The 55,128-nt window shown below is 75.3% G+C and carries 54 protein-coding genes (1 of these 54 only partly in view); 15 read left to right on the forward strand and 39 right to left on the reverse strand.

Annotated features, from left to right (window positions below; all coding sequences use genetic code 11):
• Positions 1-151: 151 nt before the first annotated feature.
• The 5 genes from AB0O09_RS26525 to AB0O09_RS26545 all read right to left on the reverse strand — a co-directional run bounded on the left by AB0O09_RS26525 (position 152) and on the right by AB0O09_RS26545 (position 2,706).
• Entirely contained in the window at positions 152-400 is a 249-nt protein-coding gene (locus AB0O09_RS26525; RefSeq protein WP_363545265.1) for a universal stress protein, read from the reverse strand.
• A gap of 4 nt (positions 401-404) precedes the next feature.
• The gene (locus AB0O09_RS26530) at positions 405-686 is read right to left on the reverse strand and encodes a dsRBD fold-containing protein (protein WP_363545268.1); all 282 of its coding nucleotides are present in this window, start codon (positions 684-686) and stop codon (positions 405-407) included.
• A 186-nt stretch (positions 687-872) separates the two neighbouring features.
• Positions 873-1,439 carry a rhodanese-like domain-containing protein gene (locus AB0O09_RS26535; protein WP_363545270.1) on the reverse strand — a complete coding sequence of 189 codons (567 nt, stop codon included), beginning with the start codon at positions 1,437-1,439 and terminating at the stop codon, positions 873-875.
• 119 nt (positions 1,440-1,558) lie between these two features.
• Positions 1,559-2,344, reverse strand: coding sequence for a sulfite exporter TauE/SafE family protein (locus AB0O09_RS26540; protein WP_363545273.1), 786 nt, complete (start codon positions 2,342-2,344; stop codon positions 1,559-1,561).
• On the reverse strand, positions 2,341-2,706 hold the full coding sequence (locus AB0O09_RS26545; protein WP_363545276.1) for a rhodanese-like domain-containing protein: 366 nt from the start codon (positions 2,704-2,706) through the stop codon (positions 2,341-2,343). Before AB0O09_RS26545 ends, AB0O09_RS26540 begins: the two co-directional genes overlap by 4 nt.
• Positions 2,707-2,957: 251 nt before the next feature.
• Between AB0O09_RS26545 and AB0O09_RS26550 the strand changes: the two genes are divergently transcribed.
• On the forward strand, positions 2,958-4,340 hold the full coding sequence (locus AB0O09_RS26550; protein WP_363545279.1) for a rhodanese-like domain-containing protein: 1,383 nt from the start codon (positions 2,958-2,960) through the stop codon (positions 4,338-4,340).
• A 69-nt stretch (positions 4,341-4,409) separates the two neighbouring features.
• On the opposite strand, the gene AB0O09_RS26555 is transcribed toward AB0O09_RS26550, so the two are convergent.
• Both AB0O09_RS26555 and AB0O09_RS26560 read right to left on the reverse strand, forming a co-directional pair.
• Positions 4,410-5,627, reverse strand: coding sequence for a GNAT family N-acetyltransferase (locus AB0O09_RS26555; protein WP_363545281.1), 1,218 nt, complete (start codon positions 5,625-5,627; stop codon positions 4,410-4,412).
• A 144-nt stretch (positions 5,628-5,771) separates the two neighbouring features.
• Positions 5,772-6,134 carry a thioredoxin domain-containing protein gene (locus AB0O09_RS26560; protein ID WP_363545284.1) on the reverse strand — a complete coding sequence of 121 codons (363 nt, stop codon included), beginning with the start codon at positions 6,132-6,134 and terminating at the stop codon, positions 5,772-5,774.
• 189 nt (positions 6,135-6,323) lie between these two features.
• Between AB0O09_RS26560 and AB0O09_RS26565 the strand changes: the two genes are divergently transcribed.
• Positions 6,324-6,590: a metal-sensitive transcriptional regulator gene (locus AB0O09_RS26565; RefSeq protein ID WP_363545287.1), complete on the forward strand. Its 267-nt coding sequence runs from the start codon at positions 6,324-6,326 to the stop codon at positions 6,588-6,590.
• Between the two features lie 95 nt (positions 6,591-6,685).
• The gene (locus AB0O09_RS26570) at positions 6,686-7,411 is read left to right on the forward strand and encodes a hypothetical protein (protein WP_363545290.1); all 726 of its coding nucleotides are present in this window, start codon (positions 6,686-6,688) and stop codon (positions 7,409-7,411) included.
• 608 nt (positions 7,412-8,019) lie between these two features.
• Here the strand turns inward: AB0O09_RS26570 and AB0O09_RS26575 are convergent.
• From AB0O09_RS26575 to AB0O09_RS26585, 3 genes are read right to left on the reverse strand one after another with little or no spacing between them, the layout of a single operon-like run.
• A complete protein-coding gene (locus tag AB0O09_RS26575; RefSeq protein WP_363545293.1) occupies positions 8,020-8,268 on the reverse strand; it encodes a hypothetical protein in 249 nt (82 codons plus the stop codon).
• A complete protein-coding gene (locus AB0O09_RS26580; RefSeq protein WP_363545296.1) occupies positions 8,268-9,068 on the reverse strand; it encodes an HPF/RaiA family ribosome-associated protein in 801 nt (266 codons plus the stop codon). Before AB0O09_RS26580 ends, AB0O09_RS26575 begins: the two co-directional genes overlap by 1 nt.
• A gap of 56 nt (positions 9,069-9,124) precedes the next feature.
• A complete protein-coding gene (locus tag AB0O09_RS26585; protein ID WP_363545299.1) occupies positions 9,125-9,658 on the reverse strand; it encodes a flavodoxin domain-containing protein in 534 nt (177 codons plus the stop codon).
• A gap of 657 nt (positions 9,659-10,315) precedes the next feature.
• Between AB0O09_RS26585 and AB0O09_RS26590 the strand changes: the two genes are divergently transcribed.
• Positions 10,316-11,299: a CapA family protein gene (locus tag AB0O09_RS26590; protein ID WP_363545301.1), complete on the forward strand. Its 984-nt coding sequence runs from the start codon at positions 10,316-10,318 to the stop codon at positions 11,297-11,299.
• 223 nt (positions 11,300-11,522) lie between these two features.
• On the opposite strand, the gene AB0O09_RS26595 is transcribed toward AB0O09_RS26590, so the two are convergent.
• From AB0O09_RS26595 to AB0O09_RS26660, 14 genes are all read right to left on the reverse strand, one after another.
• Positions 11,523-12,014 (reverse strand): hydrogenase maturation protease, encoded by a 492-nt coding sequence (locus tag AB0O09_RS26595; protein ID WP_363545304.1) that lies wholly within the window; start codon positions 12,012-12,014, stop codon positions 11,523-11,525.
• The gene (locus tag AB0O09_RS26600) at positions 12,011-13,357 is read right to left on the reverse strand and encodes a nickel-dependent hydrogenase large subunit (RefSeq protein WP_363545306.1); all 1,347 of its coding nucleotides are present in this window, start codon (positions 13,355-13,357) and stop codon (positions 12,011-12,013) included. The genes AB0O09_RS26595 and AB0O09_RS26600 overlap by 4 nt, the downstream gene beginning before the upstream one ends.
• Positions 13,354-14,187 (reverse strand): oxidoreductase, encoded by an 834-nt coding sequence (locus AB0O09_RS26605; RefSeq protein WP_363545309.1) that lies wholly within the window; start codon positions 14,185-14,187, stop codon positions 13,354-13,356. Before AB0O09_RS26605 ends, AB0O09_RS26600 begins: the two co-directional genes overlap by 4 nt.
• A 2-nt stretch (positions 14,188-14,189) precedes the next feature.
• Positions 14,190-14,987, reverse strand: coding sequence for an FAD/NAD(P)-binding protein (locus tag AB0O09_RS26610; protein ID WP_363545311.1), 798 nt, complete (start codon positions 14,985-14,987; stop codon positions 14,190-14,192).
• Entirely contained in the window at positions 14,984-15,439 is a 456-nt protein-coding gene (locus tag AB0O09_RS26615) for a cyclic nucleotide-binding domain-containing protein (protein ID WP_363545314.1), read from the reverse strand. The genes AB0O09_RS26610 and AB0O09_RS26615 overlap by 4 nt, the downstream gene beginning before the upstream one ends.
• The gene (locus tag AB0O09_RS26620) at positions 15,436-16,617 is read right to left on the reverse strand and encodes a 4Fe-4S dicluster domain-containing protein (protein ID WP_363545317.1); all 1,182 of its coding nucleotides are present in this window, start codon (positions 16,615-16,617) and stop codon (positions 15,436-15,438) included. Before AB0O09_RS26620 ends, AB0O09_RS26615 begins: the two co-directional genes overlap by 4 nt.
• Before the next feature lie 259 nt (positions 16,618-16,876).
• Positions 16,877-17,608, reverse strand: a complete 732-nt coding sequence (locus AB0O09_RS26625; protein ID WP_363545320.1) for a hypothetical protein — start codon at positions 17,606-17,608, stop codon at positions 16,877-16,879.
• A gap of 115 nt (positions 17,609-17,723) precedes the next feature.
• Entirely contained in the window at positions 17,724-17,945 is a 222-nt protein-coding gene (locus AB0O09_RS26630; RefSeq protein WP_363545323.1) for a ferredoxin, read from the reverse strand.
• Positions 17,942-19,261, reverse strand: coding sequence for an NADH-ubiquinone oxidoreductase-F iron-sulfur binding region domain-containing protein (locus tag AB0O09_RS26635; RefSeq protein WP_363545326.1), 1,320 nt, complete (start codon positions 19,259-19,261; stop codon positions 17,942-17,944). The genes AB0O09_RS26630 and AB0O09_RS26635 overlap by 4 nt, the downstream gene beginning before the upstream one ends.
• Before the next feature lie 17 nt (positions 19,262-19,278).
• Entirely contained in the window at positions 19,279-20,025 is a 747-nt protein-coding gene (locus AB0O09_RS26640) for a ferric reductase-like transmembrane domain-containing protein (protein WP_363545328.1), read from the reverse strand.
• Positions 20,022-21,044, reverse strand: coding sequence for an FAD:protein FMN transferase (locus tag AB0O09_RS26645; RefSeq protein WP_363545331.1), 1,023 nt, complete (start codon positions 21,042-21,044; stop codon positions 20,022-20,024). The genes AB0O09_RS26640 and AB0O09_RS26645 overlap by 4 nt, the downstream gene beginning before the upstream one ends.
• Positions 21,041-21,343: a hypothetical protein gene (locus tag AB0O09_RS26650; protein ID WP_363545334.1), complete on the reverse strand. Its 303-nt coding sequence runs from the start codon at positions 21,341-21,343 to the stop codon at positions 21,041-21,043. Before AB0O09_RS26650 ends, AB0O09_RS26645 begins: the two co-directional genes overlap by 4 nt.
• Positions 21,344-21,544: 201 nt before the next feature.
• Complete coding sequence (locus AB0O09_RS26655) at positions 21,545-22,942, reverse strand: HAMP domain-containing sensor histidine kinase (protein WP_363545336.1); 1,398 nt, start codon at positions 22,940-22,942, stop codon at positions 21,545-21,547.
• A gap of 5 nt (positions 22,943-22,947) precedes the next feature.
• Positions 22,948-23,634 (reverse strand): response regulator transcription factor, encoded by a 687-nt coding sequence (locus AB0O09_RS26660; RefSeq protein WP_363545339.1) that lies wholly within the window; start codon positions 23,632-23,634, stop codon positions 22,948-22,950.
• A 303-nt stretch (positions 23,635-23,937) separates the two neighbouring features.
• On the opposite strand from AB0O09_RS26660, the gene AB0O09_RS26665 reads away from it, so the two are divergent.
• Positions 23,938-24,375, forward strand: a complete 438-nt coding sequence (locus tag AB0O09_RS26665; RefSeq protein ID WP_363545342.1) for a DoxX family protein — start codon at positions 23,938-23,940, stop codon at positions 24,373-24,375.
• A gap of 537 nt (positions 24,376-24,912) precedes the next feature.
• Here AB0O09_RS26665 and AB0O09_RS26670 read toward each other — a convergent pair.
• The 6 genes from AB0O09_RS26670 to AB0O09_RS26695 form a co-directional block, all read right to left on the reverse strand.
• The gene (locus tag AB0O09_RS26670; RefSeq protein WP_363545345.1) at positions 24,913-25,626 is read right to left on the reverse strand and encodes a VIT family protein; all 714 of its coding nucleotides are present in this window, start codon (positions 25,624-25,626) and stop codon (positions 24,913-24,915) included.
• 514 nt (positions 25,627-26,140) lie between these two features.
• Entirely contained in the window at positions 26,141-26,497 is a 357-nt protein-coding gene (locus AB0O09_RS26675; RefSeq protein ID WP_363545348.1) for a PRC-barrel domain-containing protein, read from the reverse strand.
• Between the two features lie 105 nt (positions 26,498-26,602).
• On the reverse strand, positions 26,603-26,986 hold the full coding sequence (locus AB0O09_RS26680) for a VOC family protein (RefSeq protein WP_363545350.1): 384 nt from the start codon (positions 26,984-26,986) through the stop codon (positions 26,603-26,605).
• 45 nt (positions 26,987-27,031) lie between these two features.
• Positions 27,032-27,199, reverse strand: a complete 168-nt coding sequence (locus tag AB0O09_RS26685; RefSeq protein ID WP_363545353.1) for a hypothetical protein — start codon at positions 27,197-27,199, stop codon at positions 27,032-27,034.
• A gap of 291 nt (positions 27,200-27,490) precedes the next feature.
• Positions 27,491-28,306 carry a DUF1206 domain-containing protein gene (locus tag AB0O09_RS26690; protein WP_363545356.1) on the reverse strand — a complete coding sequence of 272 codons (816 nt, stop codon included), beginning with the start codon at positions 28,304-28,306 and terminating at the stop codon, positions 27,491-27,493.
• Between the two features lie 107 nt (positions 28,307-28,413).
• A complete protein-coding gene (locus AB0O09_RS26695; protein WP_363545359.1) occupies positions 28,414-29,361 on the reverse strand; it encodes a YafY family protein in 948 nt (315 codons plus the stop codon).
• Positions 29,362-29,417: 56 nt separating this feature from the next.
• On the opposite strand from AB0O09_RS26695, the gene AB0O09_RS26700 reads away from it, so the two are divergent.
• A complete protein-coding gene (locus AB0O09_RS26700; protein WP_363545362.1) occupies positions 29,418-29,987 on the forward strand; it encodes an NIPSNAP family protein in 570 nt (189 codons plus the stop codon).
• A 65-nt stretch (positions 29,988-30,052) separates the two neighbouring features.
• Here the strand turns inward: AB0O09_RS26700 and AB0O09_RS26705 are convergent, their stop codons facing one another.
• From AB0O09_RS26705 to AB0O09_RS26730, 6 genes are all read right to left on the reverse strand, one after another.
• Entirely contained in the window at positions 30,053-31,027 is a 975-nt protein-coding gene (locus AB0O09_RS26705) for an alpha/beta hydrolase (protein ID WP_363545365.1), read from the reverse strand.
• A gap of 242 nt (positions 31,028-31,269) precedes the next feature.
• On the reverse strand, positions 31,270-32,151 hold the full coding sequence (locus tag AB0O09_RS26710; RefSeq protein ID WP_363545367.1) for a geranyl diphosphate 2-C-methyltransferase: 882 nt from the start codon (positions 32,149-32,151) through the stop codon (positions 31,270-31,272).
• A 24-nt stretch (positions 32,152-32,175) separates the two neighbouring features.
• Positions 32,176-33,561: a family 2 encapsulin nanocompartment cargo protein terpene cyclase gene (locus AB0O09_RS26715; RefSeq protein ID WP_363545370.1), complete on the reverse strand. Its 1,386-nt coding sequence runs from the start codon at positions 33,559-33,561 to the stop codon at positions 32,176-32,178.
• 270 nt (positions 33,562-33,831) lie between these two features.
• Entirely contained in the window at positions 33,832-35,244 is a 1,413-nt protein-coding gene (locus AB0O09_RS26720; protein ID WP_363545373.1) for a family 2B encapsulin nanocompartment shell protein, read from the reverse strand.
• Positions 35,245-35,617: 373 nt separating this feature from the next.
• The gene (locus AB0O09_RS26725) at positions 35,618-40,402 is read right to left on the reverse strand and encodes a hypothetical protein (protein WP_363545376.1); all 4,785 of its coding nucleotides are present in this window, start codon (positions 40,400-40,402) and stop codon (positions 35,618-35,620) included.
• Positions 40,403-40,561: 159 nt separating this feature from the next.
• Positions 40,562-43,168: a hypothetical protein gene (locus AB0O09_RS26730; RefSeq protein ID WP_363545378.1), complete on the reverse strand. Its 2,607-nt coding sequence runs from the start codon at positions 43,166-43,168 to the stop codon at positions 40,562-40,564.
• A gap of 434 nt (positions 43,169-43,602) precedes the next feature.
• Between AB0O09_RS26730 and AB0O09_RS26735 the strand changes: the two genes are divergently transcribed.
• Together AB0O09_RS26735 and AB0O09_RS26740 are read left to right on the forward strand one after the other, a co-directional pair.
• The gene (locus tag AB0O09_RS26735) at positions 43,603-44,268 is read left to right on the forward strand and encodes a winged helix-turn-helix domain-containing protein (protein WP_363545380.1); all 666 of its coding nucleotides are present in this window, start codon (positions 43,603-43,605) and stop codon (positions 44,266-44,268) included.
• A complete protein-coding gene (locus AB0O09_RS26740; RefSeq protein ID WP_363545383.1) occupies positions 44,265-45,602 on the forward strand; it encodes an MFS transporter in 1,338 nt (445 codons plus the stop codon). Before AB0O09_RS26735 ends, AB0O09_RS26740 begins: the two co-directional genes overlap by 4 nt.
• A gap of 107 nt (positions 45,603-45,709) precedes the next feature.
• Here AB0O09_RS26740 and AB0O09_RS26745 read toward each other — a convergent pair whose 3' ends face one another.
• On the reverse strand, positions 45,710-46,405 hold the full coding sequence (locus AB0O09_RS26745) for an alpha/beta hydrolase (protein ID WP_363545386.1): 696 nt from the start codon (positions 46,403-46,405) through the stop codon (positions 45,710-45,712).
• Positions 46,406-46,562: 157 nt separating this feature from the next.
• Between AB0O09_RS26745 and AB0O09_RS26750 the strand changes: the two genes are divergently transcribed.
• The 6 genes from AB0O09_RS26750 (at position 46,563) to AB0O09_RS26775 (ending at position 52,157) form a co-directional block, all read left to right on the forward strand.
• Positions 46,563-47,354: an ABC transporter ATP-binding protein gene (locus AB0O09_RS26750; RefSeq protein ID WP_363545388.1), complete on the forward strand. Its 792-nt coding sequence runs from the start codon at positions 46,563-46,565 to the stop codon at positions 47,352-47,354.
• Complete coding sequence (locus tag AB0O09_RS26755) at positions 47,351-49,090, forward strand: hypothetical protein (RefSeq protein ID WP_363545391.1); 1,740 nt, start codon at positions 47,351-47,353, stop codon at positions 49,088-49,090. Before AB0O09_RS26750 ends, AB0O09_RS26755 begins: the two co-directional genes overlap by 4 nt.
• An 85-nt stretch (positions 49,091-49,175) precedes the next feature.
• Complete coding sequence (locus AB0O09_RS26760) at positions 49,176-50,231, forward strand: class I SAM-dependent methyltransferase (RefSeq protein WP_363545394.1); 1,056 nt, start codon at positions 49,176-49,178, stop codon at positions 50,229-50,231.
• 321 nt (positions 50,232-50,552) lie between these two features.
• On the forward strand, positions 50,553-51,332 hold the full coding sequence (locus AB0O09_RS26765) for an alpha/beta hydrolase fold domain-containing protein (protein WP_363545397.1): 780 nt from the start codon (positions 50,553-50,555) through the stop codon (positions 51,330-51,332).
• A gap of 47 nt (positions 51,333-51,379) precedes the next feature.
• Positions 51,380-51,511 carry a hypothetical protein gene (locus tag AB0O09_RS26770; RefSeq protein WP_363545400.1) on the forward strand — a complete coding sequence of 44 codons (132 nt, stop codon included), beginning with the start codon at positions 51,380-51,382 and terminating at the stop codon, positions 51,509-51,511.
• A 283-nt stretch (positions 51,512-51,794) separates the two neighbouring features.
• The gene (locus AB0O09_RS26775; protein ID WP_363545403.1) at positions 51,795-52,157 is read left to right on the forward strand and encodes a hypothetical protein; all 363 of its coding nucleotides are present in this window, start codon (positions 51,795-51,797) and stop codon (positions 52,155-52,157) included.
• Between the two features lie 92 nt (positions 52,158-52,249).
• Here AB0O09_RS26775 and AB0O09_RS26780 read toward each other — a convergent pair whose 3' ends face one another.
• Both AB0O09_RS26780 and AB0O09_RS26785 read right to left on the reverse strand, forming a co-directional pair.
• Positions 52,250-53,179 (reverse strand): CAP domain-containing protein, encoded by a 930-nt coding sequence (locus tag AB0O09_RS26780; protein WP_363545406.1) that lies wholly within the window; start codon positions 53,177-53,179, stop codon positions 52,250-52,252.
• 140 nt (positions 53,180-53,319) lie between these two features.
• Positions 53,320-54,384, reverse strand: a complete 1,065-nt coding sequence (locus AB0O09_RS26785; RefSeq protein ID WP_363545409.1) for a DUF3048 domain-containing protein — start codon at positions 54,382-54,384, stop codon at positions 53,320-53,322.
• A gap of 249 nt (positions 54,385-54,633) precedes the next feature.
• Between AB0O09_RS26785 and AB0O09_RS26790 the strand changes: the two genes are divergently transcribed.
• A protein-coding gene (locus AB0O09_RS26790) for an acyl-CoA thioesterase/bile acid-CoA:amino acid N-acyltransferase family protein (RefSeq protein WP_363545411.1) crosses the window boundary here: on the forward strand, positions 54,634-55,128 show its beginning. It continues 744 nt past the right edge of the window; only the first 495 of its 1,239 coding nucleotides appear in the window; its start codon is at positions 54,634-54,636; the stop codon falls past the right edge of the window.

Here is a 55,128-nt window from a genome sequence, read left to right on the forward strand (position 1 = left end):
GCTGACGCCGGGGCGTGCGGGCGGCACCGCCGTCACCCCGACGGCGGTCCCGTTTCGCACGCCCCGGTGCCGCCCCTGGGCGTGTGCGGGCGGCATCGGTCACGGCCTCAACGGGCGGTCGCGGGGCCGTCGGTGCGGATGGACCGTCCCGTCACCGACGACGTCGGCACGTCCAGCGGCCGCGCACGATCGGGACGGTTCGCGGCGAATGCCGTGCGCAGTGCTGTCCCACCGCGCCGGGCAGGGCACCGGCGAAGCCGCCGATTCCGCGGCTCCCCGCCCCGAGGAGGGCCGCGCCCGGCTCGCCCGCCGCAGACAGCAGCACCTGCGCGGGAGTGCCCCGGGCGACCCTCGTACCGATCTCGGCCGCGGGCTCGGCGCCCGCGACATGACTCCTCATGGGATCAGCCGCTGGTGGCGGGCGTATTGGCCGCGGCGTCGTGCATACCGGCGACCAATAGCCGGTGTCCGAGCTCCATCAGAGCGCGCCCGGCCGCGTACTCGTCGCCGATCTCGGGGACGGAGGCGTCCCGCGGGTTGCGGTGGGCGCTGCTGCGGCTCTCCAGGACGTTGTCGCCGGTGTCGAGCACGCCGTGCGCGGTGGTGGTGTCCCCGGCCTCGAACAGATCGAGCTTGAGGGTCCATGTCTTGACGTGCCTCGGTGTGGGCGTCGCTTCCTCGGTCATCGCTCCGTCGCCTCCTCCGGCATGCGGCCGGGTGCGGCGCGTGACCCACCGGGCGGGTCGCCGCGCCTGCCCCTGTACCACCAGCGTCGGCCGGGCGACCGGCCCGCCGCTGGGGCCGTTCGACCCTGATCCCGCGGGCGGACGGGCACCGGCCGCCCGCCCGCGGGACGGACGCTCCGCAGGGGGTCAGCCCCGGAGGCCGGCCAGGGTGGCATCGAGATCGGTGCCGGCCGAACGGGGACGGTTGTGGGGGAGCCTGCCGAGCAGGTTGCCCATGGCGCAGGTGTCGGTGATCGCGGAGAAGGCGAGCCCGGCGCCGACCGCGGCCGAGATCCAGCGGGCACCGGGCAGGACGAGGTCCGCCAGCACACCGGCGGCGACGAGGGCTCCGGCGACGAGGCGGACCTGCCGGTCCATGGCCCAGACGGCGCATGCACCGGCGACCCGGTCGAGCGGGTGGCCGTCGCCGGCCCAGGCCGAGGTGCCGCCGGTCAGCGTGAGAGCGGTGATCCCGGCGGCGGAGAGCTTCTCGCAGGCGGTCCGGGAACGGTTGCCGGAGGCGCACACGACGGCGATCCCGCCCCGCTCGGCCACGGCGCGCAGGGTGGGCAGGGCCTCGTCGAGGCGGTCGAGCGGGATGTTGTGGGCGCCGGGGATGTGGCCAGCGGCGTACTCGCCGGGGGAGCGGACGTCGACGACGGTGAGTTCGGCGAGGCGAGGGTGCAGCTGCTCGACGGTGACGGGGGTGGTCATGATGCGGGGGGAGTCCTTCCGGGACATCGGGGGGGGCCGCCCGGGCGGGGGCGCCGGGCGGAGCGCGAGGGCCGACGGGGCGGGGCCTGTCGACGCACGGTGTGCGGGTGCAGGGGCCGTCAGCGCAACGCGTCGACGAGCATGAGGGCCGCGACGGCCAGCAGCGCGACGGCGAAGGCGATCTGCAGGGTGCGACCGCTGAAGCGGTCGGCCAGGCGCTTGCCGTCCCAGGCGCCGAGGACGGCGGCGGCGGTGAACGGGGCGATGACGGCCCAGTCGAGGGAGCCGGCCGCTCCGACCCGGGGGACGAGTGCGGCGAGGGAGTTGGCGGTGATGACCAGCAGGCTGGTGCCGACGGCTTCGGCCATGGTGAAGGCGAGGACGGAGACCAGGGCGGGCACGGCGAGGAAGCCGCCGCCCACGCCGAGTAGGCCGGTGACGGCGCCGAGGCCGGCTCCGGCGATCGCCGGGCGCGCCGGTCCGCTCTCGGCGGGACGGTCGTCGGGCCGGTCCTGGGGGCGGTACCGGGCGGCGTCCCTGGGTTTGCGGGCGGAGGCGAGCATGCGCCAGGCGGCGAAGGCGGCCAGCGCGGCGAACGCGACGGTGAGCAGGGCGGCGGGCAGACGGGCGGAGAGTGCGCCCGTGGCGGCGGCCAGGGGAAGGCCTGGGGCGGCGAACAACACGCCGGTCCGCCAGCGGACGCGGCCGGCCCTGGCGTGCGCGACGAGCCCGGTGAGCGAGGTGACGGCGACGATGATCAGGCTGGCGGTGCCGGCATGGGCGGGGGTGAAGCCGAGCAGGTAGACCAGGGCGGGGACGGCGAGCATGCTGCCGCCTCCGCCCAGGCCGCCGAGCGCCAGGCCGACCACGGCACCGGCGACCAGGGCGAGCACGAGCGCGGTCATGCGACCCGCCCGGCCCGGCCCTCGGAGGTGGTGACCGGCAGGCCGGCCTCGGCCCAGGCCCGCATGCCGCCGACGACGTTCACGGCGGCGACACCCCGCTCGGCCAGGACGGTGACCGCGTGCTGCGAGCGCTTGCCCGAACGGCAGATCGCCAGCACCGTCCGTCCGGCTGCGGCGGGCGGGAGGGGCCCGCCGGCGGTCAGCCGCCCGAGTGGACACGGCGCCGCGCCGGGCGCGTGGCCTGCGGTGAACTCGTCCTCCTCGCGGACGTCCAGCAGCACCGCCCCGCCGTCGCAGACGTCGCGGTACGCCGCGATCGGGGTGGTTTCTCGGGCGGCGCCCGGGTGGGGGGACGCGAACATGCTGGCCTCCGACGGGCGGACTGCGGTGGGAGAGGAGTTGCCGCGGCGCTGCGGCTCCGGGGCGACCGGGCCGGGCGGTTCGGGGCGGGCTGTGCCGCGGCCGATGGGCGCCGCCCCTTGCTTTCGATAATACCCATGGGGGTATCTTTGGGAACAAGGGATACCCCGGCCCGTATTTTCGAAGCATCGCCGCGGACCGCTCGGGCCGCCCGGTCCGGGTGCCAACTGCCTTGGAATCAGGAGAGATCGACGTGTTCTTCGCCCAGTACTACCTGGACTGCCTGTCCCAGGCCTCGTACCTCGTCGCTGACGAGAGCACCGGTCGTGCGGTCGTGGTGGACCCCCGCCGGGACATCGACGAGTACGTCGCGGACGCCGAGGCGCACGGCTTCACGATCGAGGGCGTGATCAACACGCACTTCCACGCGGACTTCCTGGCCGGGCACCTGGAGCTGGCCGACCGGACCGGCGCCTGGATCGGCTACGGGCGGCGCGCGGAGACCGAGTACCCGATCCGCCACCTCGCCGACGGCGAGCGGATCCACCTGGGCGGCGTCGCCCTGCAGGTCATGGAGACCCCCGGCCACACCCCGGAGTCCGTCAGCCTGCTGGTCTTCGAACACGCAGGGGACGCCGTCCCGTACGGCGTGCTGACCGGCGACGCGCTGTTCATCGGCGACGTCGGCCGCCCGGACCTGCTCGCCTCCGCCGGAGTGACGGCCGAGGAGCTCGGCCGGATGCTCTACGACAGTGTCCAGCACAGGCTGATGGCCCTGCCGGACGAGGTCCGCGTCTTCCCCGCCCACGGCGCCGGGTCCTCCTGCGGCAAGAACCTCTCCATCGAGCGGCAGTCCACCATCGGCGCCCAGCGCGCCACCAACTACGCCTGCGCGCCGATGAGCGAGGACCAGTTCGTCGCCATCGTCACCGCCGGCCAGTCCGCGGCCCCCGGCTACTTCGGCCACGACGCCGTGCTCAACCGCCAGGACCACCGCCTGTTCGACATCGCCCGGGCCCACCGGCCGCTCACCGCCGACGAGTTCGGCAGCCGCCGTGCCGCCGGAGCGGTCGTCGTCGACGCCCGCAGCCCGCAGGAGTTCGCCGCCGGTCACCTCCGCGGCGCCATCAACGTCCCCGTCGACGGCCGCTTCGCCGAGCAGGCCGGCGCCGTCCTGTCGCCCGACGCCGAGGTCCTGGTCGTCGCCCCCGAAGGCCGCGAGAACGAGGTGGTGACCCGCCTCGCGCGCATCGGCTTCGACCGCACCGCCGGCCACCTCGGCGAGTCGGAGAGCACCCTGGCCGCGTTCGCCGACGATCTCACCCCCGCGAGCCGCCTCACCGTCGACCAGCTGCGCACCGCCCTCACCGGCGAGCACCCGCCGCTCGTCGTCGACGTCCGCAGCTGCGGCGAGCGTGCCGAGGGCGCGGTGGACGGCTCCCTGCACATCGCGCTGAACGAGCTGCCCCGCCGCCTGGGCGAGATCCCCACCGACCGGCCCCTCGTCCTGCACTGCGCCGGCGGACACCGCTCCTCCATCGCCGCCAGCCTGCTGCGCCACCACGGCTACACCGACGTCTCCGACCTGCTCGGCGGCTACGGCGCCTGGCAGGCTGCGCACCCGGCCGCGGCCTGAGCCGGGCGCGCCCGGGGCGGCCCGCGCCGGCGGGGCTCCGGCTTTTGGGCCCGCTCGGCGTACCCGGGATCAGAACCAGTGCAGGCAGTGCGGGGAGCGCTCGGCCGCGAACAGCACGTCGGCGAGTGCGGCCGCGCCCGGGCGGTGGGCCCGGACGTGTCCGGCGCGCACCAGCGTGCTCGGGGCGGTGCCGCCGAGGTAGATCGAGCCCAGGTCGCCGACGTCCAGGGACAGGTCGGGCTCCCGGTCCGTCGGCGCGCACTCGGCCTTGCCGTCCCGGACGGTCAGCAGGTAGCGGTCGCCCTCGCCCAGGAAGGGGTCGTCGACGTCGAGGACGAGCTCGCCGTCCGCGAACCAGCCGCGTGCGGTGAGCGCCCGCGGGACGTCCAGCAGCCGGACCCAGAGCCAGTCGGTGTCGCCGCTGGCCTCGGCGGCCCGGAAGTCCGCGAACCGCCAGCGCAGCGGGTGGCCGGTCGGGACGTGTTTGAACAGCACCCGCTCGACCAGGTCGTGTTCGAGCAGGAACCCGGCCAGGGCCGTCTCCACGGCGTCGTCCGTGGCGATGATCTCGTCGACGGTCAAGGTCCCGGACTCGCCGAGCGCGTAGCTGGCGTACCCGTCCGGGACGCCGTCGGAGTCCCGGTGGACGGCGACGTAGCGCGGTGCCGGTGAGATCGGGGGCTGTCCTGCGCCGGCGGACCACCAGCGGCTCGGCCGGGACAGCGCACCGGGCTGGGCGCGGCGGTAGCGGTCGTAGACCCCCTCGAGGATCTCGCCGCACTCGGCGCGCCTCACCACCTCGATCGAGCCGGTCGCCGGCCCGGCCGCTCCACGTGCCCGGGGCGCGGCCAGGGCCGACCGGTGGCAGGGCACCGTGAGCCTCGCCGTGTAGGTCGCCGGCCCGTAGCCGAACCTGCGGTAGATCACGGCCTCGGAGGCCAGCAGGACGGAGAGGAACTCCCCGCGCTCGCGCAGGTCGGTGAGCTGATGCCGCATCATCGCGGTGAGCACACCCCGGCGGCGGTGCGAGGGCAGGACGCCGACCCCGGTGACCCCGGCGGTCGGGGCGAGCACCGCACCGGGAAGGGTGAGCTCGAAGGAGTAGGCACCGGCGGTGCCGACGGGCCGACCGTCCGCCGCCACGGCCATCAGGTTGCGGTCCATCTCGAGTGCCGCCCACCAGACCCCGCCGCCGTCGGTGGGGGTCTCCGGGAAACGGCCGAACGCGGCATGGAGCGTGTCGACGAAGACGTCCAGGTCCTGGTCGCTCGTGGGACGGATCTCCATTGCTGCCACTGCCTTTCCGCGGACACCGGCACCACGGCGCATGGTGCCCCGCCACAGTGCAGCGTCACCGCGTCGCCGGGTCAACCGGATTTCGTACGGGGGCGGACGGGCCCGGGCCCGGCGGGCGTGCGGCGCCGCCGCGCGTCACGCAGCCTCGGCGGCGACCTTCCGGCGTACCTCGTCGATGTCGACCGCGCGGATCCGGCGGACGGCGTCCTCCGGGGCGGCCTCGGGCAGCGCACCGGGCCGGGCGTGCAGGGCGGTGCCGTCGCGGACCCTCGTCGGGGTCGGAATCGAGGAGATCCCGAAGTCCGAGGCCGGCCGTCGTTCCGCCTCGATGTCGATCTTTCCGGGCGCGATGTCGGGGCGGTTCTGTGCGACGCGTTCGTGGACCGGTGCGAGCAGACGGCACGGGCCGTACCACCCGGCCCGGAAGTCCACCAGCGGGATGCCCCGGCGGGTGGCGATGTCGTCGGAGTTCTGCTCGGTCGGCTCGACCGTGGCCATCGCCGTTCTCCTCTCCGGAATACGCCATCGGGTGTTCAGGCGCCGGGAGGCGGTCGACTGTTCCCGGGAGGGGTCGGGCTCGGCCCGGGGTCTGCACATCCGGGCCCGCGGCGGTGAGGCCGGGATCTCCGGGGAATATACCCCGTGGGGTACACTGGACCTTCGTCCCGGTACCGTGGAGGTGCAGCAGTGCAGGTCGACGACGATTCGGTCGGTGCGGTCCTCAACCGCCTCCGCCGTGCCCAGGGTCAGCTCGCCGGAGTGATCGCGATGATCGAGGCCGGGCGTGACTGCAAGGACGTGGTGACCCAGCTCGCCGCGGTCTCCCGCGCCCTCGACCGGGCCGGGTTCAAGATCGTGGCCAGCGGTATGCGCCAGTGCATGGCCACCGCCGACGACGACACCCCGCCGATGACCGAGGCCGAACTCGAGAAGCTCTTCCTCGCCCTCGCCTGACCCGCGCCGTCCCGCCGGGCTGCCTTCGAGGGTGAGGGGCGGCTGCCGTGGCGACCCGGCAGGCCGTGCGTCTGTCGGCGCGCGACGATGGGGGCATGGACGGGACTGCTTCGCCCGGCCCGCCGCCGGCCCTGCTCGACACGATGGCGAACCTGGCGCGGTTCCATCGCGAGCACGAGGAGTTCTACGCCTCGGCGCCCCGCGAGCAGGCCGTGCTGCTCCAGCGCGACGCGAGGACGCTGCTCGCCCTGGCCGACCGATGGTCGGCGGTCCGGCCGGCGACTCCCTCGCCGCTGAACCCGTTCGAGGGCGCGGAGGACCTCACCGCACCGGCAGGGCTCCAGCTGCGCGGTGTCCTGTTCATGGAGGGCGAGGGCGAGCCGGTCGAACTCGCCCACCTCAAACGGGATCTCGTGCGGACCGCGGAGGACCTGCGGTCCGGCGCCGACTGGCTCGCCCGGGCGATGCAGGCGTCGTGGGACAGCGCACAGGCCCTGCTCGACTTCCCCGACTTCGCGGACCTGCTGGGTGAGCGCCACCGCATCATCGTCAACGACTGGCAGGCGGCCCACCACGCCGATCTGGCCGGGCTGCTGCTGCACCGTGCCGCGGACGTCCTGGACAGGGTCGACCTCGGTCCGGCGGCCCTCAGGGCCGACCTCGCCGAGGGCTCGGTCGGCCCGCGCCGGCTCTACTCGGCCGCCGAACTCGTCGCCCGCGCCGCGGACCTGCTGAGCGAGTCCGCCGGCCTCGTGCACGACAACGAGCGCCGCTGGCGAGCCTTCCGGGCCCGGGTCGCCGAACTGCGCGGCGGCACCTGACGTTTCGGCACGCCTCAGCTGCGGCCCAGGAGCCTGGCCAGGAATCCGCGGCCCTTCCCCGCGCTCCTGTCGCAGGCGCAGCGATCCGCCCTGGGCACGCCGGCCAGGACCTGGTCGACGTGCATCCCGCACCCTGCGTAGGTGGCCTTGCCGCAGGTGCGGCACATCGTCCGTCGGCACATGGGGGAACTCCCTGTCTCGTGTGCTGGGTCCTTGCTGTGTCGATAATACCCCCATGGGTATCTTTGTCGTGGTCGACCCGCTCATCGGGCCGGCCGTACGGCGCCGCTCCTCGGCGGGTGTACGGGCTGCGGCTTCGCGGCCTGCTCGGCCGCTCGGCCTCGATGGTCTTCGCCCGGGGCCGCCCGACCGCACTGAGGCCGCCGGTCATCGCCCTCGACGCGGCCCGACCCGACCGGAGCAGGAGCCGAGGCCCGCGGAATCCGGCGGTCAGTCGTCCGTGTGACCGGCCACCGGCGGCGCAGCCGCCCGGACCGACCGCCGACGGCTGTCGGTGCCAGGAGCTGTCTTCAAAGGGCGCTCGGGTGGTCAATTCAGGTGTCCCCACGCGCCCCTGTGCGGCATCCGTACGCCGTTGAAGACACGTCCTAGAGGTTCATCGACAGGAGGAGCTCGTGCGCCACGCGGGCGGCACGGGCGGCGCGCTCCGGGTCGGGCTCGTCGTCCGGGAGGTTCTCCAGCCCCTGGACCAGGGCGCGGATCGCCCGGCCCAGTGAGCGGACCTGCTCCTCCAGCAGTTCGACGCGCTCGACCGTGCTTTCGAGGTCCCTGCCGTGCGGGCGCAGCGGCGGGTTTCCGGTGGGGAGGTCGGTCATGGTGTCGTCACCGTCCAGCATCAGTCGGCGGGTGTGATCAGGCCGTAGTGGCCGTCGAAGCGGTGGTAGAGGACGTTGCCGCGTCCCGTCAGGGTGTCGGCGAAGAACACGAAGGGCAGGCCGAGGTCGTCCATCCGGCGCTTCGCGGTGGCACAGTTCATCCGGGGTGCAGGGGCCGGGCAGACCGTCAGCTCGACGGTGGTGGCGCCGAGCCGATCCGGCTGCGGGTGCACCTGGGCGAGCCGGTAGCCGGTGGGAGCGATGCGGTGGAGAAGGCTGTCCTCGCCCGTGTCGACCTCGGTGAACAGGTGGAAGTCGTAGTCCAGCGCGTCCATCTCGAAGGCGGCCTCGTCGACGCTCTCGCGCGCCAGGGCGAAGGACTTCCGCCGGACGATCTCGCGGTACTCGGGCGGACGGACGAGGTGCTCGGGCCGCCCGCCCGGCTCGTGCCGGGGACGCCGGTCCTCGTCACCGCCCGGCGTGCTTCCCCGCCCGGACTCCCACCGCCGGTGCCGTCGGGCCACCTGCACCGCCAGGCGGTCGTGCAGGAGGTCGATCGCCTCCGCCATGGAGGGGGCCGCGACGTGCGCGCGGGCCGGGCGGCCGTTGACATCCACGGTGGCCTGGGCGGCGAACGGCCGCTCGGCGGCCGGATTGTTCATGCGCGTGAGGCGGATGCGCACGGACAGCACGGGTTCGCGGATCCTCTCGACCACGGAGAGCACCTTGGCGCGGGCGCGCTCCGTCGTGCCGGGCGGAAGATCGCCCTGGGCCTGGAGTTCCACCGCCGGCGTCTGGCGCGGCGTCGAATCCGTCGTCATCGGATTACCTCCGCTCGGTGCCGCCGATCGGGGTGGATCGGGTACGGGACGGGTGGTCAGAGCAGTGCCGAGCCCCAGGCCTTGGCACGGGCGAGTTCGCCGCTGCGGAGGGGACCGTCGGCGTCCTCGACGTAGAAGCCCTCGGGCTCGGCCCTGAGGCCGTAGTGGTGGTCCACGAGCCGCTGGGCGATGCCCGCGGCCGCGCCGCCCGCCTGCTCGCCGTCCAGGCGGGTGTCGAAGGCGGCCGCAGGAGTCCCCGGCGCGGCGTCCGGCAGATCGTGGAACCACCTGCGCAGGCCGGGGCCGGCCGCGGTGGTGGCCGCCTCGTGCACCTCCTCGACGTGCCCCTCCTTCCGCGCTTCGACGGAGACGGCGACCCGGCGGCTGAGCGCGTTCGACATCCCGCGGACGTGCGTGGGACCGCCGACGACCAGGAGGTCGACGTCGCGGGTGCCTCCGGCCGTGACCAGGGCGACGGGCCGGCACACCGCAGTGGTGCCGGGGCGGGCCTCACGAATGCCCTCGGCGATCGCTTCGGCGATCTCGCGGGTGTCGCCGTACATGCTTTCGTAGACGATCAGGGCCTGCACGGGGCACCACGTCCTTCACTCGGCCCCGGCACCGGGCATGGCGCGCCGGGGTGTTCGACGACCTCGGCCGCGTCCTCGACGGCCCCGCCCGCGTTCTGCGGAGCAGGACGTTTCGGCCTTCCCGATGCGGTCAGGTCCGTCTCCATTCTTCGCCCACCACCTCGACCCCGGCTGGTGCCGATCGGCCCCATCGCCCCGGCGGAGGACCCAGGGGCGGGCCGGCGGGCCGTACGAGAGCCGTCGCGGGCCCGTCGGCCACGGCCGTGGCACGGCCGTGGCACGGCCGTGCGCCCGGAGCCGGACGGTCCGGCCCGCGAGGGCCGATCGGCCCTGGCGCGCGGCGGGACAGCGCGTAGCGTGGCAAGCGACCTGCAGGGCGGGCGGGTGACGAGGTCCGGTCGGACCGGCCAGCCGGCCGACAGCGCCGTCCCGCCGGACTCGACGACCGACGTGGAGGACCACGGGCGGTGGTGCTCGTGGTCCGGCCCCGGCCGAGGTGCCGGAGCGAGGCCACCGGGCAGGCCGGGTGGGAAGGGGCTCCTGCCGCGGCGGGTGTGCGGCCCGCCACGGCACGGGCCGTGCGCCGGAGCGCCCGGCGGCCCGTCCCGACGGGCTTCCCCGCGGGTCCCTCCGAACCGGGAGACGGGGTGGTGGAGGATGACGCTGACGATCGCGCTGGCCGGCGACACGATGCTCGGGCGCGGCGTCGCGGAGTTGCTGAAACGGTCCGCCGAACCGGCGGCGCTGTTCTCCACCGGCGTGCGCGAGGCGTTGTCGGAGGCGGACCTCGTCGTCCTGAACCTGGAGTGCTGCATCTCCGACCGGGGCGCCCGCTGGCCCGACCCGTTCAAGCGGTACTTCTTCCGTGCCCCTCCTGCGGCTGCCGGGGTCCTCGCGCGGCTCGGCGTCGACTGCGTGACGCTCGCCAACAACCACGCGCTGGACTTCGGCGTCGAGGCGCTGGCCGACACCCGCTCCCTGCTCGCCCGGGCCGGGGTCCGCGTGGTCGGGGTGGGGACGGAGGCGGCGACGGCCCGTGAGTTCGCCGTGCTGGAGACGGCCGCGACCCGGGTCGCCGTGGTCGGGGTGACGGACCATCCGGCGGCCTTCGCCGCCTCCGACCGGCGCCCGGGCGTGGCATGGGCGGACCTCCGGGCAGGCGTACCCGACTGGCCGGAGGACACCGTGGCCCGGGCCGCCGCCGAGGCCGACGTCGTTCTGGTGACGCCCCACTGGGGCCCCAACATGACGACCCGGCCGCCACCGCACGTGCAGCAGGCGGCAGCGCGGTTCCTGGCTGCCGGAGCAACCCTGGTCGCGGGGCATTCCGCGCACGTCTTCCACGGCGTTGCCGACCGCGTCATCTACGACATGGGCGGCTTCGTCGACGACTACGCCGCCGATCCGGAGCTCCGCAACGACCTCGGACTGCTGTTCCTGGTGACCGTGGGGGATCCCGGCCCGGCCGACCCGGCCCCCGTCCGGGTGCGGGCCGTGCCGCTGTTCCTCGACTACTGCCACACCCGGCTTGCGCGTGGAGCGGAGCGGACGTGGATCCGGAACCGTTTCACCGTCGCCTGCGCCGAACTGGGCACCGCCGTGCACGAGGAGGACGGTTGCCTGACCGTCGACCGGGGCTGACGGTCGCCTCCCCGGAGCAGCGCCGATCCTGCTCGATCGGGCCCGGACCGGACCCGGTCCCGGACAGGGGACGCAGTGGTCCTCCAGCCGGGCGCGGTCCTCCCCTCGCCACGGCAGCAGCTGCGGCCGACCCCTCGCGGTCCCGGGGCTCCCCGCCACCCGCGTGCAGCGTGGGCGGCCCTGGTCCTGGATGGAGAACGGCCCCGGCTGCGCCGGCCGGGGATCACCGCAGATCGCCCGTCGCCGGTGCCGGCCGCTGCGCAGCCCGCACGGAGGCGGCCACCAGCCCCACCAGGGCGGGCAGGGCCTCCCGGACGGTCTCGGTGAAGCCGACGCCGGGGGTGAAGTCCGCGCCCTCGACGGCGTGGACGACCAGTGCACGCGGCAGCCGGTCGAGGGCGGCGGCCAGGGCCACCGTCTCCGCGAGGCCCAGCCCGTGGGTGCTGGCCGTCGCGGCCGCCAGCGAGGCCGCCCGTCCGCCCCGGAGGGTGTGCAGGCGGCCGGGGCGGCCGGCGGGGGAGCGCACCGCCTCGGCGAGGACCACCGTGTCGGCCGGACCCCACAGGTCCAGCAGCCGGCCCGGGTCCCCGTCGCTCAGGGCGAGCACGGCGGCCGACGCACCGCGCGCCCGCAGCGACTCGATCACGGCCGGCCCGGCGCCGTCGTCGCGGCGGAAGGGATTGCCGACCCCGATCACCACCACCCGGCCGGTCACTCCCGTTCCACGCTGAGGTCGAGGAAGTGCGTGGCGCAGGAGATGCACGGGTCGTGGTTGCGGACGGCCCGCTCGCACAGCGCCGCCAGCTCCCCGTCCCCGACGGCGGCCGGGGACCGCGCCAGCCGGGCCCCGACCTGGCTGCGGAGGTCCTCCTCGATCGCCGCCTGGTTCTGTGCGGTGGGCGGCACGATCCGGGCCCGGGTGACGGTTCCGTCGGGGCCGAGCGCGTAGCGGTGGTACAGCAGGCCGCGCGGCGCCTCGGTGGCGGCGCAGCCGACGGCCTCCCGTGCAGGCACCTCCACGTACGGCCGCTCCGGCGGCCGGTACCTCTCGATGATCAGCAGGGCCTCCTCCAGGGCGTGCACCACCTCGACGGCCCGCACGACGATGCTGCGGTACGGGTTGCGGCAGGGATCTCCCGCGGTCGGATCGCCGAGTCCCGCGCCGCGCGCCGCCTCCGCGGCCGCCGGGTGGAGCCAGCGGCCGTTGAGCGCGTAGCGGGCGAGCGGGCCGGTGAGGTACGGGCGGCCGTCCAGCCGCGACTGCAGCGCCGTCGAGTACGGCACCTGCTCCTCGACGACCCGGCGTTCGAACTCCTCGACGGGGAGGCTCCGCGGCCCGCCCGGGCTCCCCACCGGCGGCAGGACGGCGGGCCCGCCGGAGTCGATCGCGTAGCCGCCCGGGTCGTGCAGCGCCAGGAACTCGCCGTCGAAGGAGGCCTCCGGGAAGTCGAACCCGGCCACCCAGCCCACGGCCTCCAGCGCCTCGTCCCGCGCCCGGCGCAACCGCTCGGCCAGTGGGCCGAGTTCCGCCCGTGACGGGGCCCGGTGGAAGCCGCCGACCCTGACGTTGACCGGGTGGATCGGGCGCCCGCCGAGCACCTCCACCACCGCGTTGCCCGCCTGCTTGATCCGCAGCCCCCGCTCGACCGCCGTCCGGTGTCCGCGGGCGACCTCGACGGCGTCGGCGCAGCCGAGGAAGTCGGGGGCGTGCAGCAGGTGGACGTGCAGGGACTGGCTCTCGATCCACTCGCCGTAGTACAGCAGCCGGCGCAATCGCGCGAGCTGTCCGTCGACGGTGGTCCCACAGGCCGCCTCGACCGCCTGGCACGCCGTCATCTGGTAGGCGACCGGGCAGATCCCGCAGATCCGGGCGGTGAGGTCCGGGGGCTCGGTGTGTCCCCGGCCGACCAGGAAGGCCTCGAAGAAGCGGGGCGGCTCGTAGAGCCGCAGCTCGGCGGTGACCACCTCCCGCCCCTTCAGGCGCAGCCGGACGGCGCCCTCGCCCTCCACCCTGGCCAGGGCGTCCAACCGCAGGACCCGCGACGACCCGTGGCTCACCGCGGTTCCTCCCCGCCGAGCCCTTCGGCGATCTCCGGCACCGGACCGTACTCGGGCGCCGCGGCGTTGAAGGTGCGGAAGACGCGGACGACGTCCGGCTCGGACATGCCGTCCCGGCCGAGTTGGCGGACCATCGACGCCAGGTTGGGGTCGGCCACCGGGCCGAAGCAGCCGTAGCAGCCGCGCCCGTACGTGGGGCAGATCGCCCCGCACCCGGCGTGGGTGACCGGGCCGAGGCAGGGCGTGCCGTGGGCCACGGTGACACAGGTGGTGCCGCGGATCTTGCACTCGTAGCAGACGCTGTGCGCCGGGACCTCGGGTCTGCGGCCGACCAGGTACGCGGTGATCACCTCCAGCAGTTGGAGCCGGTTGATCGGGCAGCCGCGCAGTTCGAAGTCGACCGGGACGTGTGCCGAGATCGGTGTGGAGGTGCCGAGGGTCGCGACGAACTCGGGGCGGGCGTAGACGGCGGAGCGGAACTCGGCGACGTCCGCGAAGTTCCGCAGCGCCTGCACACCGCCGGCCGTCGCGCAGGCGCCGATGGTCACCAGACGGCGGGAGACGGCGCGGATGCGCCGGATGCGCCGGGCGTCCTCGTCCGTGGTGATCGAGCCCTCGACCAGCGACAGGTCGTACGGCCCTGCACCTTCGAGGCCGGCCGGACCCCGGGAGCCCGTGCCCTCCGCGCTGCTCATCTCCAGGAAGTGGGAGATGCTCACCCGCCCGGCGAGCGGCAGCAGTTCGTCCTCGCAGTCGAGGAGGGTCAGCTGGCAGCCGTCGCAGGAGGCGAACTTCCACACCGCCAGGGTCGGCCGGTCGGCATCGTCCATGTCTACAGCTCCCTTACCGCGAGCAGTCGTCGGGAGACCGCGCAGTCGACCACCGGGCCGTCGCGGCAGAGCAGCAGCGGCCCGAGCTGGCAGTGGCCGCAGTGTCCCGTTCCGCAGCGCATGTTGCGCTCCAGCGAGATCTGGATGCGCCCGGGCGGCATGCCGCGTGCGAGCAGCGCATCCGCGGTGCGCCGCATCATCACCTCCGGCCCGCAGACGAGGGCGGTCGCGGTGCCCGCCCCGACGGCCACCCGGTCGAGCAGGGCGGTCACCACCCCGACGCTGCCCCGCCACTGCGGAGTCGGCCGGTCCACCGTCACCTCCACCCGGCACCGGTCGCTCCAGCGGGCGAGTTCGCCGGGGAAGAGGAGGTCCGCCGGGGTACGTGTCCCCACCAGGACGGTGAGGCGCCCGGCCCCGCCCAGGAGCCGGTGCACGGCCGGCCGCAGCGGCGCCAGTCCGAGGCCGCCGGCGACCACCAGGACATCGGAGCCGTCCGTCCCGTCGAGGTTCCAGCCGGTGCCGAACGGGCCGCGCAGCCCGAGGGCGCCGCCGGGAGCGGATCGGCAGATCGCTGCCGACACGGCGCCGACCGCGCGGACGGTGAAGGTGACCGTCACGTCGCCGACGGCGCTGACGGAGATCGGTACCTCGCCGACGCCGAAGGCGTACACCATCGCGAACTGCCCGGGGGAGAAGGCCGGCAGGGACGCGCCGTCCGCGGCGAGGGTGAGCGAGACGCAGTCCGAGGTCTCCGGCCGGGACGAGAGCACCCGGTACGGGACGGGTACGGTGCTCACGGCGGACCGCCTCCGTCCGGTGCGTAGAGGTCCACCAGGCGCAGTCGGGCGGCCTGGAGCCGTTCCGCGATCACGGCGGCGCAGTGCACGGTCAGCCGCAGGCCGAACTCCGGGTCGGCCTCGCAGAGCGCCCGCACCCGCTCTGCGGGGAACTCCCACGCGGAGACCGGGCCGAGAGCCCGGGCGCCGAGGTGCCAGCGGTACGGCGGGAAGAGCCAGGACCAGCCGAGCAGTTGGCCGGCGCCGACCGTCTCGACCACCGGTGGCCGGCGCCCGGGCACGTACAGATCGAGGGCGACCTCGCCGGAGCGGAGCAGCCAGAACCGGTCGGCTGCCCCGCCCTCGTCGAACAGGCGCCCGTCCGCGGGGAATTCGCGGTCGTCCGCGAGTCCGAGCAGGCGGGACCGGTGCAGGTCGGACAGGCCGTCCAGCAGCGGCTGCGGTTGGGTCACGACCGCCCGTCCCCGTCTTCGTCCGAGTCGGCCCGCAGGCCGGCCCAGTCGTGCAGGGCCGCTGCCTCCTCGGTGATGTCGATGGCGACCGGGCACCAGACGATGCACCGCCCGCACCCGACGCAGCCGGAGGAGCCGAACTGGTCCCACCACGTTCCGAGCTTGTGGGTGAGCCACTGCCGGTAGCGGCTCGGCGCGGACGCGCGCACCGGGCCACCGTGCAGGTACGAGTGGTCGAGGTCGAAGCAGGAGTCCCACACCCGCCAGCGCTCGGCGTGGTCGCCGGTGAGGTCGGTGACGTCCTCGGTCGTGGTGCAGAAGCAGGTCGGGCAGACCATCGTGCAGTTCCCGCACGTCAGACAGCGCTCGGCGACCTCGTCCCAGCGCGGGGCGTCCAGCGTGCCGGCCATCAGCCGGTGCAGGTCCACCTCCGGCATGCTGCGGCCCATCCGTCCCGCCGCGGAGGAGACGCCCTCGCGTGCGGTGTCGACGGTCCGTGCGTCGGCGGGCCGCAGCGGCAGCTCGGCGAGGACCTCGGCGCCCTCCGGGCTCCCGCTGCGGATCCAGAACCGGTGGCCCGCCGAGTCCGCCACCTCGGTCAGGACGAGGTCGTGGCCGGGGCCGGCCGCCGGGCCGGTGCCCATGGAGACGCAGAAGCAGGTGCCGCCCGGCTCGGTGCATTCGACCGCGACCAGGAACGCCCCCGTCCGCCGCCCCTCGTAGACCGCATCGCGGTGCCGGCCGCCGACCAGCACGCGGTCCTGGACGGCGATGGCCCGCAGATCGCACGGGCGCACCCCGAGGAACGCGAAGCGGTGCGGCACCGGCTCGTCCGACTCCACCGCCAGTCCGCCCGCCGACCGGTCGGCCCGCCACTGGCGGACCCTCGCCGGGTGCAGGTAGGACTTCCAGGACTGCGGGCCCGCCGCGTGGGCGAAGGCCGCCCGGTCGGAGCGCTCGCGCAGCCGGTACGACCCGGCCTCCAACTCGACGCCCCAGCCGTACGGCAGCTGATCGGCGGAGGCCAGCTCGTCGAGGACGATCGCCCCGTCCCGCACGGTCGGCCCCACCACCGTGAAGCCCCGGGCCAGCAGCACGTCCACCAGGGCCGCCAGGCCGTCGACGCCGATGACACCGCCTTCGGCCGCCGGACGAGGGGCACCGCCGTGCGCCGTCATGTCGTGTGTCCTCCTCGGCCGCCGTCCGCTTCCATCTGTCGCACAGATCGGTTCCCCACGAGCGGGAGGCCGCCGCCGGACACCGCGGGATACGCCCGGATGGCCGCATCCCGCGTCCCTCCACGGGCCCGATCCGGCTGCGAGGGTGCGGCCCGTCCCGTCGACCACCGGGGCGTGGCGCCGACTGCCGGGCGCCGGGCCGCTCCGTCGCTGTCGAAGGCGGGCCATGGGGGCGGGCGTGGCGCTGTACCGCAGGAGGTCAGACGAGCCGTGCTTCGGGGATCCGGTCGCGGACCGGCGATCCGGTGACAGCGCGGTCGGTGTGGTGCCGCTTGGCGTGCTGGGTGGACGCGTGCCACCGGCCGGCCGTCGGTGCACCGGCCAGCGCGAGGGCGAGGCCCGCGCCGAGCGCGGCGAGCAGCAGCGACCAGCGGACCGCGGCTCCGCGGACGCGGGGTCGGCCGTGCCGGGCGGCCCGCAGCCGCAGGTCGGCGCCGATCAGCCCGGGCAGGCGCCACACGTGGGCCAGGACGTGGACGGTGGTTGCCGCCGCCCAGCAGACGAAGGCGGCCTTGTGGAGGAAGAGGACGGGCAGCGCCCCGGTGTCGCGGCCAAGGAGGGCGAGGGCGCCCCCGGTGGCCAGGACGGCGAGCGTGGTGGCGACCACGACCGGGCCGAGCAGCCGTAGCAGCGGATGGGGCGGCCCCTGCCGACGGTAGGCGGGACTGCCGGTGTAGTAGCGCAGGATGCGGTAGCCGGTGCTGCCGAGCTTGAGCACGACCGGGCCGACCAGCACCATGCCTATGAAGAAGTGCCAGGTGAGGAGCCGGTCCAGGAACAGGACGGTCACGCCCTGGGCCGCCAGGAGCAGCAGCAGGAGGGCTCCGGTGGCGGCGATCAGTCGCCGGTTCCCCTCAGGCCCGCCGAGCCGACCCGCCGGGATCGGCGCGGCGCTGTCGGCCGAGGCCGCGTTGCTGCCTGTCGAGAGCATGTGATGGCTCCGCCTTCCGCTGGTGCAGGACCGCGCAGGGGTGCGCGGGACGGCGGCCCGCCCGGTGCGAGGCCGCGAGCAGTGTGCCCGAGCGGGCACTAAGAAGTGGTTCAGGTCACGTTCGGCCGGGACGGGTGCGTTCGATCCGCAGGGCGAGGACAGGGCAGGCCGTGACCGCGCGCCGGGCTTCGGACAGCAACTCGTCGGGGACGTCGGGCCCGACGAGGATCGGGTAGCCCCACTCGTCGAGGACGACCAGTTCGGGCAGCAGCTCCGCACAGAGGCCGCGGCCGTCGCAGGCGATGCGGTCCACGGTGAGTCGGCGGTGCCCGCTCACCGCCATCCCTCGCTCTCCGGGTCCGCCGCAGCGGGCACCGTGAGGACGGAGCGTCGCCCGGCGGCGCCGCACGGCCCGCCCAGCACGTGCTGGCGCACGTCGTCGGCGAACACCTCCAGGGCGGTCGCGGCGAGCCGCGAAGCGCCGTCGGGGTGGCGGCAGGCACCGCGCCCGGCCAGCAGCTTGGTGCGGCGGCTCAGCCGGTCGAGCAGCCCGGGGTCGGTGTGCCCGGCAGCGAGCTGCGCGAAGTCCTCCGCGACCGCGGGCAGCCCGAACCGGCAGGGACCGCACTGCCCCGCGCTCTGGACGGCGAGGTGGTGGAGCACCCCGGCGGTCTCGGCGAGGCCGCACGCGTCGCGGGGGAGCGCGACCAGCACCCCCGCGCCCGGCCCGGCACCGAGCCCGGCGAGGCCGGCCCTGCTGAACGGCACGCCCACGGCGGAGAGCGGCAGCCAGCTGCCGAAGTACCCGCCGACGAGGACCGCGCCGAGCGGCTCCGACGCGCCGCCGGCGGCTTCGACGACGGACCCGACCGGGGTGCCGAGGGGGATCTCCCGGACGCCGGGGGCGCGGACCGACCCGGAGACCGTGACCAGGGTCGTCCCGGGCGCGTCCGGGCTGCCCGCGCTGCGGAACCACCGGGGTCCGTATCGGGCGACGAGGGCGAGGTGGGCCAGGGTCTCCACGTTGTCGACGAGCGTGGGGCGCCCGCCCACGCCCTTCTCGAACGGCCTCGGCGGGGCGGCCGTGGGACGGGCGTCACCGCCGTTCAGCCAGTGCACCAGCGCGGTCTCCTCACTGGAGACGTAATGGTGGGGCAGGGCGTGCACCCGGACGGGCAGCCGGTCGAGACCCGCCCGGCCGCGTTCGTCGACGGCCGCGGTCAGCCGTGCGAGCTGCCACGGCCGTGTGCGGGCCAGACAGAGGTGGACGGCGGATGCTCCCACGGCCGCCGCGGCCAGGACGGCGCCGTCGAGGACGAGGTGCGGGGCGAGGTCGAGCAGAGCGGCGTCCTTGCCGCTGGCCGGCTCGCTCTCCATGCCGTTGGCGACGACCACGGCCCGGCCGCGCCGCGCGGCGACCGAGCGGAGCTTGCGGCCGGTGGGGAAGGCGGCGCCGCCGCGCCCGGTCAGGCCGGCCTCCTCGACGGCCCGGATCAGCCGGTCCGCGGCCCGGCGTCCGGACGCGGTGGGCGGTGGGCCGTACCGCTCCAGGTGCTCGGCCAGTCCGGCCGGGCCGCCCGTGCTGTACCAACCGTGCAGCAGCCGGGCATCGGCCGGTCCTTCGGGGATGCCCGTGGGCTGTGGTGCTGCCACGGCGCGGGTCCGCGGGATCACTCGTCCTCCCCTCCGTCGTTGCCGTCGTCGCCGGCGGTCTGCCGGTCGGTGGCGACGGTGCCGGGCCGTACGGTGGTGCCGCCGTGGTGCGCCCATCCGGTCCGCGCCGGCCCGGCCACCAGCAGCGCCGCCACGAGGGCGGGGACGGCTGCCGCCGCCAGGGCGGCCCACAGCCGGCCGGCCCGGTGACCGGGGCCGGCCCGGAGCAGGCGCCACCACACCGCCGTCACCACGGCAGCCAGGCAGCCGGCGGCGAGGCCGAGTTGCAGGGTCAGTCGGGTGTCCGTCCCGGTCCCCGCCCCGTGGAGGAGCGCCAGAGGCCAGAGCGCGTAGGCGAACCAGTGCACCGCCTTCCAGCTCCGGCGGCCGATCCGCAGCCGTAGCGCGCTGGTCACCAGGACGGCGAGCAGCAGGTCGACGGCCAGGGCGCCGAGGCCCAGCCAGAACGGGCGGTAGGAGGAGGCGAACGGCACGACCGCGTCCAGCCACCTCAGGCGGACGAACGGGTCGGCGATCGCGGTGGCGATGTGGAGGCCGAGGAACACCGTGGTGAGGAGCGAGAGGTTGCGGTGCAGCGCCCCGATCTCGAACCGGGCGATCCGCTTCGGCGCGTACCGGCCGCCTGCGGCGATCCCCAGGACGAGGGTGGCCGTGAGCAGGAGCAGGGCGACGGTGCCGCCGGCCCGGGTCGCGTACCAGAGCGGGCTCGGCGCGGTGGTCGCGAGCCGGACGGTGCCGGTCATCGGGGAACTCCCGCCGTGCTGTCGAGTCCCGGCCCGGCACCGGCACCGGCGCCGGCACTGAGGCCGGAGCCGCTGCCGGGCGCAGGGGCGGGGGCCGTGTCCGCCGGCCAGCCGCCGACGACCACGACGGAGCCGTCGGTCCGCACCAGGCGGGCCGGCAGGCCGAGGTGGTGCAGCCACCCGAGGGCGTGCGCGCTCCGCACGATCGCAGCGGTGGCGGCGGTGTTGGCGTCCACGCAGGTCGCCGCGGCGACGCTGACCGTCCGCCAGAGCGGGGCCGGGACGTCCCCGGTGGCCGGGTCCACGATGTGGTGAAGAACCCGGCCGCCCCGCCGCCAGCTCCGCACGGTGGTGCCGGAGGTTGCCAGGCCGCCGCCCGTGACGGACACCACCGGACCCACCCCGTCCGCCGGGGCTGCGTGGTCGTCGGCGACCGCGACCTGCCAGTCCCCCGCCGGGGCGGGGCCGGCCGCCGCCAGATCACCGCCGAGGCAGACCAGGACGCCGCAACCCGCCGTGTGTGCCGCCCGTGCGGCCGCGCGGTCCGCGGCCAGTGCCTTCGCCGTCGCTCCGAGGTCGAGGGCGGTGCCCGGCGGCAGGTACAGCCGGCGCGTTCGGGGGTCCCAGCCGACGGTGCGCCAGCCGGACGGCCGGACGGCGGTCACCGGACCCACGTCCTCGGGGCTGACGGAGGCGAAGGTGCGGTCGTAGCCGAGTGCCGCCACGGAGGGGCCGACCGTGGGGTCGACTGCGCCGTCGGTGGCCCGGGCCGCCCGCAGTGCCGCGTCGATCGCCTCGGCGAACAGCGGTCCGGCGGTGACCGCTCCGTCGGCGCCGTTGGCCCGGGAGAGCTCGGAGTCGGGCCGGAACCTGCTGCACGCGAGGTCGATCGCCGCGAGTTCCTCCTCCAGCACCCGGAGGGCGGCGGCCGTGGCGGCGGGTTCGGCGACCAGCAGCACCGCCGTCGTTCCGAGGGCCGGGAACGTCGTGGTGGTGTGCCGCACGATCGGGGTGGTCATGACGCACCGGTGGTGGCGGAGGGTGCCCGGCTGTGCGGGGCGACCGGGGCCGGGGCACGGGACGGAGGCCGCAGGGCCGACCGGGGGTTCGTCGTCCCGGTCGTGCCCGGCGTCCCGGAGGCGGGTGACGTCGCGGGCGCGGCGGTGGCACCCGGCAGCAGGGCGCGGTACTCCGCGCCGAGCACCGCCGTGCCCGCGGTGGCCGTGGTCAGGAGGGCTGCGGTGACCGCGCTGACGCGGCGCAGCCCCCGCTCGCGCCGACGGGCGGCGAAGCCGTCCCGCGGGTCGGAGTCCGGCATGGTGCACCTCCGGTGGTGGCGTCCCGGCACCCGTCATGAAGGGGTGCGGACGGCGGGGTCGCCTCCGGACCGTCCGTCTCCAGCGTCCGACACGGGCGGTCGGGATCCCGTTCAGAAATCCTTCGGATCCCGTAAAGGCGGGCGGACACCCGACCCCACGGCGGTCGGGAACGGGCGGGGGACCGCCCGACGACGGCTGGCTCAACCCGTCCGCTGCGGGGGACGGCCCGGCTCCGGCCCCTGCCCGCGCGGGACGGCGGGGAGTTCCAGCACCACGGTCAGACCGCCGCCCGCGGTCTCCTCCAGTCGGGCCGTGCCACCGTTGGCGGTCGCCAGCCGGTGCACGATGGCCAGGCCGAGGCCGGTGCCGCGCGCCTCCGGATTGCCGAAGCGCCGGAACGCGGTGGCCCGGGCTTCGGGACTCATCCCCGGCCCGTCGTCGACGACCCGCAGTTCCGTGCCGGGCCCGAAGGACGCCGCCGCGGACGCCGCCTCCACCCGGATGCGGCCGCCTCCGGGCACCGCCTCCAGGGCGTTGGCCAGCAGGTTGTCGAGCAGCTGCTCCAGGTCGCCGGCGCCGAGGTACACGACGGGCCGGCCGGGGCTGTGCGAGGCCAGTTCCACCTGCCGTTCGGCGGCCACCGGCTCCCAGGCGGTGATCCGCTCCGCGACGACCTCGTCCACGCGCACGGGGACGGGCCTGGGTACGGCGTTCTCGGCGCGGGCGGCCGCCAGCAGGCCGTCCACCAGGCGAGACAGCCGGGCGATCTCCTCCTGGGCACCGGCGAGCTCGACCGCGTCCTCGCCCTCGGCGTCCGCGGCCAGCAGGTCCAGCCGCAGCCGCAGTGCCGTCAGCGGGGTCCGCAGCTGGTGGGACACGTCGGCGGTCACCGCCCGGTGTCCGTGCACCAGGGCCTCGGTGCGTGCCGCCATGGTGTTGAAGGTGGCGGCGAGCCGGCGCACCTCCTCGGGCCCGGAGTCCGCCGGGGCCCGGACGTCCAGCGCGCCCTCGCCCAGGTGCCGGGCTGCGGCGTCGACCGCCTGGAGCGGACGCCCCACCCAGCGGGCCAGCCGCACCGACACCAGGGTCCCGAGGACGAGCCCGACGACGCCGATGAGTGCGAGCCAGGCCCAGACCACGGCGGTCCGGTCGTCCAGCGGATCGGCGGACCGCACCAGGACGGCCGTGCCGACCGCGTCCGCGCTGTCACCGACCGGCGTGGCCACCGTCAGGGTGTCGCCGGACCGGTGGGCGACCGTGCGTGCGTCGGCGAGGGCCGCGGCCACCAGGCCGCGGGCGGTCCGGGAGGTCGCGGCGGCGCACGAGGTGCGGGCGATCACCTTGCCCGCGGCGTCGTAGACGGCCGCGCAGCCGCCCTCGTCCTGCGTCTCGTCGAGCAGCTCGCGCAGGTCGGTGTCCGGCTTGTGGTCGGAGAGGTTCTCCTCGGCGGCGGAGGCGAGCGTCCGTGCCGCGGCCTCGGCCGCGCTGCGGAAGGAGGTCTCCTCACGCTGCGTCAGCAGCACCCCCAGCGGGACGACGGCGAGCACCAGGAGGACGGTCACCAGGGCCAGGACGGTCAGTGCGATCCGGCGGGTCATGCCGCTCAGCCCGGTTCGCCGAGGCGGAAGCCCCGGCCGTAGACCGTCTCGACCAGGCCGGGCACACCGAGCTTGCGGCGCAGTGCGGCCATGTGAACGTCCAGCACCTTGGTGGGCCCGTACCAGTGCTCGTCCCAGGCGCGTTCCAGGATCTCCTGGCGGGAGACCACCCGGCCCGGGTCGACGGCCAGGCACTCCAGGATGTCGAACTCCTTCGGGGTCAGGGCGACCTCGGTCCCGCCGACGCTCACCTTGCGCGTCCGCCGGTCGACGGTGAGCACGCCGTGGCGCAGCAGGTCCGGTTCGGCGGGGCGCATGCGGCGGAGCACCGCGCGGATCCGGGCAAGCAACTCGGCCAGGCCGAACGGCTTGACGAGGTAGTCGTCCGCGCCCTCGTCCAGGGCCGAGACCCGGTCGCCCTCCTCACCCCGAGCGGTCACCACGATGATCGCCGCGTCGCCGTGCTGCCGCAGCCGGCGGCACACCTCGACGCCGTCCAGGTCGGGCAGCCCCAGATCGAGCAGGACCACGTCCGGGGGCGGGACGGCGGTGAGGGCCGCGCGGCCCGTCCCGACGCTCTGCGCCACGTACCCGGCCCGCTGCAGACCCCTGACCAGGGACCGGGCGATCCCCGTATCGTCCTCGACCACGAGCACCCGTACCGCCGCAGTGTCCGTACCCGTGTCGTGCATGGCTCCAGCGTAGGGGGCGCGCACGGGGCCGCCGCCTCGCCGTGCGTCCGGCGGTGGGCGCGGCCGCGCCCTGCTGCCCGCACGGAGCCCGGGACCCGACGACTGCCGCACCGAGGCCTGAGCGGCGGGATTCAGAGGAAGTTCAGAGGTTCACAGATCTGGCCAGGGACATGACATGTCGTCAGTCTTGGTGTGCGGGCGTCACATCCGGTCCGAGTGTGCGGCCGGTGCCGGCCGTCGTCGCGCGTCCGACCGATTCCGGCCGCCTGCCCGATCTCCTCCTCCCCACCCAAGGAGTCCCCAGTGTCCGCAGACCTCTCGCTGCTCGTCGAGCGCGCCCGCCCCACCGTGCTGGGGCTGTTCCGCTCCGTGGTCTCGCTCCTCTTCGCGTGCCACGGCGCCGCGACCCTGTTCGGCGTCCTCGGCGGCGCCCACGGTAGGGCGCCGCAGGTCGGGCAGTGGCCCGGCTGGTGGGCGGCCGTCATCCAGCTGGCTGCGGGCGCCCTCGTCCTGCTGGGGCTGGTCGTCCGCCCGGCCGCGCTGCTCTGTTCCGGTTCGATGGCCTACGCCTACTTCGGCGTCCACCAGGAGCACGGCCTGTGGCCGATCCAGAACGGCGGCGAGCCCGCGGCGATGTTCTGCTGGGCCTTCCTGCTGATCGCGGTGACCGGACCTGGCGCTCTGGCGCTCGGACCGGCGGTCCGGCGCCGAAGCGGTGGTGCGGTCGTGGCCTCGGCCTGATCTCCACGGCCTGCCGGGAACGGCTCCGTGCGGCCGTTCCCGGCCCGGCCGGCGAAGCGCCCGGCGGGAGTGGATGTGCGGGTGCTGCACTCGGTGCTCGGGCCGGGCGCTCTCGCCCTGCCTTTCGGCCGGCCGGTGGGCGAGACGGACGGTCGCCCAGCCGATCGGCCCGGCCGGGCCGGTCCACAGCAGCGGCAGGAACATCATCCACGCCCAGCCTCCACCGTCCCCGTACATCACCGTGACCACCTCCTCGGCATCCCCTCTTCCAGCCTGTCCGGACAGGGCAGTGGACGACGGCCTGGGCCCTCCGGCCCCGGACCGTGAGCCGAACGGCACGCTCACCGTGCCGTCGTGGCCGGCCGCCCCCGCGGTCGGGGCGCCGGGCGCGGCACGGCCGAGTGGCTGTGGGCCCGGTCGTCGGTCGGATGGTGAGGGGCGGCGGCACGTCGACCGGCACTGTCCCGGCCGGGAGGTGGCCGGCGCTCGGGGCCGTCCCCGGCCGGTCGGCTGCTCTCGCCGTGCGGTGCCCGGGGCTCACACGCCGGACACCTGGGCGAGCTGGCCGACGGCTGCGGTGACGGCCATCGCGAGTCCGCCGCCGATGACGACGCGCAGGGTCGGCCGGAGGACGGCCGTGCCGGCGGCGAGGGCGGCGAGCACGCCCGCCAGGGCGAGGCCGCAGAGGGTGACGGCGACGATCAGCCACAGGCGTGCGCCGGCCGATCCTGCGAGCAGGCCGAGGAAGGGGACGAGTCCGCCGGCGAGGAAGCTGGCGGCGGAGGCGAGCGCGGCCTGGACCGGACGGGCGGCGGTGTGTTCGCTCTGGCCGAGCTCGTCGCGCAGATGGGCCTGGAGCGGGTCGGCCTCGTGCAGGGCCTCGGCGACCTGCCGGGCGAGGTCGCGCGGGACGCCGCGGCCTTCGTAGATGGCGGTGAGTTCGTCGAGTTCCGCCTCGGGGGCTTCGGCGAGCTCGCGGGCCTCCTTGGCCCGGTCGGCGGTCTCGACGTCGACCTGGGAGCTGACGGAGACGTACTCGCCGGCGGCCATCGACATCGCCCCGGCGGAGAGGCCCGCCAGGCCGCCGGTGACGACGGTGGAGGTGCTCGCCCCACTGGCGGCGAGGCCGACCATCAGACTGGCGACGGAGACCAGACCGTCGTTGGCGCCGAGCACGGCGGCCCGCAGCCACCCGGCCCGGCCGGCGGCGTGGCTCTCCCGGTGCGGACCGAGCCTGTCGAAGAAGGTCATCCGTGCGGTGTCCCTGGGCGAGGGTGTACCTGGGCGTTCGAGTCGTCCTGGTCAGTATCGGCAGGCGGTGGGCGGTTGTCGCTCCCGGACGACCGCTCGGTGACCGCCGGGGCCCGTGCCACCCGGCCGTGCGCCCTCGCGGGGCCGCGGCGCCGGGTCGTGCCCCGCCGAGCCCCTGGGCGACCTGCGCGGCGACCGGCCCGTGGACGAGGAGCCCGACCGGGTCGAGGACCGCGGGCCCGCCGCGTGGGCGAAGGCCCCCGATCCGAGCGCTCGCGCAGCCGGTACGACCCGGCCTCCCACGTGGCACCCCGGGCGTACGGCAACTGACCGGCCGAGGCCGGCCGATCGGCGCAGAATGCCGGCACGGTGCAGCGCCGCGGCCGGCTCACGGCCTCGCACGACGGCCGCGGGCCGAACCTCCGATCCCTCCGGTCGGATCGCTCAGCCGGGCGATCCACCCGGCCTGCGCGGTACGCCGTCCGCTGTTTCCGCGGGGGCACCGGCCGGTCCGTCAGCGGCGGGCGAGGCGGCGTTCGCCGCCGGCCCCGGGCGCGTAGTCGAGCTGGTAGTGGGCGAAGACGGCCGGTTCCTGGTCGGCGGCCAGGACGCCGTCGGTGTCGATCGACGGCGCGTCCTTCACCAGGGCCTTCGGATGGGCGACCTTCAGGTAGCCGGGTCCGGCGGTGGCTCCGTCGAGCGGGACGAAGACGAGCCGGTGGCGGGTCGGCAGGCCGACGGTGACCGTGGCGAAGGACGGTTCGTCGGTCGCCGTGTCGACGTAGACCGACTCCAGGACACCGATCTTCTTGGCGTCCTGGTCGACGACGTCGTGCTGGCGCCACTCGCGGACGTCTGCGAGCTGGATCATCGGTGGCCTCCGGTCCGTCGAGTCCCGCGCTCCGCCGCGGGGCGGCCCCGCGACGGGTAGCGTCTGCCCGCCCCGACCCTCGGCAACCACTGCCCGTCGGGGTCCTCAGGACGCCGCCGCGGCCCGGTCGGACTCGCTGCGCAGCACGCAGAACTCGTTGCCCTCGGGATCGGCGAGGACCGCCCAGCCGGAGCCGTCGGGATCGCGGCGGTCGGCGACGAGGGTGGCGCCGAGGCCCAGGAGCCGTTCGACCTCCCGGTCGCGCGAGGTCTCCGGGCGCAGGCAGAGGTGGAGCCGGTTCTTGACCGTCTTGGCCTCGGGCACCTGGTTGAAGTACAGGACCGGGCCCTCGGCCAGCATGACCCGGACCTCCGGATCGCCCGGCCGGTCGTCGGGATGCAGCGGCCGGCCGGTCACCCTGCTCCAGAACCGGGCCAGCCCGTAGGCGTCCGCACAGTCGACCGCCACGTTCTGCACCACCGAGACCATGCCGGCGAGCCTCGCCGATTTCCGTGCCGCGCGCCAGCGGGTTTCCTACCGGCTGGGACGCCGGCCGCTCCTGCGGAAGCGCGCGCCCCCGAGGGCCACCGCGACGAGGAGGACGACGATGCCGATGAACAGGAGGTACAGCAGACCGTGCGCGGCCACGCCGATGAGGCCGAGCACGATCGCGAGGAGCACCAGGAACAGGATCCAGGCCATGGGAGTCCGCCTCCGTCCGAGGAGATGACCGTGCCCGGAGCCGCCGACGGCGGGCACGTCACCCGGCGGGCGGCCCCGGCTGCCGGACCCCGCTGCCGGGGCCCGCGCGGAGCGCATGCCCAATCGGCGGCGGTCGATGCACCGCGCGGCCGGCCGGGGCGGATCGGCACACGGCGGCCGGCGCTCGCGACCGTCGCGGAGCCCTCGACGAGGTCGTGCCGGGCGATCCGCTCCCGCTCGGACGGCCGCCACCGGCACGCGAAGCCGATGGCGAGCGCCCTCGGGCGTCGCTCACAGCCGCCGCCACCTGGCCGAGGCGAAGGAGAACACGCCGAACAGGACCAGGCCCGCTGCCACGGCCACGAGCAGCCATGGACCGGCCGCGCCGTCCGCGAAGGAGCGGAGGGTGTCGTCCATGCCCTTCGCCCGCCCCGGATCGAAGCGGACCGCGGCCACGAGCACGAAGACCCCGGCAGCCCCGAAGACCGCCCCGCGGGCGACATTGCCGACGACTCCGGTCGCGGTCACCGCCGACCGCACGCGCCGGTCCATCGAACCGGTGTCCAGCTTCTTGAGGAAGCGGCGCTGCACCGCGCGGACGGCGATGGCGACTCCGACGGCCAGGAGCACGGCGCCGGCGCCGGCCACCACGTACCGCCCACCGGGACGGCTCATCACGGCCGCCGTCCAGTCACGAGAGGCCGCGTCACTGCTCGAACCCTCGCCGGCGCCGGCTGCGAACCTCAGCGTCCCCGAGCAGACGGAGGCGTAGAACACGGCCCGGCCCGCACAGAGAACCCGACCGGCGGTACGCGTCTCCCCGGCTTCACCGAACACCGCCGTCGAGGCCCGCCACAGCGCCATTCCGGCGAAGCCGACGACCAGTGCCCACAGCACGACCGCCCCGAAGGGCTGCTCCGCGATCCGGTGGAGCGCACCCCGGCGGTCGGCCTCCTCACCGCCGCGGTCCCCGGCGATCTGCAACGCCAGGACTCCCACCAGGACGTAGACCACGCCCCTGGCGACGAAGCCCGCACGGCCGGCCCCGCGCAGCACCCGGCCCCCGACGCCGCCACGGACCGTCGCACCGCGGACGGCAGACACCATCGCAACCACCCCTTCCCGGCCCGCCCGACGGCCGGGCGGTCACCGCCGGCCGTCTGCCCCCCTCCGCGCCTTCCACGCACCGGCCGGCAGGACGGCACCACGGCGGTTCACCCGGCCACCTCCGGCGCCCCGACGTACTGCGAGGCCAGGGCCCGGACCGTCCCGGCGATGCGGTCGCGCAGTTCCGCCGGTGCGAGCACCACCACGTCGGCCCCCAGCCGCAGGAACTCTCCGTGGGCGTGGTCGACCGACTCGATCGGGACGCGGGCCTCCGTCCAGCCGTCGCCCGCCCGCGGCACCCCGAGCCGGCGGGCACCCTCCGGGGTGAGCCGGACCAGCGCCTCGCCGGTGTGCAGCCGGCCCCGGAAGTCCGCCAGGTAGGCCGCCCAGTACCCGCCCAGGTCGAACCCGTCCGGCACCGCGAACCCCTCCTCCAGCGTGCGGAGTCCGACGATCTGGTCGATTCGGTACGTGCGGATCCCGGTCGGCCCGCCCGCGACCAGGTACCAGCGGCCCGCCTTGAGCACGAGCCCGTACGGTTCGACCCGCCGCTCGATCTCCTCCGGTGCCCGCCAGCGCCGGTACCGCAGGACCACCGCCCGCCGCGTCCACACCGCGGCGGCGACGGCCGCGAGGTGCGGGGTGTCGTCCGGATCGCCGTACCAGCCCGGGGCGTCGAGCAGGAAGCGCTCCTGGACCCGCCCGGCGTGCTCGCGCACCTCCGCCGGAAGGGCGGCGTGCAGCTTCAGCCGGGCGGCGGCGAGCGCCTCGCCGAGGCCGAGGTCGGCGGCGGCGCCGGGGAGCGCGGCGAGGAAGGCGGCCTGCGCCTCCTCGGCCGTCAGCCCGGTGAGCCGGGTCCGGTACCCGTCGACCAGCCGGTAGCCGCCCTCGTGCCCGGCCTCGCCGTACAGCGGGATCCCGGCGGCGGCGAGCGCATGGACGTCCCGGTAGACGGTGCGGACGGACACCTCCAGCTCCTCGGCGAGTTGTTCGGCCGTCAGCCGTCCCCGGTTCTGGAGCAGCAGGAGCAGGGAGACCAGCCGACTCGCACGCATGCCGGTCAGTATCCCCTGACGGGGGATGTCAGGGGAGTGCCCCTAGCCTGCGGCGCATGAGCATCGTGGAGCTGCGCCAGTACACCCTGCATCCGGGCGCCCGGGAGACCCTGATCGAGCTGTTCGAGCGCGAGTTCGTGACCGGCCAGCAGGCGGCCGGCATCACCGTCGGCGGCCGGTTCCGCGACCTCGACGACCCGGACCGCTTCGTCTGGCTGCGGTCCTTCCCCGACATGGACCGTCGGCGCCGCTCGCTGGAGGCCTTCTACGGCGGCCCGGTCTGGCGGGCGCACCGCGACGCGGCCAACGCCACCATGGTCGACAGCGACGACGTCCTCCTCCTGAACGGCCGCGGCTACACCCCCGACCCGGCCGCCCGCACGGTGCTCGCCACCGTCTGCCACCCCGCCGACCCGGCCGCCTTCGACGCCTACGCCGCCCGGCACCTCGGCCCGGCCCATGCGCTGCACCGCACCGAACACGCCGGGAACGACTTCCCCCGCCTGCCCGTCCGCACCGGCGAGGACGTCCGGGTCTGGTTCGGCCCGGCCGAGCCGCCGCCCTGGCCGGCGCGGCGGCTGCGGCTGGAACCCGTGCGAGGTGGCCCGGGCCGCCGGGTCGGCTGAACCGGAAGAGGGCGGTGCGGTCGGTGCCGTCGGCGAGCCCGGGGTCCCCGCGGTGAGGGGTCGGCTCACCACCCGTGGAGGGCGTCGCGCAGGGTGTCTCCGGCGAGTCTCAGGGCGACGTTGTTGGCGGCTGTGTCGCGCAGGCTGTCGAGCATCATGAAGTCGTGCACCATGCCCAGGACGCGGACCGCGGTGACCTGGACCCCGGCGGCACGCAGCTTCGCGGCGTAGGCCTCCCCCTCGTCGCGCAGCACGTCGGCCTCGTCGGTGATGATCAGGGTCGGCGGCATCGCCCGGAGCTGCTGGGCGGAGGCGCGCAGCGGTGAGGCGTGCGGGTCGGCGCGCTCGGCGGGGTCGGTGGTGTACTGGTCCCAGAACCACTGCATGCCTTCGCGGGTGAGGAAGTAGCCCTCGGCGAACTGCAGGTAGGAGGGGGTGTCGAAGGCGGCGTCGGTGACCGGGTAGAGCAGCACCTGGCAGGCGAGGCGCAGCCCGCCGCGTTCGGCGTTCATCATCGCGAAGACGGTCGACATGTTGCCGCCGACCGAGTCGCCGCAGACCGCCACGGTGCCGGGGTCGAGGCTCCTGGCCGGGCCGTGGTCCTTGAGCCACTGGCCGACGGCGTAGTTCTGCTCGATCTGGGTCGGGTACTTGGCCTCGGGCGCGCGGGTGTAGACGGGGAAGACGACGGCGGCGTTCGCGCGGACGGCGAGTTCGCGCACGAGGCGGTCGTGGGTGTTCTCGTCCCCGAAGACCCAGCCCGCACCGTGGATGTAGAAGATCACCGGCAGGACGCCGGTGACGCCGGCCGGCCGGACGATGCGGGTGCGGACCGTGCCGTGCGCACCGGCGTCGACGTCGAGCCACTCCTCGTCGACCGAGGGCTTGTCGACGCCGGCGCCGGTCTGCAGGCCGGCCAGGGCGTCGCGGCCTTCGGCCGGGGCGAGTTCGTAGATGCGCGGGTGCGGGTCGGTGGCCTTCGCCAGATCGGTGGCGGCCGGTTCCAGGACCGGGGCGGCCGGGCGGGAGGTCGTGGCCATGGGGGCCTCCGTAAGGTCGTCGGGCGGCCCGGGAGGGGCCGCCGCGCGACCATCCTTTCCGCGCGCGGTGCGGGGCGCGTGCCGGGCCCTCGGGCGAAGGGGCCGAACGGGTGATCCGTCCGGCGCCCGTCGGCTGCTCCCACCGCTGCACCGGTCGAGGCTGCCACCCCCTGGGGGAGTGGCAGCCTCTCGGTGCCGTCACGGAGCCGCGGCGGACCGCAGGCCCCGCCCGCTCGGCGGGTTCAGACGCGGTCGGCCGCGATCAGCACGTACTGGAACGAGCCGTCCTTGTAGGAGTTGATGAACGCCTCCTCGATGCCGGTGACCAGCGAGGACGTGGCCCGCAGCTCCCAGTACGGCAGGGTCGCCGGGGTCAGGTCGACGACGGCCTGCGGGACGAGCCGGTTGTCGGCCATGGCCTGCATGTACTCCCGGCGGGAGTGGATGTTGCACTCGAAGTGCGCGTTGATCTGGGAGACCCACTTCGAGGGCTGGCCGTACCGGGGGTTCCAGCAGCCGGTGATGGTGACGTACCGACCGCCGACGCCGAGGATCCGCGCGTGCTCGGCGAAGAGGTCGTGGAGGTCGACGTACATGCTCGACTCGTTGTTCCACGAGGCCGAGACCCGACCGGTCTCGAACGGCATGTCGAGCATGTTGCACACGCGGGCGCGGACGTGGTCGCCGATGCCCAGGTCACGGGCGCGTCCGTTCGCGAACTCGGCCTGCTTGGCCGACAGGGTGACGCCCTCGACCTTGCACCCGAAGCGCTGGTGGGCCATCACCATCGAGCCGCCGCGGCCGCAGCCGGCGTCCACGAGGGTCCCGTCCGCACCGACGGCGCCGAGGTGGTCCAGGAGGACGTCGGTCTGCGCCGACTCCAGGCGGTGCAGCTCGGCGATCAGCTTCTTCTCGTACGTGCTGTCCTCGGGGTCGCCGAGGGCGGCGTGGTCGACGTCACCGATGCCGTAGTGGTGGTGGTAGAGACCGTCGACGTCGCCCAGGCGAAGGTTCACGGGCCGGGCCTCGTGGTCCCAGTAGCGCGCGATGTCGCCCTGGTAGGGAGTCGCCGGGCCGGGGATCACGGCCGAGGCGGGGGCGGCGGCGAGCTGAGTGTTGGTCACAGATGATTCCGTTCTTACCGGTTCTTACCAGAAATCGGGCAGGCTGTAGCGGTAGGTGTTGGTCTGGTGCCAGTAGTGGTTGCCGTCGACCCAGGCGGCGACGCCGCGCAGGAAGCGCAGCACCACGGGATGGGGGACCTCGGCGGCGAGGTCGGCGGCCGCGGCCTCGAAGGCGTGCATCAGGTCGTTGTGGACCTCGACGGCCTTCAGGTAGGCCTCGCGGACGGAGCAGTCCTCGCGCTCGGCGATCACCACGGGCAGGTTCAGGTGCCGGCCGGGGCCGGCCAGTTCCTTGGTGTACGAGTACAGGTCGTTGACGATCGTGGTCGCGTTCCCCGCGAGCGCGATGACCCGCTGCATGGCGGGCAGGGCGTGCAGGTCCGCGGGGAGTTCGTAGCCGCCCACGGTGTCGGTGATGGTCGGGCAGGGGCGGAAGTTGTTGAACTGGCGCATTGCCAGGTACTCCCACACCTCCGGCACGTGGTCCGTCTCGGCCCAGGCCGCCTCCGCGAGGTACCCCAGGTGCAGCCGGGCCATGTCGTGCCGGTACCGGTCGGCCTGGGAGTGGCCGGCCTGCTGGACGAAGTACTGCATGGCCGAGCGGTAGGCGCGCCGCGGCGCGTCCGCGTGCAGCGACTCCGCCCAGTCCGGCTGGTACTCGGCCGTCGTGTGGAGCGGGTCGAGCGCGGTGTGCGCCAGCAGCAGCCGGCCGCCGAGGCCGACGGGCGAGCCGCCGTGGTCCTCGCAGTAGCAGTCGTCGAGGGCGTTCTCGGCCGCCATCAGCCGGGTGGCGATCATCAGGTGCTCGACGGTCGGGGCGTCGGGATGGCACGCGACCATGTAGCGGCCCAGCGAGAACCCGTCGAACTGGTCCTCCCAGTCCGGGGGGAAGAGTTCGACCTCCTCCACCGCCCACGCCTTGATCCTGCGGCTGACCTCCTCCACCCGGTGGGCGTCCGGCTCCGGGATCGGGTGGTGGTAGAGACCCGGGACGGGCCTGCCCGCGGCAGGCTCGGCCGGTTCGGCGGACGCGGACGGGCCGGACTGTCCGGTCGGTCCGGTCGGCGCCTGGAGAGGGGGCAGGTAGAGCCCCGTCGTGCCCAGGCCGCTCGGACCGCGCAGGATCTGCTGCAGCACCGGGCTCGTCGCCGGCGCAGGGCCGGGCGTCGGCGCCGGACCCGGTGGCCGCACCGGGTGGGGTGTCCGCACCGAGCCGGATGCCTGCACCGGTCCGGACGTCGACGCCGCGGCGGCGCCCTGCGGCACGGTCCCGCCGACCGGAGCGGGCACGGGCCCGCTCCCCGGGACCGGCGGGAAGGCCGCAGGCGGTCCGGGTAGTCGGCCGGCCCCGCCGCCGGACGTGGCGGACGGCGGGCTCGCCCTGCCGGGCAGAGGCACAGGGACAGGCATCCGTAGCTCCTTGGTGAAGGGTGGGAACGTCCCGGATCCGGGCACGTCGGGCGGGGCCGAGGGGGTGCGTGCTGGGTGGGGGTGCCGACGGGCAGGGCGGCCGGGCCGTCCCGTCCGGGCGCGCCGGGGCATGCCGGACCGGCGCAGCGGTTGTCCAGGTCCTGCGTCCGGCTTCCGCCACGGGGCGGTGTGCGGGAGCAGGCCGTTCGCCGGGCCGCTGGCCGCCGGGTCCACGTGGTTCGGCGGGGCCGGTCGGCCGGGTCGACGGCGCTAGCCGTCCCGGCGGCCGATCTGCACGTTCTCCAGTACGCCGAGCGCGTCGGGCACCAGGATCGCCGCGGAGTAGTAGGTGCTGACGAGGTAGGAGATGACCGCCCGTTCGTCGATGCCCATGAACCGCACCGACAGGCCCGGCTCGTACTCGTCCACCAGCCCCGTCCGGCGCAGACCGACGACGCCCTGCTTGTCCTCCCCCGTCCGCATCACGAGGATCGAGGTGGTGTTCTCCCTGCTGATCGGGATCTTGCTGCACGGCAGGATCGGAACGCCGCGCCACGCCGGGACCTGCTGCCCGCCGAGGTCGACGTGGTCCGGGTACAGCCCGCGGGCGTTGAACCCGCGGCCGATGGCGGCGATCGCCCGGGGATGCGCGAGGAAGAACCGGGAACCGCGCCGGCGGCAGAGCAGTTCGTCCAGGTCGTCGGGCGTCGGCGAACCGGAGCGGCTCTGGATCCGCTGCTTGAACGCGGCGTTGTGGAGCAGGCCGAACTCGCGGTTGTTGACCAGCTCGAACTCCTGGCGCTCGCGCAGCGCCTCGACGGTGAGCCTGAGTTGCTCCTCGGTCTGGTTCATCGGCTCGTTGTAGAGGTCGGCGACCCTGGAGTGGACCCGCAGCACGGTCTGGGCGACCGACAGCTCGTACTCGCGCGGTTTGAGCTCGTAGTCGACGAACGAACCGGGCAGCTCGAACTCGCCGGTGTGGCCGGCCGACATCGCGATCTCGGCCTCGCCGTGCCGGTTCTGCCGCTGGAGCGGGATCGCCGAGAACCGGTCGACGTGCGCCCGGAGGCCCGGAGCCGCCTCCAGCACGGCGTGGAAGTCCGCCCGCGAGAGCGTCAGCAGGGTGCCGGCGGTCTCGGCCGTGGCGGTGCAGTCCCAGGTCGCCCCGGTCTCCAGCAGGGCGTGCTCGCCGAAGTGGTCGCCGTCGGCCAGGACGGCCACGGACACCGCCTCGCCGTACCGGCCCTCGGAGCTCTGGGCGACCCGGCCGTGGGCGATCAGGTGGATCCGCTCGGCGGGCGTGCCGCGCTCCACCAGCACCTCACCCGCGCGGAAGTCGCGCTGGACGCAGCGGCCGGCGAGCGCGGTCAGCACGGCCACGTCGTCGAAGCCGCGCAGCACCGCGAGTTCGCCCAACTCGCGCGGGATCACCCGGACCCGGGCGCCGTCCTGGACGAACTCGATGCGCCCGTCCCCGACGGTGTAGGTCAGCCGCCGGTTGACCCGGTAGGTCCCGCCCTCGACCTCCACCCACGGGAGCATCCGCAGCAGCCAGCGGGAGGTGATCTCCTGCATCTGCGGCACGGACTTGGTCGTGGTGGCGAGGTTCCGGGCAGCAGCCGTGCCCAGGCTGCTCCGCCCAGTCGGCTCCGACTGCGCCGGCTGGCTGGTGTCCACCGTCATCGAGCAGGCTCTCCTTCAGTAACAGCGGCGACCGGCACGGTCCACGTCGTACGTGGCCGGGGCGAACGGGGCGATCGTCCGCGCAGGCCGCTGACCTCCAGGAGCAAACTAGCCGCCGGGGCGGCCAGTTGGCCCGACGCGCCCGCCGCATTGCCTCGAAGTGATGATCTTTTTCGCCAGCATGTTTGTGTTCGCACAGGGTGCATACGATGAAGGATTGGTCTGCGACGGAGTGCGCGCCGGAGTGCGTGTCGAGACCGGACGCCGGGACCGGGCGCCGAGGCCGGTCCCGAGACCGGACGTCCTGGGGTTGCTGCCGGGTCCGGTCCCGCCACCACCGGGACCGGACCCGGCAGGCAACGGTGTCCGGCTGTCAGCCGTCGGAGGCCGCCGGGGCGTCGCCGTGCTCCCGCTGCCAGGCCGCGGCGAACATCTCGTGCAGCGGGGCGACCGGCAGCACCCGGACGAAGGGGGAGCGGACGGTGTTGCCCCAGAGCGGGGTCACGGTGTGGGCCGCGAGCTTGACGGTCTCCAACGGGAGGTGCGGGGCCTTCAGTTCGGTCCAGTCGCCGGGCAGGAAGAGCGTCCGGCCCGCCCTGGCACGCTTGGCCTCGACCACCGCTCCGGTGGCGAGGAGTTCCTCGCGTGCCGCGGTGTGCTGCTTGGCCGCCCAGCCGTTCCAGCGGCGGACGTTGCGGTCGGTGGGCGCGGCGAGCGTCGCGAGCTGGAGGTACAGCGCCGCGGCGTCGGCGCCGACCGCGAGCCGGTCGCACACCCGGGCGACCAGCTCCGGGCAGGACTGCCGCGGGTCGGCCTCGTACGCGCCGGCGGGCACGGCGCCGGAGCGGGCCCGGTCGAGCATGCGTTCCAGGCCGCCGCCGGGCAGCAGGGGTGCCACCCGGTCGAGTTCGCGGGTCAGCCCGGTGATCCCGCGGAGCGTGCGCCACACCTGCGGGTCGGCCGCCGCCGCGGGACGCAGGAACGCGCCGCCGCCGGGCGCGCAGACGACCAGCGGCCCCGAGTCGTAGGCGGTCTGCGGCAGCGGGCCCTCCTCCTTGCGGCGGTCGCGCGCGACCGGTATCCGCGCCGGTCCGAAGCGCTGCTCGATGCCCTCCGGGGTGTCCCGGACGGATCCGCCGGCGAGATCCAGCAGCAGCTCCGGGCGGGCGAGTTCGGCGCGCAGCCGGTCGTGGAGCGCGGCCGCGCCGGCCACGGCCGGGTCGCCGACGGGCCGGTCCGTGCACGCCCACACCAGGGCGCTCGCGATCACCTGCAGGGGCAGCCCGACCGGGGTGCCGTACCGCAGTTCGACACCGGCCGCCGGGACGGCCCGGACGTCGACCCCCGTGCTGTACGGGGTGGCCGTCAGCTCCCAGCCCGCGGCCTCCACGGTCGCGTCGGTGGCGGCCTCGTAGCCGCCGGCGAGCCGGCGGGCCCAGACCTCGGGCAGGCCCAGCTCGGCCTCCAGCGCGTCGGCAGCCTCGTCGTGGACGGCGGGCTGAGCACCGAGGCGCGCGCACCAGGCGGCGGCCATCCGTTCGACGGCGGCGTCGACCCCGCCGGGCTGCCACAGTTCGGCCGGGTCGTCTGGCAGTGCGGCCGCCAGGACGGCCCGCCGGCCGTCGCCGCCGAGCCGTGCGCACAGCCGGTCGTAGGCGTCGACGGTCATGGGCGTCGCCCGGTAGGGGGCTTTGCGCAGCAGGCTGCGGTGGTCCTCGCGGTCGGACCCGGCGACCAGGCCGGCCACCACGAGCCGGGCCACCGCCCGCCGGACGCCGGTCAGTTCGGCGAACCGGGCTGCCGCGGCCTCCGGGAGGGGGAGCGGACCGTGGGCGTCGATCGCGGCGAGCAGGGCCCGCAGCCGCGCGGCGTCGTCCCGTGCGACGACGACGAGCCGGGCCTCCGGAACGGCCCTCGTTACCGGGTCGCCCTCGGTGGGCTCGGCGTGCCGGGCGGCGGGCGCGGCGAACCAGTGCTCCGACGATCCGGCCTGCACCGCGGCGGAGGCCACCGCCGTCCCGTCCTCGCGCAGTGCGTCCAGGGCCGCGGCGGGGGCCCGGCCCACCCACCACCGGCTGCCGGCGGCGGCGAACGGCTGGTGCGCCCAGGTGTCCAGGAGCGCCAGCAGGGCGGCTCGCGACGGGTCCGCGGTCGCCGCCACGGCCGCCCGCCAGGCGGCGGCGTCGATCGCGCCGAGCAACTGCGTCCAGTCGTGCGGCGGCGCGGGGGGTGAGAGGCGCCGCACCTCCTCGGCGAGGGTGCCGGCCAGGCAGGCGCCGTCGGCCGCGAGCGCGGACAGGGTGGCCGGCAGCGGCACGTCCGGAGTGCGCCGCCACGGGTCCCGGCCGCCGGTCCCGACCAGCCCGTACAGGGCGGGCACCAGCTCGGTGTCCGGTGCGGACCGGCCCGGCAGGGCCGGCGGCGCCTGGGTGAGCAGGGTGACCCGGTGGTGCAGGGCGAGCCTGCGGTCCTCGACCCGGACGGCCCGGACGGCCACCGCAGCGACGGCCTCGACCAGCACCGGGTCGGTGACCTCGGGCAGTTCGCGGGCGATCGCCGTGCGCAGCTCCCCGGCGCCGCCGCGGGCGGCCGCGAGCAGCGCCTCCGCGCCGGTGCGCCCGACGCCGCGCAGCGCCCGCGATCCGGCCTCGTCCCGGGTGCGCAGCAGGTACCAGAAGGCGGGCGGCAGGGCGACGCCGTTGGAGACGGTGGCGCGCCGGGAGCGCTTCGCCCACCTGCTGGCGGGTGAGCGGTGGCCGTCCAGCTCCCACAGCAGGCTGCCGTCCGCGGTGTAGGCGCGGACGCCGGTGCGGGTCTCGGCCTCGGCGAGGACGACGTCCTTCACCGCGCCCTGGGGCGGTGCCCACAGCCCCCACGGCTGCTGGCCCTGGCGGTCGACGTCGAAGCGGGCGGTGCGCCCGTCGACGCTCTCCAGCAGGTAGTGGTCGGGCGCGGCGTTGCGGTGGGGGGTGCGGTAGAGCACCCGGGTGCCGACCAGCCCGTCCCGGCTGCCCAGCGGCGAGTCGGTCGTTCCGGCCGGCAGCGGCGCCAGCTGCAGTGCCTCCACGTCCAGGGCCATGCCGATCTCGGACGGCTCGGCGGCCGGGTCGGTGCTCGCGGGGCGGCCCGGGAAGTCCGGCAGCTCCACGACCCCGCGGGACTCGCCGGTGACCGGGTCCAGCAGCTCCCACGGCCGGCGCCGGAAGACGCCGTTGGCCCAGGTCCGTGACCCGTCGGAGAGCTGCAGCTCGTAGCGGTCGATGCCCTCGGTTCCGCCGGGGCGCAGCACCCGTTCGCCGCCGTGCCGTCCGCCGCCGTCCGCCGTTTCGAACTGGAAGCCGAACGCCCCGTCCAGGCTGCCGTCGTACGGCACCAGGCCGCCCGTGTCGTCCGGGGTGAACGGCTCGTCGGGACGGTCGGCCCAGACGGCGGTGTGGGGACGGTCCTTGGCGGTCCAGCTGACCAGGAAGGAGCCGCCGACGTAGTGGACCGCGAACGTGGTGGCGTCGTCGGGCACGGTGAACCGGCAGGAGGCCCGGACGCCGTCCGGGGCGACGGCGACGGCGCGGGTGCGTCCGAACACCGTCAGCACCGGCCAGGTGGAGGTCACCCCGGACACGCCGGGGAGCGGGCCGTCCTCGTCCTCCGCCGCCCGGGAGTCCGCTGCGGCGTCGGCGGCGTCGGCCGCGAGCTCGGCGTACGCCGACTCCAGGGCGGGCCAGGCGAGTTCCTCCGGCAGGCCGGCCCGCAGCGAGCGGTGCAGCGAACCGGCGGCGCCGGCCGCGGCGAGGGCGTCGGCGATGCCGCCGAGGGCCGTCACGGTCGGCCGGTCCAGCAGGGTCGCCAGTTCGGCGACGGCCTCCTCGGCGCCGGCCATGCCGCCGCCGGCGACGGTGTCGACGAGCCTGCCGACCCGCGCGGCGACCGCCTGGGCGATGCCGTCGTTGCCGGGCAGCAGCGTCACCGCGGTGCCGGCGCGGCGTGCACGGGAGGGCCCCCACTGCGGCAGCAGGCCGGCGTGGACGGTGCCCTCCAGCCGGGGGCCGAACACCGGATCGGCGGCGAGGGCGGCGAGGTCCCGCCGGGACCGCTCGCCCCAGAAGTGCATCCGGATCTGCGCGCCGGGGTCGAGGACGGCGACGTCGGCGGCGAGGCACGCGTCCAGCAGGTCGGCGTCCAGCCCCTGCCAGTGGTGGCGGGTGGTGTGCAGCTCGACCGGGGTCCCCGCCGCCCGCAGGCGGGGGGCCAAACGCCCTACCAGGTCGAGGAGTTCGGCCGGGAGCTGCTGCCGTCCCACGCCGCCGCCGGGCTGCGCCGCGTACTGGTACATGTGGACGAAGCGCCCCAGCCAGCGGGGCAGGCCGCCCTCGGGTTCCACCCGGCCGTCCGCCATGGCGTCGGCGGCGCCGCAGCCGATCAGCAGCCGCAGCCAGGCGCCGCCGTCCGTGGTGCCGTCGGGGAAGATCCCGACCAGAGCGGCCAGGAGCGGGTGCTCGGGCGGATGGGCCGTCAGGAGCGGAGCGGCGGCGTTCAGCAGGGCGTCCGGCACCGCCTTGTCGCGGGTGACCGCCAGGACCGCGCCGACCAGCCGCGCCACCTCGTCGTCCCCGAGCCCGGCGGCCTTCGCCGAGGCCCGCGCCCGGCGGACCAGATCGGCCGGCAGGTCGGCGGAGGAGCCGGCCCACGCGGTCAGCAGCCGGTCGAGGGCCGCGTGCGCGGCGGCCGGCTCCAGCGTCTCGGTGAGGAACCGCTGGTGCGCCGCCAGCTCCTTGGCCGGCATGGCCCCGGCCGCCGCGAACAGCAGCGCGTTGGCCCGCCGGTAGCCGGCGTCCACCGGCAGGCCGTGCTCGGCCTCCGCCGCGCGGGCGGCCGCGTAGGCCCGCCCGGCGGCCCGGCCGCCGGTGCCGATCAGCCGGTGCCCGACGGTGTCCCAGAACCACGGCAGATGGGCCGGCGGGAGCTGCCGCGCCTGGCGGGCCATCGTGTCCACGAACGCGCCGGGCTTGTGCCAGGACCGGTTCAGCCGGTCGGCCATCAGGGCGGCCAGGTTACGTGCGGCGTCCGCCGCGTCCGGGTCGTGCGCGGCGACCCAGTCGGGGTACGTGGTCGAGCGGTGCGGCCCGGCGGCGGGCAGCAGGGATTCGAGCGAGGCGATCATGACCCGGATCGTCGCACGCCCCACTGACCACCCCGGCCCGGCCCCCGGCCGTTCCACCCGGCCGGACTTGACGGATCGTCCCCTCCGACCCCGTGCCCCGCACCGTCCGGGGCCGCACGGCTCCGGCCGCGGGTCGTCGGCATGCGCTGCCCGGAGGCCCTAGCCGATCCGGCCGAGCCGGTCCGCCGCCCGTCGGCCCCGCCGGGAGCGGTGGGCGGCCGCGGCGGTGGAGACCGCGTCCGGCAGCCAGGACGCCACGTCGTCGACCTCCGGGATGCGCGGGCCTTCCCGGTTCGCGTCCCCGATGGCCTCGAACAACCTGTCCTTGTCCCGGGCGAACTCCGCGAGCAGCCGGGCCGGGGAGTCGATGCCGCACTCCACCAGCAGGCCCAGGGTGGCGGCGCAGTCCAGGCGGTCGTGGAGCTGGGTCAGCTGGGCGATCTGGACGAACCGTTCGACCAGCACCGGTGAGACGTCGAGGTACTCGGCCAGGACGGCGCGCTGACGGGCGGTCGCGGTGCGGAGCAGGAAGTCCGTCGGGGCGCTGAGCCCGGCCTCGACGAGTGCCGGTCGGCAGGAGTCGAAGACCGGGAGGTCGAGGAAGGTCGAGGCGGCGGCCGTGAGCTCCTGGTACTCCTTGCTGTCGTGCAGCCCGGCGAGGCAGGGGTCCTTGCGGGCCTCGGCCCTGAGCGCCTCGGTCGGCAGGGCGATGCGCAGGTAGTGGATGGCGGTGCGGTCGGACACCCGGGGGCGCCGCGGGTCGAGGCCGGCGAGGCGGGCGTACTCGTAGGCCAGCCGCGGCGGGGGCGCGGACCTCATGAAGGGGTGGCGGGCCGACCACACGCCGGAGAGCGCCGCGATCTCGTGCTCCATGGCCTCGGCGACGGGGCGGATCTGCCGGGCGAGGGTCATGTGCTCCACGTCGTCCGTGTCGGTCTCCACGCACTTGCGCGCCAGTTCCTCGACCGCCCTCTTGGCCTTGCTCGAGGCGTCCATGTCCCGGCCGCCGGTGGCCGCGCAGCGGTTGATCCACTGGGAGGCGCTGCGGTACAGCGCACGGATCACCAGGACGTCGGGGCAGAGCGCCTTGACGACGGCCAGCTGCTCGTCCGCCGCGTCGGCCAGCTGCCGGTAGGCGTAGCTGTCGTGCCGCGTCGCGTCCTGGAGGGCCCAGAGGTGGTCGACGCGGGCGAGGATGTTGCCCGGGTCCTCGTCGACGGCCCTGGCCAGCAGCGCCGTCCGCAGGCCGGGATCGTCGATGAGCGAGCGACTGGTCGCGATCACCTGCAGGGTGACGCTCCGCCAGTTGGTGGCACCGCAGAGCTGGTTCCTGAGCCGGGGGTGCGCCCGGCTCAGCCGCAGCAGCGTCACCGCGGCGGCGCCGGTGAGCAGCTGGGCCTTCGCGCGCTCCCGGGCGTCCTCGCTCCTGCCCAGCGGGAGGAACAGCTCGGCGCGGCTGAAGATGTCGCTCTCGGCGTGGCGGCCGTTGCGGGAGAGGGTCACGGTGATCCGGTTGTCGTCCATGATGGCGGCCCGCACCCGCCAGGTGAGGTCCGGCCGGACGGCGAAGAAGAGGCCGGAGAGGGCCGCGGCGATCTTCCCGTTCGGCAGGGCGCTGAGGTCCTCGGTCTTGATCGTGCTCAGGTGCATGGAGCTGGTGATCGCCCGCAGCCGCATCGGCGGGGTGTCGATGCCGAGGTCCTGGACCCGGGCCAGCAGGTAGTCGGTGGCCACCGCGTCGTTCTCGCCGTCCGGGGACTGCACCGACACCTGGACGCGGAGGTTCTGGCCGAAGGTCGCCGCGGTGAGCAGGATCCCGTCGAGCGCGAGCACCGCGTAGGTGGTGAGGAGTCGTCGGCCCGGGTCGTCCAGGACGACCGTGCGCAGCAGCAGACCGAGGCCGCCGACGGCCAGGAGCGGGACCAGCAGCCGCCCCCAGTAGGTGAACGCCCCCGCCAGGGTGGGCCACCAGGCGCGGAGCAGCCGCCCGAGCGTCTGCCGGCGCGACTCCCGCTCGGAGGCGAACCGGTAGCGGCCGTGGGTCCAGGCGGCCGCGAGGGTGACCGCCGTGGGGAGGACGACCAGCACGGTCAGGTCGGCCGGCCAGTCGCTGAGCTCGCCCGGGTCGAAGGGGTGGAACATCTGGTAGACCGTGAACATCAGGGCCGACCCGATCAGCAGGAAGTAGCCGGCGATGCCCAGCGAGATCCGCCACGGCCGGGGCCAGGCGATCGAGTCGACCTTCACCACGACGCCCGTGAGCAGCCCGCTCAGCGCCACCAGGGCGAGGAGCAGGATGGCGGCGGCCGTGAACAGCTGGGTCATCGGCAGGACCCAGCGGTCGTAGAACAGGTCCCAGCGGGAGAGGGCCAGATCCTGCTGGCGGGCCGTGATCGCGTCGAGGCCGGCCGCCGCCTCGGCGTTCTCGGCGTCGTTGCCCAGCGCCTCCCGGAACTTCCTTTCGGCCGCCGCGAGGTCACCCGCCTGGAGGAACTCCTGCCCGGCGGCGGTCGCCTGGGCCGCGACCTGGCGGTGCGCGGCGACCAGCGTGAGACCGAGCGACGCGCAGGGCAGCGGGTTGCCGTCCTCCGTCTGGGTGTAGAGAGCGGTGGCCTGCGCCAGGTGGCCGGCCTCCAGCGACTGCTGCGCCAACGCACAGAGCGCGGTCGGGTCGGCGGCCGCGTACCCGGGGGCGGCCGACGCGGTGAGGGCCGCGACCACGGCCAGCAGCACGGCGGCGGTCGTCCGGCCTGGGTGTCTCGGCATCATGCACACCTTGAGTCCGCTCGGTCCCCCGTCCACGAACGATAGGGTGGCCCGCCGCGCACCGCCGGTCGGGCACCACCGGTCGGACGACCGTGATGGTCGACTCGGCGAGCGCCGGACGGCCGCCCTTCGGTTCCGGCAGGTGGTCGTGGGTGGTGTTGCGGGAGGCGCCGAGGGGCTTCGCGATCGAGGTGACGGTGTTCTCCGGGCGGGCGGACAGGTCGCGGGCGTGGCGCCCGCCGGGTGGTCGTGTCGAGCGCCTCGCGCAGCGAGGTGGAGCCGACCCCGCGCTTGCGCAGGCCGGACACGATCGCGATGAGGTCCTGGACGGGGCGGCCGGGGCGGTCCAGCGACGGGGCTCACGCAGCAGATCGCAAAGACTTCTTCGCGAAGAACTCTTTGCGAAGAAGTCTTTGCGGTTTAGTCTGTGCGGTGTGACCGACGCGACGAAGGGGCCGGAGGGCCCGAACCCCGAAGAGAATTCCGTTGTCCTGGATGCCAAGGGGCTGCGTGCCATGGCGCATCCGGTGCGCGTGCAACTGGTGGGGCTGCTGCGGAAGTACGGCCCATCGACGGCCACCCGTCTCGCGGAGCGGCTGGGCGTGAATTCCGGGACGGCCAGCTATCACCTGCGCCAGCTCGGCGCGGCCGGTCTCGTGGAGGAGGACGCTGAGCGCGGCAACGCGCGAGAGCGCTGGTGGCGCTCGGTCCATCAGATGACGGAGCTCAACGACCGGGAGTTGGCCGATCGGGAGCCCGAGGCCACCTTGGCCTTCCTGCAATCCGTCGCCACCACCTACACCATGCGCACTCAGCAGACGCTGAACGAGTTGCAGACGATGCCCCGTGCGTGGCGGGACACCTTCGACATGAGCGACCGGGCCCTGCGGCTCACGCCCGAAGAGGCTGGCGCCCTGCGGCGGGAGTTGAGGGCCGTCGTCTCCCGGTACCGCAGGGACACGCCCGAGGCGGCGGCAAGCGCCCCGGAGGGTGCCGAGCGGGTCGGCGTCATCACGCAGATCCTGCCCGAACCGGATGCGCCTGCCGCGTCGCCGCTCCCCTCCGGCACTCAGGAAGAGGAAGGAAACCCGACATCATGACCGACGACACCGCGGAGACCGGCGGCATGCCCGGCACGAGGTCCTTACGCCCGCTGAGCGGGGTGCTGGCGGCCATGGTCGTGTCGCTGACCGGCACGCGGATCTCCGTAGTGGCACTGCCCTGGTTCGTCCTCGTCACGACCGGAAGCGCCACCCGGACCGGACTGGTCGCCTTCTGCGAGATGGCGCCCTACGTGGTGGTCAAGGCGTTCACCGGGCCGCTGGTGGACCGGATCGGCCCGCGTGCCGTTTCCTGGACCACCGATCTGGCCAGCGCGACCGCCGCCGCCGCGGTCCCCCTGCTCCATGCCCTGGACCTGATGACCTTTCCCCTTCTGCTGGTTCTGGTCGCGCTGATCGGCGCGGCCCGGGGCCCCGGCGACCTCGCCAAGGAGGTGATGGTCCCGGAAGCGGCCGAGCGCGGCCGTGTACCACTGGAGCGGGCCACCGGTCTGGCCGGTGTGATCGAGCGGCTCGCCTCCACCGTCGGCCTGGCGGTCGGTGGGGCCCTGGTGGCGCTGCTCGGCCCCCTGACCGGACTCGCCGTCAACGCGTGCTGCTTCGCCCTCGGATCGGTGATCGTCAAACTCGCGCTGCCTCGCGGCATGGGGCACGCGGTCGGGGAAGCCCCCTCCCGGGCCGAGGAAACGGGGCCGGGCTACTGGCGACGGTTCGGCGAGGGCTTCACCTTCCTGCGCGGCGAGCCGCTGCTGCTCACCGCCATCGTCATGTGCAGCATCACCAACCTGCTGGACGCGGCGGTCACCTCGGTGCTCGTACCCGTCTGGGCCGCGGAGTCCGGCAGCGGGCCGACCGCGATCGGTCTGATGGGCAGCGTGATGGGGGCCGCGGCGGTCGGCGGGAGCCTGATCGCCGCGGTGGTCGCGCACCGCCTGCGGCGGCGGCCGGTGGTTCTCGCCGGGTTCCTGCTGGCCGGGGCACCGAGGTTCCTGGTCCTCGCCTTCGACGCCCCGCAGTGGGTGGTACTGGCCGTCTTCGCGGTCAGTGGATTCGGTACCGGCTTCGTCAACCCGGTGCTGGGGGCCGTCCTCGTCGAGCGGGTGCCACGCCGGATGCTGGGCCGGGTCAACGCCCTCGGCGACTCGCTGTCCTGGGCCGGCATCCCTCTCGGCGGACTGCTCGCCGGGGCGGCGGTGACCGCCGCCGGACTCGTGCCGGTGCTGCTCGCCTGCGGCACCGCGTACTTCCTCACCACGAACCTGGCCGGCCTGCGGCCGGAATGGCGCGAGATGGACCGTACGCGTGGGCGGGGCGTCATAACGCCGCATTCCAAGGAAGACGCCCCGCAAAGCAGTGTGAACGCAGCGGCATGACGTCCACGGGAGGGATGTGGACCATCCTGCTTCCTTCTCCCTCCCACCGCTCCCTCCGACCTCGGCACGCCGAGATCAGGGTCTGCTGCCCGGGGCCCGGGGCGCCGTCACAGGCCCAGCAGCAGGTCGCGGACGGCTGCGGGGCGGGACAGGAACGGGTGGTGGCCGGCGTCGAGTTCGACGACGTCGTCGGCGCGGCGGGCGAAGTCGCGCTGCAGGGGCGGCGGGGTGCCGCGGTCGCGGGTGCAGACGAGGTAGGTGGAGGGCAGCTGCTGCCAGGCGGCCGCGCCGACCGGTTGCCCGAGCACCCGGACGCTCTGCCGGGCGAGGTGGTCCGCGGCCTGCGCCCGGACGTCCGGGTCGCAGTCCTGGAGGAACGTGTCCACGAGCAGGTCGGGGCGGACGCCGAAGGTGCCGGCGGCGGGGTCGACGTCGAGGAACGGGGCGGGCGTGCCGTCCCCGAAGTCCGACAGGCTCTGCCCCACTTCGGGGAGGTAGCCGGAGACCAGCACCAGGTGGCGCACCGCCCCGACACCGGCGGCGGCCTCCGCGGTGACGATGCCGCCGTAGCTGTGGGCGACCACCACGGTGGGTTCGTCGCCGTCCAGCAGGGCCCGCCGTACCGACGCGACGTCCTCGGAGAGCCCCGGACCGCCGGTGCCTCCGGGCGTGCCCGCCTCGCCGCAGCTCGGCAGCGCCGGAGCCACGCTCCGCACCCCTCGTTCCTGCAGCAGCCCAGCCGTGCGGTGCCACCACCACGACCCGTCCCGCACGCACGCCCCGTGCACGAACACGACCCTCATCCGCGCCGCCTCCACGTCCGCCTCGGCCGCCCCGACCCGACCAACGGTATGCGCCGGCCACCGTCACGACCGGGAACCGGGCCGACAGGGCCGCGGCCCACGGGCACCGGCGGCCGGTCGGTACTGTGATCCGGTCGATCGTCGAGAGGTGCCCACCATGGTTCAGAACGCGGCCGAGCCGCACGCCACCACGCGGCCCGCGCTGCTGCAACTGACCGGGGTGAGCCGCTCGTACGGCGACCGGGAGGTCCTGCAACCGGTCTACCTGTCGGTGGCCGCGGGTGAGTGCGTGGCGCTGGTCGGCCACAACGGGTCGGGCAAGTCGACGCTTCTGCGGCTCGCGGCCGGCCGTGACCTGCCGAGCCGGGGCACCGTCCGGTTCGACGGCCTGGCGATGGACGAGAACGACCCGCGGATCAGGGCCCGGGTGGCGGTCGTCGGCGACACCGTCGCCTGCTACCCCGATCTCACGGTGCGCGAGCACCTGCTGCTGGTCGCGGTCGCGCACGGGATCGCCGACGCCGCCGCGTGGGTCCAGCAGGTGCTGGAGGACCGGATGCTCGACGAGCGGGCGGACGCGCTGACCTCCGCCCTGTCCTCCGGGCAGATGCAGTCCCTGCTGCTGGCCTGCGCACTCGTCCGGCCGCGGGACCTGCTGCTCCTGGACGAGCCCGAGCAGCGCCTCGACCCCGGCGCGCGCCGGCGCCTCGCCGACCTGCTCAAGGCGGAACTCGCGGACGGCGTGGCGGTGCTGCTGGTCACCCACCACGCCGACCTCGCCCTCGCGGTGGCCGACCGGGTCGTGGTGCTGGAGGACGGCCGCGTCGTCCGGCAGGGCGTCCCCGAGGCGATGCTGGCCGCGGAACTGCTGCTCGCGGAGCTCCCGGCCGCCGGGTCCGCCGGGTCCGCGGGGTCCGCAGGCGACGTGCACGCCGGGGAGGGCCGGTGAGCGCCACGGACGGCCCGGCGGTCACCGCGGAGGACGGGCCCGAGGAACCGGCCCTCGCGGCCGACGCCCCGCCCGCCGAGTGGAGCGACGACGACGACTGGACCGACGAGGCGCTGGCCCTGCTGCGCTCCCTTCGGACCCCGCACCGTCTCAACCGGGTGCGCCAGGTCGCGTACGCGCTCTACTGCACCGTGCTGATCCTGGTCGTCTGGGGAGGCGTGCCGAGCCTGGGCCTGTTCCTGCAGGCCGCGATGGGCGCCGACTACACCGGTGGCGGCCCCGCGCTGCTGGCCGCCGTGCCGGGCGGCGTCGCGGCCGTCGGGCTGGCCGTCCTGCTGCTCGCCGTGCGCGACGGGCTCTGGCGCGGCCCGGTCGTGCCGCCGCGGGCCACCATCGACTGGCTGCTCGTCCACCCGGTCCGCCCCGGGCCGGTGCTGCGGCCCTGGTTCCGGCTGTCCTGCGGGCTCGCGGTGTTCCCCGGGATCGTGGCGTCCGCGGGCGCCATGGTCGTGCTCGGACTGACCGTCCGGGCCGGGCTGCCCGCCGCCCTCGCCTGGTGCCTGATCGGCGGGACGTGCCTGCCGCTGCTCGGTGTCTGCGCCGCGCTGTCGGTGGAGCGCAGCGAGCGGGCCGCCCGCCTGGCGCGCCGGCTCACCCCGTACGCCACCGTGCTGGTCCTCGGGTTCGCCGCGCAGAGCGCCCTGGCCGCCGCGGGGCACTCCGTCCACTGGCTGGACCGGGTCGTGCTGTGGTCGGGCCCGTGGGGCTGGGCGGGGATCGCCGCCCTCGCGCCGACGCCCGCCGCCGTCCCGGGGAGCCGGGCGGCCGCCGCCCTGCTGATCGTGTCGACCGTCGTCTGCCTGGTGCGGGCCGATCGTACCGCCGGCACCGTGTCGTTGACCCTGCTGCGGGAACGGGCCAGGAACGCCGCGAGCGTCCTCGCCGCCCTGCGGACGGTCGAACCGCGCGCCGCACGGCTCGCCGTGAACACCGCCACCGGCGGTGACCGCCGGCTGAAGGTCCGGCTGCCCGCGCCCCGCAGGGCCTGGCTCGTCGTGTACTGGCGGGACACGCTCGCCCTCCTCCGCTCGCCCGCGCGCCTCGGCCGGGCGGTGCTGCTGACCGTGCCGGCACTGCTGTGCGCCGTGCCCGCCCACGCCGCCCGGTGGAACGTCTCGCTGGCCGCCACCGGACTCGCCCTGGTCTTCGGCCACCTCGCCGTCGCCCAACTGCTGGAGCCCGCCCGGATCGACACGGACGACGTGCGCCGCGCCTCCTGGACGCCGTTCCCGTTCGCCGGCCTGATGCTGCGCCACGCCGTCGTCCCCACCGTGCTCGGCGCGCTGCTCGGCGCGGCGGGGAGCACGGTGGCCGTGCTCTGCGGTGCCGGTCCGGCGGCCTGGCTGGCACCGGCCGCCGTTCCCGCACTGGTCGGCGCGGGCCTGGTGAACGCCTGCCGGGGCGCGGCCCGCCGCGACCTGCTGTACCGCCCGGCGCAGGCGACCGGCGGTGGCGCCGGCAACATCGCGGCGTTCGCGGCCTGGTACGCGGCGGGCCCCGCCGTGGCCGTGCCGCTGCTGGCGCTGCCGTTCTCCGCGGCACTGCGCGGCGGGACGGTGGACTCGCTGGGCCGGGCGGCCGCGGTCGGCGCGGTCGTGGCGGTGGGGCTGTTCCACTGGGCCCGGGTCAGGGCGGAGAAGCTGCCCGCCCAGGCCCGGCCGGGCCGGGCCGGCTGAGGCCCGGACCCGCGCCCGGACCGTTACGGTCCCGGGTACCCCGGCGGGGCCGGTGACGACGTCGAGCGGGCAGGGAGGAGAACGAATGTCGGAGGCCGACGAACCGGTCCACGAGCACCTGGTGGACTCGGCGGCGTTGCGGTCCGACGGCCGCGTCGCCGACCTGGGCTGCGGCAGGGGCCCCACGCTGGCGGCCTTCGCACGCCGGTTCCCGGGTGCCCGGCTGATCGGCCTCGACCGGTCGGCGGCGGCTGTCGGGGCCGCCCGGGAGCTGTTGGCGGACCATCCGGGCGGCGCCGCGGTCGTCGTGGCGGACCTGTCAGGCCGGCTCCCGCTGCCGGACGGCAGCGTCGACGCCGTGGTTTCGTACAACGTCCTCGAGTGCCGGATGCCCGGACCCCCACCCGACTGCGGGGCACCCACGGCCGGGATGGCACGATCGGCCCATGACGATTCCCCCTGTGCGCACCCTCCGCGGGCCGGTCCTGCCCCACCTGCCGGGCGGTCGCTGATGCTCGGCCGGTTCCGCCGTCGTCGCGGCACCGAGGGCGGCCGGGGCGAGGAGATCGTCTCGCGCCGGATCCCGATGGCCTCGGTGGGACGGCCCGTCCCCGCCGAACTCGCCGAGCTGGAGACGGAGGCCGAGTCGGGCGACGTCCTGGCGATGGCGAACCTCGGCGCGGCCCTGATCGCGGTCGACCGCGCCCGGGCACTCGCCTGGCTGACCAGGGCCTGGGACGCCGGCAACGTCGGCGCCGGCTTCAACCTCGGCACCCTGCACTCGCTGGCCGGAGACACCAACCGCGCCCAGGTGATCTGGGAACGCAGCGCCGCTCTGGGCGACCCCGACGCGATGCTCGGCCTGGTCCGCCAGGCACTCGACCGCGGCGACCGGCCGACCGTCGACCGCTGGGCCCCGCTCATCCTCGACCAGGACGAGGCCTACCCCATCACCGCCCTGGGCGTGGCCTTCCGGGACCACGGCGACCCCGACCGGGCCGTGCAGGCCTTCCTGCGCGCCGAGTCGCTGGGTGATGCCTACGCCATGGAGTACCGGGCCCACCTCCTCGACGCCCGCGGCGCGCACGAGGAAGCGGCGGCGCTGCGGGCACGGGCGGAGACGGCCGAGCGGATGATGTGAGTCGCCCCGGGCGGAGACGGACGGCCGCGGCGCCCTTCGACGCCCGGCGGTCAGGCACGGAGGGCCGGGCCGATCGCCAACAGGCTCCACCCGAGCAGGAACCCCGTCCGGCTGCCCGGCGGTCGCAAGTGACGTCATGCGCAGCTTCCGATCCGCCCGGGGCCGATCACCGGTCAACGGTGGGTCCGCCACCCGCCAGGGACTATGACGGTGCGTCAGGAAAGAGCCTGCGGAGCAGGTGATCGCGAACCGGCGGCCCGCGGCGGCGTGTTGGACGACCATGGCCTGGTTGCTTCCTCCCCGACGAACGGAGAGCCGGTCATGACGACCGTCGCGTACGGAGCGCACCCGGACCAGGTGGCGGACCTCCACCTGCCACCGTCCGGCCGGGGCCGGGCGCCGGCACCACTGGTCCTGCTGCTGCACGGCGGCTTCTGGCGTGAGCCGTACGGCCGTGCCGAACTGTCGCCACTGGCCGCGGACCTGGCCTCGCGCGGCTGGGCGGCGGCCAACGTGGAGTACCGGCGGGTGGGCGGGGACGGCGGCTGGCCGACGACGTTCCTCGACGTCGCCCGAGCCGTCGACGTGCTGCCCGAGGAGGTCGGCCGCATCGCCGGCGGGGCGGTGGACGCCGGCCGCGTGCTGCTGCTCGGACACTCGGCGGGCGGACACCTGGCCCTGTGGGCCGGCCTGCGCCACCGCCTGCCCGAGGGATCGCCGGGCCGCACCGTCGACGTGCCCCGGCTCACCGGCGTGGTCGCCCTGGCTCCGGCCGCGGACCTGCGCTGGGCCCATGACCTCGGTTCCGGTCGCGGAGCCGTGGCCGACCTGCTCGGCGGCGGTCCCGCGCAGTTCGCCGAACGCTACGCCGCGGCCGACCCGGCCGCCCTGGGCGGGGTCGAGGTGCCGACGGTGGTGGTGCACGGCGAACAGGACGAGAACCTGCCCGTGGAGATGGCCCGGCAGTACGCCGAGGCCGCCGGTGCCCGTCTCCTCACCCCCGGGAACTGCGGCCACTTCGACCTCGTCGACCCCCGCTCCGCGGCATGGCCGATGGTGGTCGCGGCCCTGGAGGACCTCCTGGTCGCGCCGGGGGAGTGACGCGCGGCTTCTGATCCGCCGTCAAGGGCCCGGGGTGCGAGGGGAGGATGACCGTCCAGTTCTCCCCGGGCACCCCGCGCGCCGAACTCGACATCCTGATCCTGCGCGAGCGGATCGGCGCCCTTCCCGGCATCCACGACGTGAAGCCGTGCAACCCGTCGGCCGACGACTGCAACTGACGGACCCGACACGGGACGGAAGCGGGCGAGCCGGCCTGGAGCCGTCCACCGCCGCCGTCCACGGCGCGGGCGCCGAAATCACGTCAGATCACGGAGCCGGCCTTCGGGCCTCCGGGGCGGGTGCCCCGTTCGCGGCGGCCGGCCCGACCCGTGGAGGAGCGTGACCGCCGGACGTCGAACCGCCCCGTGCTGCCGGTCGTCACCCGGCCGGCGCCGGGAGCGGCATCGCCCCGGGTGGCCGGTTCTCGACCCTGCACCCTGCGTGATGGGCGATGATCACAGCGTGAGCGTATGGTGGGTGGGGCGCAGGGACGATCTACTGGCCCAACTGACAGTCCTGCTGGTGTACTTCGGTGCGGACCCGCTGGAGGATCCCGGCACCGGCGAACTCGCCCGTACCGCGGCCGCCCTGGCGGGCGAGTACCGGACGAGCGACCGGGGCGAGGGGATCCGCCACGCGGCGACCCTCCTGCAGGAAGTCGCCGCCGAACTGCGCGCGGCCGACCGCTTCCGCGGCACCCTCCTGCCCGTCGTCAACCGCCACCTGCGCTGCGCCGTGGCCCTGTTGGTGCGGGCCCGCGCCGGCCTGGGGATGGCGGCCGGCCCGGCCACCGGCGGGCGCCCGCGCACCGGGGCTGCCGGCTAGACCCCGCCGCCTGCCGACTCCGTCCCGGCCCGACGCCCGCACCGGCCGGGGTGCGGGCGTGCCGCCGGCCGGTGCGGGGTCCGCGTACGGGGTCAGTCGGAGAAGTCCTGGGTCATCCACAGGGTGCCGGAGGAGTCGCGGAGGAGCTTGATCCCGACGTGGTGGAAGGCCGGGTTGAGGATGTTCCGGCGGTGTCCGTCGTTGGGCGGCTGTTCGGCGAGCATGTCGTTGGTGAGGCCGAGTGCCATGCCGGCCATGCCGTCGGTGGTGTCGGCCACCGGACCGCCGTCGCCGATGTTCTCGCCCGCGGTGCTCCACTGCACGCCGCCGGCGTGTTCGCGGTCCCCGAAGGCGGCCTCGCCCGGGCACTGGTGCTGGAGGCCGCAGCCGGCCGCCATGGTGTGGTTGTGGGCGTTCGCGCTGGTCTGCAGACCGGCGAGCATCTGCAGCGGGGCGACGCCCTGGGCGGCACGCGCCTGGTTGATCAGGTTGAGCACCTGGTTCGCCGCTGCGTCCGCGGCCGAGCCGGAGCCGGAGCCGGAACCCGAACCCGAACCGGAGCCGGTGGTGGTGGGCCGGGCCGTCCTTGTCGGGGGTGCGGCCGCCCGGGTCCTGGTCGGGGCCGCCGTGGCCGTGACGCGCTGCTGGACGGGGACGGTGGTGGTGGCGGACGCGCCGGGCAGCCGGGTCGGGCCGGTGGTGGTCTGCGGGGACGCGGCCGCCGACGGCACGGCCGACCGGCTCGGCGTCCCCGCCGTGTCGACGGTCGGCAGCTGCGGTTCCGGTGCGGCGGCCGTCGTGGTGTCCTGCGGGCCGGAGGAGAGCGCCATCCTGCCGCCGACCACCGCGGTGGTGGCCGTTGCTGCCACGGCGACCACCGCGAGCAGGGGCTTGGCGGCGGCCCCGGACCCGGCCCGGTGCCTGCCGGGCACCGCCCGCCGGTGCGACCCGCCGCCCGCCCGGCGCGTGGACGGGCCGGGCCCGTACCGGCCCGCAGGCTCCCCGCTCGGGTACTCCGTCATCTGCTCTCCTCCGTCGACCGGTCGACTGCCCTTCCGGACAGGAGACCCTCATCCGGGCCGGGGATAACGGAAATCGCGCGAATGTTCACGGAAAAACTGCCGCCGACCGCGGCACGGGTCGGCCGGCCGTTGTGGGCCGCTCACGGTACCAGCAGCACCAGGACGGGACCGGTGGCGAACGTCATCGCGCCGCCGCCGGGCAGGGTGAACGAGGTGCCCGCGGCGGGGTCCGGACGGCTCCAGCCGACGTCCCACACCCGGCCGTCGCGCAGCACCTCCGCCCGGCCCGCGCCGGTGGTCAGGGTGAACACCTCGTTGTCGGGATGGCCGGCGTTGAAGTCGGTGAAGAGGCCGGGCACCGTGCTGACGTGCTGGACGACGACGGTCGCCGTCCCGGACCAGGCCGGGTGGCCGTCCACCGCGACGCCGTACGTGCTGCCGTCGAAGCGCACAGCGATGGACGCGGAGGGCAGGTGCCAGGTCATGGCGTCGAGCGTTCTGCCGCCGTCCGGTGCGGCGCCGAACACGAAACCGGGGGAGCGGGCGGGTACGGACGGGAAGCGGGCGAGGACCTGGTGCGGGTCGAGGAAGGTGGGGTCCACGGCGTCGTGGGTGAACGCGCCGGGGTCGTTCGACGGGGTGACGTTCTGTACGTCGGCCCGCTCCAGGAGCGGAAGGAGACCGCCGATGGCGCCGCTGTAGGCGAAGTCCAGGTGCCCGTACTGCTGCAGGAGCGGGATGTCGGTCTGCCGGGCGGAGCGCACCGGGCCGATCAGGGCGGGCAGGTGGTTCGCGTCGTACACGGCGAGGAACCGGGAGAGGCCGCCCTCGACCTGGATCCAGTACACGACGTCGGCGCGGGCGAGTCCCTGCTGGATCGACTGGACCCGGGCGCCGACATTGTCGATCTTCACGGCGAGGGTGTTGCCCGCCGTGCCGACGTTGTCGAGCGGGTTCGGGAGACCGGGTACTCCCGGCACTCCTGGCAGTCCGGACTCCGGCGCGTCGGACGGCGCAGGCGCGCCCGGTGCCGGGGCGGTGGACGCGGTCGGAGTCCTCGGTTCCGGGGTGCTGCCGGCACAGCCCTGGAGGGACGCGAGTCCGATGCCGGCCCCGGCCGCCGCGAGCGGCAGCCCGATCCGGGCGCGGACGCGGCGCCGCGGGCCCCGGGCGGTGGTCGCGCGGGCGGTGCTGCGGATGTCCACCGGAGCTCCCTTCCCGACCGGTGGATGCGGTCGTGATCGGCAGCCGGCGTGAACCGACGTCTGCAGCAGGATGTGCCCGCACGGCCGCGGAATACTCCCGCCCGGATCGGCGACTTCCGCCCTGGGGAGCACGGCCGGGGTCCGCCGGCCCGGTGGTCCGCGGTGGGCTCGGCCGATCCCTTGACCAACGGCTTTTCCCGGGGTCGAGAATGAGTGTCCATCACTCGTTCGGGGCCGATGAAGGCAACGGTGCGAACCGCCGCCGTGGCGCTGGCCGTGCTGTTCGGGCCGGTGGCGGCCGGCTGTTCCGCGGGCGCGGACCGACCCGCCGGTGTCGAGGCCGAGGCGATGACCCTCGCCGACGCGCCGGTGCATCTGCGGATCACCGGACTCGCCGGGGGCGAGCAGGTCACCGTCACCTCGTCCGCCGACGACCACCGCGGGCAGCAGTGGCAGGCCCACGCCGTGTTCCGCGCCGACCGGCACGGCACCGTGGCACTCGACACGGCGGCCCAGCTCGCCGGCGGATCGTACGCCGCCGCCGACGGCATGGGGCTGTTCTGGTCGATGGACCCGGTCGGCCGGCCCGCCGACCGCACGGGATTCCTGCCGGCCTTCCCCGAAGCGCGGCCCTCCTTCGACGTGCGGATCACCGTGACGGCGCACGGCCGGGAACTGGCCGGCCGGACGCTCACCCGGCAGTGGACGGGCGCCGGGGTGTCCACCGAACGGCTGACCGTGGCC

It is taken from the genome of Kitasatospora sp. NPDC093679 (genome assembly GCF_040683455.1).
Classification (GTDB): Bacteria; Actinomycetota; Actinomycetes; order Streptomycetales; family Streptomycetaceae; genus Kitasatospora; species Kitasatospora arboriphila.

Coding starts and splice junctions, on each gene's coding strand:
- AB0O09_RS26525 (WP_363545265.1), bottom strand. CDS start 400: ATGAGGAGTCATGTCGCGGGCGCCGAGCCCGCGGCCGAGATCGGTACG.
- AB0O09_RS26530 (WP_363545268.1), bottom strand. CDS start 686: ATGACCGAGGAAGCGACGCCCACACCGAGGCACGTCAAGACATGGACC.
- AB0O09_RS26535 (WP_363545270.1), bottom strand. CDS start 1,439: ATGACCACCCCCGTCACCGTCGAGCAGCTGCACCCTCGCCTCGCCGAA.
- AB0O09_RS26540 (WP_363545273.1), bottom strand. CDS start 2,344: ATGACCGCGCTCGTGCTCGCCCTGGTCGCCGGTGCCGTGGTCGGCCTG.
- AB0O09_RS26545 (WP_363545276.1), bottom strand. CDS start 2,706: ATGTTCGCGTCCCCCCACCCGGGCGCCGCCCGAGAAACCACCCCGATC.
- AB0O09_RS26555 (WP_363545281.1), bottom strand. CDS start 5,627: ATGGAGATCCGTCCCACGAGCGACCAGGACCTGGACGTCTTCGTCGAC.
- AB0O09_RS26560 (WP_363545284.1), bottom strand. CDS start 6,134: ATGGCCACGGTCGAGCCGACCGAGCAGAACTCCGACGACATCGCCACC.
- AB0O09_RS26570 (WP_363545290.1), top strand. CDS start 6,686: ATGGACGGGACTGCTTCGCCCGGCCCGCCGCCGGCCCTGCTCGACACG.
- AB0O09_RS26575 (WP_363545293.1), bottom strand. CDS start 8,268: ATGCTGGACGGTGACGACACCATGACCGACCTCCCCACCGGAAACCCG.
- AB0O09_RS26580 (WP_363545296.1), bottom strand. CDS start 9,068: ATGACGACGGATTCGACGCCGCGCCAGACGCCGGCGGTGGAACTCCAG.
- AB0O09_RS26590 (WP_363545301.1), top strand. CDS start 10,316: ATGACGCTGACGATCGCGCTGGCCGGCGACACGATGCTCGGGCGCGGC.
- AB0O09_RS26605 (WP_363545309.1), bottom strand. CDS start 14,187: ATGGACGATGCCGACCGGCCGACCCTGGCGGTGTGGAAGTTCGCCTCC.
- AB0O09_RS26620 (WP_363545317.1), bottom strand. CDS start 16,617: ATGACGGCGCACGGCGGTGCCCCTCGTCCGGCGGCCGAAGGCGGTGTC.
- AB0O09_RS26625 (WP_363545320.1), bottom strand. CDS start 17,608: ATGCTCTCGACAGGCAGCAACGCGGCCTCGGCCGACAGCGCCGCGCCG.
- AB0O09_RS26640 (WP_363545328.1), bottom strand. CDS start 20,025: ATGACCGGCACCGTCCGGCTCGCGACCACCGCGCCGAGCCCGCTCTGG.
- AB0O09_RS26645 (WP_363545331.1), bottom strand. CDS start 21,044: ATGACCACCCCGATCGTGCGGCACACCACCACGACGTTCCCGGCCCTC.
- AB0O09_RS26650 (WP_363545334.1), bottom strand. CDS start 21,343: ATGCCGGACTCCGACCCGCGGGACGGCTTCGCCGCCCGTCGGCGCGAG.
- AB0O09_RS26655 (WP_363545336.1), bottom strand. CDS start 22,942: ATGACCCGCCGGATCGCACTGACCGTCCTGGCCCTGGTGACCGTCCTC.
- AB0O09_RS26660 (WP_363545339.1), bottom strand. CDS start 23,634: ATGCACGACACGGGTACGGACACTGCGGCGGTACGGGTGCTCGTGGTC.
- AB0O09_RS26670 (WP_363545345.1), bottom strand. CDS start 25,626: ATGACCTTCTTCGACAGGCTCGGTCCGCACCGGGAGAGCCACGCCGCC.
- AB0O09_RS26675 (WP_363545348.1), bottom strand. CDS start 26,497: ATGATCCAGCTCGCAGACGTCCGCGAGTGGCGCCAGCACGACGTCGTC.
- AB0O09_RS26680 (WP_363545350.1), bottom strand. CDS start 26,986: ATGGTCTCGGTGGTGCAGAACGTGGCGGTCGACTGTGCGGACGCCTAC.
- AB0O09_RS26685 (WP_363545353.1), bottom strand. CDS start 27,199: ATGGCCTGGATCCTGTTCCTGGTGCTCCTCGCGATCGTGCTCGGCCTC.
- AB0O09_RS26690 (WP_363545356.1), bottom strand. CDS start 28,306: ATGGTGTCTGCCGTCCGCGGTGCGACGGTCCGTGGCGGCGTCGGGGGC.
- AB0O09_RS26695 (WP_363545359.1), bottom strand. CDS start 29,361: ATGCGTGCGAGTCGGCTGGTCTCCCTGCTCCTGCTGCTCCAGAACCGG.
- AB0O09_RS26700 (WP_363545362.1), top strand. CDS start 29,418: ATGAGCATCGTGGAGCTGCGCCAGTACACCCTGCATCCGGGCGCCCGG.
- AB0O09_RS26705 (WP_363545365.1), bottom strand. CDS start 31,027: ATGGCCACGACCTCCCGCCCGGCCGCCCCGGTCCTGGAACCGGCCGCC.
- AB0O09_RS26715 (WP_363545370.1), bottom strand. CDS start 33,561: ATGCCTGTCCCTGTGCCTCTGCCCGGCAGGGCGAGCCCGCCGTCCGCC.
- AB0O09_RS26720 (WP_363545373.1), bottom strand. CDS start 35,244: ATGACGGTGGACACCAGCCAGCCGGCGCAGTCGGAGCCGACTGGGCGG.
- AB0O09_RS26725 (WP_363545376.1), bottom strand. CDS start 40,402: ATGATCGCCTCGCTCGAATCCCTGCTGCCCGCCGCCGGGCCGCACCGC.
- AB0O09_RS26730 (WP_363545378.1), bottom strand. CDS start 43,168: ATGCCGAGACACCCAGGCCGGACGACCGCCGCCGTGCTGCTGGCCGTG.
- AB0O09_RS26740 (WP_363545383.1), top strand. CDS start 44,265: ATGACCGACGACACCGCGGAGACCGGCGGCATGCCCGGCACGAGGTCC.
- AB0O09_RS26745 (WP_363545386.1), bottom strand. CDS start 46,405: ATGAGGGTCGTGTTCGTGCACGGGGCGTGCGTGCGGGACGGGTCGTGG.
- AB0O09_RS26750 (WP_363545388.1), top strand. CDS start 46,563: ATGGTTCAGAACGCGGCCGAGCCGCACGCCACCACGCGGCCCGCGCTG.
- AB0O09_RS26760 (WP_363545394.1), top strand. CDS start 49,176: ATGTCGGAGGCCGACGAACCGGTCCACGAGCACCTGGTGGACTCGGCG.
- AB0O09_RS26765 (WP_363545397.1), top strand. CDS start 50,553: ATGACGACCGTCGCGTACGGAGCGCACCCGGACCAGGTGGCGGACCTC.
- AB0O09_RS26770 (WP_363545400.1), top strand. CDS start 51,380: ATGACCGTCCAGTTCTCCCCGGGCACCCCGCGCGCCGAACTCGACATC.
- AB0O09_RS26780 (WP_363545406.1), bottom strand. CDS start 53,179: ATGACGGAGTACCCGAGCGGGGAGCCTGCGGGCCGGTACGGGCCCGGC.